Origin of the sequence: Variovorax sp. EL159 (assembly GCF_900100965.1) — a bacterium.
Classification (GTDB): Bacteria; Pseudomonadota; Gammaproteobacteria; order Burkholderiales; family Burkholderiaceae_C; genus Variovorax.
The window spans coordinates 333,280-390,692 of the sequence record NZ_FMUJ01000001.1 but is presented as its reverse complement, the minus strand read 5'-3'; the positions used below and the strand labels follow the sequence as shown (position 1 = coordinate 390,692).

The following is a 57,413-nucleotide window of genomic DNA, read 5'->3' as shown; positions in this document are numbered from 1 at the left end:
GCGGCAGGCCCAGCACCGGCCACGGGTAGCAGCTGCACAGCGTGCAGACCACCATGTGATGCAGTTCGTCGGTGTTTTCGACCGCCACCATGTGTTCGCCCTGCCGCCCCGTGTAGCCCAGCGAGGCGATGGCCGCCGTGGCGTCGGCCAGCAGCCATTCGCGAAAGGCTGGATCGACCCAGGCCCGTGCCACCACGCGCGCGCCGTTGCGCGGGCCGATGCGGGTCTGGTAGGTGTCGATCAGCGCATCGAGTGCGGCGGGGTCGATGTAGCCCTTTTGCGTCAGCACGCTTTCGAGCGCGCGGACGCGCAGGTCCATCTCGCCGAGTTCGCTGTGGTCATGGCCGTGGTCATCGCCATGGGCGTGTTCGTGGCCGTTCGTGGGGTGGTCTTGGCTCATGCCCGCCATGCTAAGCCCAGGCACTTAAAATTCGAAACACCCGGCCCCGGCCCGCCAGACACCCTTCTTTCTCTCATGACTTCCACGCCCCACCGCCCCGTCCGCTCCCAGTACGAAGACTTCATGCGCCACGTGGACACCCACGGCGTGCAGAAAAGCGACCGCACCGGCACGGGCACCAAGAGCGTGTTCGGCCACCAGATGCGCTTCGATTTGAATGAAGGCTTTCCGCTGGTGACCACGAAGAAGGTGCACCTGAAATCCATCATCCAGGAACTGCTGTGGTTCCTGACCGGCTCGAGCAACAACAACTGGCTCAAGGAGCGCGGCGTCACCATCTGGGACGAATGGGCACGCGAAGACGGCGACCTGGGCCCCGTGTATGGCGTGCAATGGCGCAGCTGGCCCACGCCCGACGGCGGCCACATCGACCAGATCTCCGACGTCATCAAGACGCTGAAGACCAACCCCGATTCGCGCCGCATCATCGTGAGCGCATGGAACGTGGCCGAGCTGTCGAAGATGGCGCTCATGCCCTGCCATGCGTTCTTCCAGTTCTACGTGGCACCGGCGCAGGCACCCGGCGAGCGCGGTAAGCTGAGCTGCCAGCTCTACCAGCGCAGCGCCGACATCTTCCTGGGCGTGCCCTTCAACATCGCCAGCTACGCGCTGCTCACGCACATGGTGGCGCAGCAGTGCGACCTCGACGTGGGCGACTTCATCTGGACCGGCGGCGATTGCCACATCTACAGCAACCACGCCGAGCAGGTCGCGCTGCAACTGAGCCGTACGCCTTACCCCTACCCCACGCTGAACATCAAGCGCAAGCCGGCTTCGATCTTCGACTACCAGTACGAAGACTTCGAAGTGCTCGACTACCGGCACGGCGACCCGATCAAGGCGCCCGTGGCGGTGTGAGCGCGATGAGCACGCCCCGCATCAACCTCATCTTTGCCCGCGCCGCCAATGGCGTGATCGGTGCCAACAACACCATCCCCTGGCACTTGTCGGAAGACATGGCGCACTTCAAGCAGCAGACCGCCGGCGCGCCGGTGATCATGGGCCGCAAGACCTGGGATTCGCTGCCGCCGCGCTTCCGGCCGCTGCCGGGCCGTCAGAACATCGTGGTGACGCGGCAGGCCGACTGGCAGGCCGAAGGCGCACATCGCGTGGGCAGCCTCCAGGAAGCATTCGCACTCTGCGCGCAGCAGCAGCCGCAGGACGTGTGGGTGATCGGCGGCGCGCAGATCTACGCCGAGGCCGAGCCCCTTGCGCAGCGCGCGGTCGTGACCGAGATCGCGCGCGACTACGAAGGCGATGCCCACGCACCGGTACTCGCCGCCGCCGCATGGCGCGAGACGCAACGCGAGTCGCACGTCTCGGCCAAGGATGGCCTGCCCTTCAGCTTCGTCACCTACGAGCGCGTCGCTTCCACGCACACATGAGCGACGGCGCCCGCCCATCGGCACCTCCGGGCCTTCGGCGCCGGTCCGTGCTGACGGGTGCGGCACTGCTCGCCGGCCTGGCGCCGCTGCAGGCACTGTGCGCCGCGGAACCGCTCGCGCCAGACGAAGAAGCGCTCTTCATGACGGGCACCGCACGCCCCACCGCCGATGGCCGGCTCGAAGTCGATGTTCATGCCTGGATCTTCGAGCGCGAGCACCGCTGGGGGCTGAACACGGCCCTGGCGCGCTACCTGGGCCTGAACCTGAAGAAGCTCTCGCCCGCCGCGCGCCTGCGCTTCAACCAGCGCACCGCGCTGTTCCATGCCGAGTCCGAAGAAGACAAGCGGATCGACATCGTTTTCGACGGCGTACCGGGCCGCACCGCGATGCCGCCCTCGGGCAAGGACGGCCGCAGCAACCTGCGCCTGGTGATCGACGCACCGCCCGCATCGGCATCGCAGGAGTGGCAGCTGTTCCATGGCGTGACAGGCCCCGGCGAACTGCTGCATCGCTTCAGGGGCCAGGCGCTGATCGTGCCCGCGCAAGGCGTGTCGATCATTTCGGACATCGACGACACCATCAAGCACACGCAGGTGCGCGACCGGCGCGAGATGCTGCTCAACACCTTCGCGCGCCGCTTCGAGGCCACGCCCGGCATGGCGGCCTATTACCGCGCATTGGCGAAGACACCCGGCACGCGCTTTCATTACCTGTCGGCCAGCCCGATCCAACTTTATCCGGCGCTCTCGGATTTCATTCGCAGCGCCGACTTTCCCGCCGGCAGCATGCACCTGCGCGAGAGCACGACGTGGCGCACGCTGGTCCCCGGCGCTGAAGATTCGCGCGCGCACAAGCTCGGCGTGATCGAGCGCCTGTTCACCGAATTCCCGCAGCGGCGCTTCGTGCTGGTGGGCGACTCGGGCGAGGCCGATCCGGAGATCTACGCGCAGGTGATGCGGGCGCATCCGGGCCGCATCGACGGCATCGTGATCCGCGACGTGACCGGCGAAGACCGCCGCTCGGACCGCTATCGCGCGACCTTCGAAGGCGTCGACCCCGCGCTCTGGCACATCCTGCCGCCCGATACGACCGCCTGGCCGATGCAGGCCGCCCGATAGCCTCCCACTAGCCGCGCAGTTCAGGCCGCGCGCGCGGCGTACCAGCGCCGGTAGCGACGCGTCAACCTGCCCGTGCGAAGCTGATCCATCAACAAGGTCGCGAACGGCGAATGCCGCGCGGCCTGGGTGCGGCCGGGACGCAAGCTGCGCAGGCGGCGCTTGACCAATGCCATGCGCGCGACTGCCGCCATGACCTGGTCTTTCCAATCGACCTGCGGCCCTTGCACCGCCCGGTCTTCGCCGGCTTGCCAGCGCGCGGGCAGGTCGGGCGCAACCGCCAGCGCGGTGGCCATGCCGACCACCGCGACGCCGCTGGCCAGCACCTGCTCGGCCACCGCCCGGCGGACGATGCCGCCCGTGGTCATCACAGGCATGCGCGCGACGGCGGCCAGTTCTTTCGCGAAGTCCAGGAAGTACGCCTCGCGTGCCAGGGTGCGGCCATCGGCGGCACGGCCCTGCATCGCCGGGCTTTCGTAGCTGCCACCGGACAGTTCGACCAGGTCCACGGGCAATTCGTTGAGCCACAGGATGACCTGCTTCGCGTCGTTCTCCGAAAAACCGCCACGCTGGAAATCGGCGGAGTTCAGTTTCACCGCCACCGAGAAGCCCGGTGCGACGCGGGCCCGCACGGCGCGAACCACATCGAGCAGAAGCCGCGCGCGGTTCCCCAGGCTTCCGCCCCATTGGTCGGCGCGCTGGTTGGTCAGCGGCGAGAGGAACTGCGAGAGCAGGTAGCCGTGCGCCGCATGGATCTGCACGCCGGTAAAGCCCGCACGCTCGGCCGCCTGCGCCGTGGCGGCGAAGCGTTCGACGGTCTCGGCAATCTCCGCGTCGCTCATGGCCTTGGGCTGCACGAAGAGCTTGCTGTGCTTGCCCAGATCCAGCGCCACCGACGACGGCGCCCACGCCATGCCACCCATGTTCGCGCGGACCTGGCGGCCCGGATGATTGATCTGCATCCATACCTGTGCGCCACCGCTGCGGGCCGCCTCGGCCCATTGCCTGAAAGGCGCAAGCGGAGTGCCCGCTTCCAGGACGACGCCACCCGGCCCTGTGAGTGCGCGGCCGTCGATCATCACGTTGCCGGTGATGAGCAACCCTGCCCCGCCCTGCGCCCAGACGCGGTAGAGGTCATGAAGTGCCGCGCCGGGCAACTGCCCGGCCTCGGCCATGTTCTCTTCCATGGCGGCCTTGGCCAGGCGGTTGGGAAGGAGGCTGCCGTTGGGCAGGGTCAGCGGAGAAAAGAGCAGCGATGAGGTCATGTCCGAGAGCACGTAGCAAGTCATGAAAAGCCGATGCTAAGATTCAAGCCAACTTGAAGGTCAAGCCCCATGAAAATCGGCGAATTGGCAAACAAAACCGGCATGGCCGCCTCGGCCATCCGCTTCTATGAACAAAGCGGGCTGCTGCCGCCGCCCGAGCGCGGCGCGAACGGATACCGCATTTACTCCGATGCTGCGCTGAAGCGACTGCAGCTCGTCCAGATCGCGCAGAACCTCGGGTTCTCGCTCGACAGTTTGCGCAGCGCATTCGCAGGCAGCGAAGATTTTTCACGCGATGACTTGCTCGAACGTCTCGACGCCCGCGTGCGCGAGATCGACAAGCTCATGGCCGGCCTGCGCGTGCAGCGCCAGGACCTCGCCACCATCCGCGCCACGCTGCGCGACACCTGGTCGCAGGGTGAATGCGCGGACCCAGCCACGCTGGCCGACAGCATGGCAAGCGCCAGAAACAAACTGGCACCTTCGTCTCGAGCGAAAAACGAAAAGAACACTTCGGTACACGCTGCGAAAGGCATGCGCACCGCAGGGATTAGGCACGGCTAATTGTTTGTGCGCAAAATGTCCGGACCGCCATCACGACAAGGAGACGGACCATGTCCATGGAATTTCTTCGGGTGCTCTCCGAGCAGAAATTGCCATACGTCGTCCACACGCCCGCAGACATCGACAGGCTGCGCGTGCTGCGTGCGGCCGAGCTGGTGACCGCATTCATTCCGCCTTCGGACCGCGCGCCCGACGCGCGCGCGATCCGTCAGCTGGCCCAGGTGGAGTCGATCACCGCCAAGGGAAAACTGGCCCTGAACAAGGCCACCTCGGCGTTCATCGAACTCTGACCGACCGGGCCACCCAGTCAAGGCCAAGCAAGCGCCTCAGACCACGCCCTGCGCCAGCATCGCATCGGCCACGCGCACGAAGCCTGCGATGTTCGCGCCATCGACATAGCTCACGCTGCCATCCTTGCGCGCACCGTAGTGCAGGCAAGACTCGTGGATGCCCTGCATGATCTGCAGCAGGCGCGCATCGACCTCGTCGCGCGTCCATGACAGGCGCGCGGCGTTCTGGCTCATCTCGAGCCCCGACGTCGCCACGCCACCCGCGTTGCTCGCCTTGCCGGGCGCATACAGCACGCCGTGGCCTTCGAGCACTTTCACGGCCTCCATGGTCGAAGGCATGTTCGCGCCTTCGGCCACGCAGATCACGCCGTTCTTCACCAGCGTGCGTGCGTCTTCTTCGTTGAGTTCGTTCTGCGTTGCGCTCGGCAACGCGACATCGACCGGCACGTGCCATGGCGTCGCGCCGGCCACGAAGCGCGTGCCGGTGCGCTCGGCGTAGTCGCTCACGCGGCCGTAGAGGTGGTTCTTCACGTCCATCAGCACGGCCAGCTTTTCGGTGGTGAAGCCGTCTTCGTCGACCACGGTGCCGCTGGAGTCCGACACGGTGACGACCTTCGCGCCCAGCGCCATGGCCTTCTCGATCGTGTACTGCGCCACGTTGCCCGCGCCCGAGACGCTCACGCGCATGCCCTCGAAGCTGCGGCCCTTGCGCTTGAGCATTTCCTGCGCGAAGTAGACATTGCCGTAGCCGGTGGCCTCGGGCCGGATCAGCGAGCCGCCGAAGCTCAGGCCCTTGCCGGTGAAGACGCAATCGGCACGGTTGGTGAGCTTCTTGACCATGCCGGCCATGAAGCCGACTTCGCGCCCGCCCACGCCCACGTCGCCCGCGGGCACGTCGGTGTCGGAGCCGATGTGGCGGAACAGTTCGCTCACGAAGGCCTGGCAGAAACGCATCACCTCGCCCTGGCTCTTGCCCTTCGGGTCGAAGTCGGCGCCGCCCTTGCCGCCGCCCATGGGCAGCGTGGTCAGCGCGTTCTTGAAGGTCTGCTCGAAAGCCAGGAACTTGAGGATCGACAGGTTGACCGACGGGTGGAAGCGCAAGCCGCCCTTGTACGGCCCGATGGCCAGGCTGTGCTGGATGCGAAAGCCCCGGTTGACCTGCACTTCGCCGTGGTCGTCGACCCAGGACACGCGGAACATGATCACGCGCTCGGGCTCCACGAGGCGCTCCAGCAGGCTGTGGCCGGTGTACTTGGGGTGCTGCTCGATGTACGGCCAGAGGCTTTCCATCACTTCGGTCACGGCCTGCAGGTACTCGGGCTGTCCGGGGTTGCGTTGTGCGACATGTGCCAGGAAACCCCCGACGGATGCGTGCTTCATTCCAATCCTTCTTCCAAATCAGTGCATAACCTTATGCGGATCGTGCATTTTGCCGGATTGGAGAACCAATTTGACGCATCAATCACCCGTTTTGGTGCGCATTTGGTGGGTGGCAAGCGCCAGGCGCCCCAAATTTGGGAGGCAACCAGGAAAGCCAGGAGAAAAGCGGCTGCAAGCCGTCTCCCGGCTACTGCTCCGCGGGGTCTTCCTCGAAGTGCCCTTCCTGCGGCCTGAAGCAACGCACGAAGGCATGAGAAGCGGCGTTCGCGCCCCAGGCCCCGAGCACGGCGGGCAAGACATACAGGGCAATCGAAAGCGCTGACGAGAACATCAGGTCATCGGCAAGGCAAGGCGTCTGTAGCGCGGCGATCGACAGCGCCCGCAGGTGAAACAGGTCCATGCCGGCGAATGCGGCCAGCAGGAGGCCGAAGACCAGCATCGTCGATCGGGCGAACTGCCGCCCGGCGAGTTGCACGAGAAAGAGGCTGACCGGAATCCCGATCGCGATCGACACCAGCACCCAGAAGAGAAACTGCGCAAAGGCAGTCGGACTCGGGCTGGCGTTCATTCAGCTCCACGCCCGAAGGAACCCGACAGGCGCCCTTCTTTCACAAGGCGCGGCGCAGCGTCGCGATGGTGCGCGTGCCGAAAGCGCGCTCGCTGGGTAATGGCGAAGGGGCACGCGAAGAACAGGCCGAGCGCCATGCCGAAGGCGATGTCCGCCGGGAAGTGCACGCCGACGTAGACGCGTGCCCAACCCGTGGCCACGGCAAGCAGCAAGAACAACCAGGCGGTGCGGCGCAGCGAGGCGCGCGCCATGAAGGCAAACGCGATGAAGAACATCACGCTGGCGTGCGTGGAAGGCATCGAGCCGCTGGCGCTGTGCAGGATGTACCCAGGCACGAGCCCCTGCGCGAAGGGGCGCTGTATGCCGATGCCCGCCGCGATGAAGTGCGCGATCACCGAGACCCCGACGGCAACCACGGCCACCGCCAACGTGTAGGCGCGGTCCGCGGGCTTCGCAAAGACGGCCCAGCAAAGCACCGCGGCGCACAAAGGGCCTCCCCACAAGGCCACCACGCAGCCCGTGAGCAGTGCCCATGAGCCCGGGTCTTCACCTGCAGCGATCCAATGAAGGAGTTGAAGGTTGATTTCATTCATACGTCCGGCCTGCCATGAAAATGCCGCGGCGCAGACGCGCCGCACCAGCACGGGACACTCGGGAAATGAGTGGATTCCTGTGAACGAAAAGTCTAGGTTTTGAAGCTGGAATACAGCTGACTTGCGACTCAGGGAAGCCGGGATTTTTGTGAATGACGCGTAAAGCCGCGCGGCCTCGAAATTGGCACGAAGCACCGCAGCTTTACGCCATCGAAAGCGAATGCAGCGGCAGGGCCACGAATGAATGCACAGTGGCGGCCGTGCACAATCTGGCCCACGCCAACCTACTGCTCTGTACGTCCGGTCGCCTGTGCAGCAGGATCACCGACGTGTTCATGAGTCCATTTGCCCCACGCAGCGCATGCGCATCCACGAACTGAAACAACGCCTGCGCGAAGCCGGAGCGGGCCCCAGCCACGAGCAGCGGATCTTGCGGCTGTGGTCCCATGCGCTGCCTCGAAACAGCGGCAGGCGTCTGCCGGCGAGCTTCTTTCCGTCGTCGCTGCTGGAAGCGCTGCCGGCCATCGAGGCCGAGCTTGCCGGACTGGCGCGCGTGCACACGGTGCATCCGGGTGCCGATGGTTCCGAGCGGCTGCTCGTTGCCCTCGCGGACGGCCAGATGGTCGAGAGCGTGCTGCTGCCTCGGGACGGCCTGTGTGTTTCGTCACAGGTCGGGTGCGCCGTCGGATGCCAGTTCTGCATGACGGGCCGCGACGGATTGCTGCGCCAGGTGGGAAGCGCCGAGATCATTGCTCAGGTCGCGCTCGCGCGCATGCGCCGGCCGGTGCGCAAGGTGGTGTTCATGGGCATGGGCGAACCGGCACACAACCTGGACAACGTGATGGAGGCCATCGAGCTGCTCGGCACAGTGGGCAACGTCGGGCACAAGAACCTCGTGTTCTCGACCGTGGGCGATCCGCGCGTGTTCGAGCGGCTGCAACAGGAGCGCGTGAAGCCCGCGCTGGCACTCTCGCTGCACACGACGCAGGCCGAGCTGCGCAAGAAGCTCCTTCCACGCGCGCCGAGCATGACGCCCGAAGAGCTGGTCGCCGCGGGCGAGCACTATGCGCGCGCCACGGGCTACCCGATCCAGTACCAGTGGACGCTGCTGGAAGGCGTCAACGACGGGCCGGAGGAGATCGAAGGCATCGTCAGGCTGCTCTCTGGCAAGTACGGCGTGCTGAACATGATCCCCTTCAACGCGGTGGATGGCGTCGCGTTCAGTCGCCCGTCGTGGGAGCGCTGCGAGCAGATCGCCCGCACGCTGCACGAGCGGGGCATTCTCACGAAGCTGCGCAATTCGGCCGGACAGGATGTCGATGGCGGATGCGGCCAGTTGCGGGCGCGCGCCACCGAAGCACGGGTGATGTTCCGAAGGGGGTGAAGGGCCCCTCAAGCCTTTGATCTTCGCTGCCCCGGGTAGCCGCAAGTGCCGGGCACCAGTTGCCCGCCCGCATCAGTTCGACGGAACTTGTGGCGCCCGTCGATCTGCGGTGAAAGGTTTGTAAGTAAATGCCGTTACAGTCATCCGCGTCATGGGTCCACGAAATGATGCGCTCGGGTGGCGCCTGCTGCTGCTGACAATGCTCGCGGTCTTGGGGCTGGGGTGGAGCGCTCCGGCGCGGGCCGTGATGGTCGTGGAGCAGGCACAGCTCACGCTGACCCTGCACGGCAAGACGCCGGCCGAGACCCAGAAGCCCCAGACCGTCACGCTGCCCTATCACTGGGATCAGCGACAAGGCGCAGTCGATGGCGAGGCGCGCTTCACGTTCGAAATTCCGGCGGCCGACCCCACCACGCCTTTGGCCCTGTTCGTGCCACGCGTGGGCAACAGTTTTCGCGTGTCAGTGGACGGCCAGGAGCTGACGCGGTTTGGCGCCTTCCCGCCGGGGCCCTACGACGATGCCTCTTTCGCGCCGCAATATTTCGTGGTGCCAGCCTCGGGCACGGCCTCACCGCTGCGCATGGAGATCGTCATCGCGGCGCAGGCTGCACGGCAAGGCGGGCTGTCGCCGGTGGTGGTGGGCCGGGAGGACGAGATACGCCCGCTGTACGAACGCGCCTTGTTCTGGCAACTCAGCGGTGGGCGCTTCATCACCATCGTGAGCGGCGTGCTGGGTGCGCTGTCGCTGCTGGTGTGGCTGCGCCAACGCGAGTCGATCTATCTCTACTACGGCCTGGGCGAGTTGTTCTGGTCGGTGCAGACGGCACGCGTGCTGTTCACACATGCGCCGTTGCCCTGGCCCTGGTGGGGCGTGCTGCCGCTGGCGGCCTTCCAGGCGGCGGTGCCGCTGGTGTGCCGCTTCGCCCTGGCAGTGGTGGGGCGCGACGACACCCGCCTGGCGCGCCTCCTGGGCCTGATGGCCTGGCTCGCACCGGTGGTGGCCGGGCTCGGCATCATGGTGCCGTGGCTGTGGTTGATGCCGCTGTGGCAGGCGCTGAACCTCGTGGTGGGACTGGCGATGATGGTCGTGGTGTTGCGCGTGGCATCGCGCAGCGCCGTGCTGGAGCACCGCGTGCTGGGCCTGGCCGTGGTGCTGATCGTGCTGTGCGGTGCGCGCGACATCTGGGTCATGCGCACCTCGCCGCAAGCCTACGAGATGGTGCCCTGGATCCGCTTCGCCTGGGTGGGCTTCGCCATCTCCCTGGCCTGGGTCATTGCCGAGCGCATGCGCAAGGACTCCCGTGCGGTGGCGGAAATGAACGTCACGCTCGAAGCGGAACTCGCCGAGCGCAATGCCGCCCTGGAGGCCGCCTTCGCGCGCGAACGAGAAGGCGAAAAAGCACGCGGCGCGCTCGAGGAACGCCAGCGCCTCGTACAGGACCTGCACGATGGCCTTGGAGGGCAACTCGTCGGGCTGCTGCGGATGGCCCAACAGCCCGGGGCCGCGCGCGAGGACGTCACGCTGCACCTGCGCGACGCCGTGGACCAGCTCAAGCTCACGGTCGACGCCATGCATGCCGACGAGGGCGATGTGGCCTCGACCCTGGGCAGCGTGCGCTACCGGCTCGGGCCGCGCCTGCAGGCCGCCGGCATCGACCTCCACTGGAACGTCAGCCGCCTGCCGATGATGACGGGCTGGAGCTCGCGCGAGTCGCATCAGATGCAGATGCTGCTGTTCGAGGCCTTCGCCAACATGATGGCGCACTCGGCGGCAACGCGAGCCAGCCTGAATGCGCGACTGGTGCCCGCTGAAGGTACCGATGGCGCGACGGCGGATGAAACCATCGAGATCCAGCTGTGCGACAACGGCCGCGGCTTCGATGCGGACGCCAGGTTCGCCGGCAAAGGGTTGACGAACATGCGCGCGCGAGCCGCCGCGCTGGGGGGCACGCTCACGCTGCGCTCGCAACCCGGGGAGACTTGCCTGTGCCTGCATCTGGCCGTGCCGGCGGCGATGGCCCCGAAGCTGGCGCCATAGCCGAAGACCTTGCACGTCAAAAGTCGCGGTTGAGTCGGCCGCTTGCGAGCGCTAACAGGTGAAGCTCGCAGGTGTGTTAGAAAATCCGGGGCGACTCAGGTAGCCTGCATGCAGCCACACGAAGCTCGGGTACATGACCACGTACCACGTACGAAATGAATATTTCCTTCAGCCCCTGATCGAAATCCATCACCTATCAAATTCATGAAAATCGCCACCTGGAACGTCAACTCCCTCACCGCCCGCCTGCAGCACGTGCTCGACTGGCTGGTCGCCAACCCGGTCGACGTGCTCTGCCTGCAAGAGCTGAAGATGACCGACGACAAGTTCCCGCTCGACGTGCTGAAGGCAGCGGGCTACGAAGCGGCCGTGTTCGGCCAGAAAACCTACAACGGCGTGGCGATTCTGAGCCGCGCGCCCGTGCGCGACGTGACGAAGAACATCGGTGGCTTTACCGACGACCAGTCGCGCGTGATCGCCGCCACGGTCGACACGCCATCGGGCCCGGTGCGCGTGGTCGATTGCTACTTCGTGAACGGCCAGGAGCCGGGCTCGGAGAAGTTCGCATACAAGATGAAGTGGCTCGACGCCCTGCGCGAATGGCTTCGCCAGGAGCTCGTGGCGCATCCGAACCTTGTGCTGCTGGGCGACTTCAACATCGTGCTCGAAGACCGCGACAGCTTCGACCCCGTGGGCCTGAAGGAAACGATCCACCACACGACGGAAGAGCGCAACCATTTCAAGGCGCTGCTCGAGCTGGGCCTGAAGGACAGCTTTCGCATGTTCGATCAACCCGAAAAGAGCTTTTCGTGGTGGGACTACCGCATGCTCGGCTACCAGAAGAACCGCGGGCTGCGCATCGACCACATCCTGGTGAGCGAGCCGCTGGTGCCGCGCGTGAAGGGTTGCGTCATCGACCGGGTGCCGCGCAAATGGGAGAAGCCGAGCGACCACGCGCCCGTGGTGCTTGACCTCGACGTCAACGCCTGAGGCAGCAGGCCGATGACTGCGCGCGCAGCCGCCCCCTGGCACATCGCCGCCCTTCCCCGGGCCCTTCGCACCCTCGCCGTTGCTGCGGCCGCCTTCGCGATCGCCGGCTGCTCGCTGCTGAAGCCGGCGGACAAGACGGAAGACGGCAAGCCAGCGACCGCGACATCCCCGACGGACGAAGCCTCGCCCGGCAGCCGCGACATACCCACCGTGCGGCTCATCACCGCGCAGACACCGGCCGTGCGCGCCTACCGCAAGATCGGTGCGCGCTACATCTACAGCAAGTACGCGAGCCGCATCTACAAGGGAAAGATCCCGCCGCTGGTCTATGCGGTGGTGGTGGTCGAGACCGACATCGACGCGAGCGGCAAGGTCGTCAACGTGACCTTCAGCCGGGTGCCGAGCCATGCGCCCGAAGTGCCGCCGATGATTGCCGAGCTGATCAAGGCCACGTCGCCATTGCCGAACCCGGGCAAGCTCGGCGGCCACACCTATGTCGACACGTGGCTGTGGGACAAGAGCGGGAAGTTCCAGATCGACTCCATCACCCTGGGCCAGCGCAGCAGGTAGATCAAAAAAGGGCCCTGTCGGGGCCCTTCACTCAATACCCAGTTCCTGGATTTTCCGGGTGATGGTGTTTCGGCCGATGCCGAGTTTTTGCGCGGCTTCGATGCGCCGTCCGCGCGTGTTGGCCAGCGCGGTGAGGATCAGCCGGGATTCGAAGCGGCGCGAGAGCACGTCCCACACGTCGGTGCGTCCTGCGGCAAGCAGGGCCTGGGCTTCGACCTCAAGGCCGGCCTCCCAATTGCTCACGCCACTTGAGGCACCTTCTGCGACAGCGGGTGCGACAGCCGTGAGTGGCGCCGCTGCTTCATGTTCGGAGCCATGCACCGCCGAGGCAGTCGGGTGCTGCGCATGCATGGCGACGGGTGCAGCCTCTGTCGCATGCCCATCCGCCGTGGCCGTAGCCGCGTTGGCGGCAGCCATCACCTCGGGCGGCAAGTCCTTGGCTTCGATCAGTTGCGCCGGCGCCATCACGGTCAGCCAGTGGCAGATGTTCTCGAGCTGGCGCACGTTGCCCGGGAAGCTGAAGGCCGCGAGCTTGGCCAGCGCCGCATCGGAAATGCGCTTGGGCTCGACGCCAAGCTGACGCGCGCTCACCTGGAGGAAGTGGCGCGTGAGCGCGGGCACGTCCTCTCCGCGTTCGCGCAATGCGGGCAGGCGCAGGCGGATCACGTTGAGCCGGTGGAACAGGTCTTCGCGGAAACCACCGAGCTTGACGCGCTGCTCCAGGTCCTGGTGGGTGGCCGCGATCACGCGCACATTGGCCTTGACCGAGTTGTGGCCGCCCACGCGGTAGAAGTGGCCATCGCTCAGCACGCGCAGCAGGCGTGTCTGCAGATCGAACGGCATGTCGCCGATTTCGTCGAGGAAGAGCGTGCCGCCTTCGGCCTGCTCGAAGCGGCCGCGCCGCATGGTCTGCGCGCCGGTGAAGGCGCCGCGCTCGTGGCCGAAGAGTTCGCTCTCGAGCAGGTCTTTCGGAATGGCGGCGGTGTTGATGGCCACGAAAGGCCCATTGGCGCGTGGCGAATGCTTGTGCAGCGCGCGTGCCACCAGCTCCTTGCCCGAGCCCGATTCGCCGGTGATGAGCACCGTCACATTGCTTTGCGACAGCCGGCCGATGGCACGGAAGACGTCTTGCATGGCAGGCGCCTGGCCGAGCATTTCGGGCGCGGCAACCATGCGCTCTTCGGCCACTTCCTCGCGCTGGCTTTCATCGACGGCGCGGCGGATCAGCTCGACCGCGCGCGGCAGGTCGAAGGGCTTGGGCAGGTATTCGAAAGCGCCGCCCTGGAAGGCCGACACGGCGCTGTCGAGGTCGGAGAACGCCGTCATGATGATGACCGGCAGGCCGGGGTGCTTGGCCTTGATCTTGTCGAGCAGATCGAGCCCCGAACCGCCCGGCATGCGGATGTCGCTCACCAGGACCTGCGGGCCTTGCTGTTCGTCGTCGTCGGCCTGTTCGAGTGCTGCGAGCACCTCGCGCGTGTTGGTGAAGCTGCGCGTGGGCAAGTCTTCGCGCAGCAGAGCCTTCTCGAGCACGAAGCGAATCGATTGGTCGTCATCAACTATCCAGATCGGCTTCATGCATCTCCTTGTTGCCGTGCTGCGCTAGGGCAGCGGTATCAGTATCTTGAAATCGGTCCGGCCCGGGACGCTGTCGCACTCGATCACGCCGTGATGCTGTTGCACAAAAGTTTGCGCAAGCGTCAGCCCCAGCCCTGTCCCGCCTTCCCTGCCCGATACGAGCGGGTAGAAGATGCGGTCCTTGATCGTGTCCGGCACACCCGGTCCATTGTCGATGACATGCAATTCCAGTGCCAGTCGATACCACTGCTTGTTGAAGATCACCTGGCGAGCCACGCGCGTCTTGAAGGTGATCTGCGCATCGCCGGCCGCGCGCCGCTCGGCCAGGGCCTGCGCGGCGTTGTGCACGATGTTGAGGGTGGCCTGGATCAGCTGCTCGCGGTCGCCGCGGAATTCGGGGATCGACACGTCGAAGTCGCGCTCGATGTGCAGGTCGCGCGGAAACTCCGCAAGGATCACCGAGCGCACGCGTTCGCAGACTTCGTGGATGTTGACGTCGCCGACCACGTGCGGACGGCGGTGCGGCGCCAGCAGGCGATCGACCAGCGTCTGCAGCCGGTCGGCCTCGTGGATGATGACCTGCGTGTATTCGATGAGGTCGCGCGACTCGACCTCCATCTGCAGCAACTGCGCCGCGCCGCGAATGCCGCCGAGCGGGTTCTTGATCTCGTGCGCGAGGTTGCGGATCAACTCCTTGTTGGCCTGGGCCTGATCGATGAGGCGCTCTTCGCGGTCTTGCCGCACCTGCTGTTCGAGCGGCGACATCTCGATGATGAGTTCACCCGCCTTGTCGCCCTGCGCGAGCGTGACCTGCACCGGCATCAGCTCGTGGTTCACGCGGCGAAGAAAAGCCTCGTAGCGCAGCGTGGCGAAGTCGTTGCTGCGTGCGCCGTCGATGGCGGTGCGCAACACCTGCGGCTCATGGAAACAAGCGCCGAACTGCGAGCCTTCGAGCGTGCGACGCGAGGTGCCCAGCGCGTCTTCGAGCCCTGCATTGGCGAACAACACAGACCCGTCGCTGTTGACCACGGCAATCAGCGTGGACAGCAGGTCGAAGGTCTGAAAGCGCACGTTGGCGCCAACCGCCTTCTTCCCGAATGCCATGTCTTCCTTGTGCTTATTGCGGCGTCTGCTTGCTGGCCGGCAGGCGGCCGATTTCACGGCGGATGCCCGCGATGTCGCTTTCATTGCGCGCCAGTTCGGCCTTCATCTCGGCCACGCGGTCGAGGTACTTCTGGTAATTGCGGCCTTCGCTGCCCTGCTTTTCGGGCTCGCCGTTGTTGTATTCCTTCTGCAACTCGGCTTGCCGCGCCTCGGCCTTCTTGAGCTCGGACTCGAGCACCGAGCGGGCCTCGCCATCGCGGGCGCGCTGGTCGACGCCTTCGACGCGCGGGCTGCCTGCGGGTGCGCGCGCAGCCGCCGAGCCGGAGCCCGACGAACTACCACCGCCCGAGGCCTTCGTGCCCTGCACGACGGTGACGTTGCCGCCTTCCATGACCTTGCAGCCCTTTTGCTGGGCAATGGTGGCGTTGTTGGTGTATTCGTTGCCGCAACGCCAGACGCGCTCTTGCGCGAGCGCCGGCAGCGCTATCAGGGAACCGGCCAGAAAAATGAGGGAAGCAGTCTTCATGTGTATCGGTGGATGGCGCGACAAAGGCGCATTTTCATGCAATTCGACGCCACTGGTGACCAGATGTTCCAGGCCAAGGAAAAAGGACGGCCGAAGCCGTCCTTTCATAACCCATCAGGCTTACACACAGCCTGGGGGCGAACCACTTACAGCGAGTAGTACATGTCGAACTCGACCGGATGGGTCGCCATGCGGAAGCGCGTGACTTCCTGCATCTTCAGTTCGATGTACGCGTCGATGTACGCGTCGGTGAACACGCCGCCCTTGGTCAGGAACGCACGGTCCTTGTCCAGGTATTCGAGCGCTTGGTCGAGGCTGTGGCACACGGTCGGGATCAGCGCGTCTTCTTCCGGCGGCAGGTGGTACAGGTCCTTGCTGGCGGCTTCGCCCGGATGGATCTTGTTTTCCACGCCGTCGAGGCCGGCCATCAGCAGCGCGGCGAAACCGAGGTACGGGTTCATCAGCGGATCGGGGAAGCGCGCTTCGACGCGACGGCCCTTCGGGTTGGCCACGAACGGGATGCGGATCGAGGCCGAGCGGTTCTTGGCAGAGTAGGCCAGCTTCACCGGGGCTTCGAAGCCGGGCACCAGGCGCTTGTAGCTGTTGGTGCCGGGGTTCGTGATGGCGTTCAGGGCACGGGCGTGCTTGATGATGCCGCCGATGTAGTGCAGCGCGAAGTCCGAGAGGCCTGCATAGCCGTCGCCTGCGAACAGGTTCTTGCCGTCCTTCCAGACCGACTGGTGCACGTGCATGCCGGAGCCGTTGTCGCCGACGATGGGCTTGGGCATGAAGGTGGCGGTCTTGCCGTAGGCGTGGGCCACGTTGTGGATCACGTACTTCTGCAGCTGGACCCAGTCGGCGCGCTGGACCAGCGTGCTGAACTTGGTGCCGAGTTCCATCTGGCCGGCGTTGGCCACTTCATGGTGATGCACTTCGACCGGGATGCCGAGCGATTCGAGCACCAGGCACATTTCCGAGCGCATGTCCTGGAAGCTGTCGACCGGGGGAACCGGGAAGTAGCCGCCCTTGACCGCGGGACGGTGGCCGGTGTTGCCGTGCTCGAACTCCTTGTCGGTGTTCCACGAGGCTTCTTCGGATTCGATCTTCACGAAGCAGCCCGACATGTCGTTCTTCCAGCGGACGCCGTCGAACACGAAGAACTCGGGTTCCGGACCGAAGAAAGCGGTATCGCCCAGGCCCGAAGCCTTCATGTAGGCCTCGGCGCGCTTGGCGAGCGAACGCGGGTCGCGCTCGTAGGCCTTGCCGTCTGCCGGGTCGATCACGTCGCAGGTCAGGATCAGCGTCGTTTCTTCGAAGAACGGGTCGATGTTGGCGGTGTTCGGGTCGGGCATGAGCTGCATGTCCGAGGCTTCGATTCCCTTCCAACCAGCGATGGACGAGCCGTCGAACGCGTGGCCCGAGGTGAATTTGTCTTCATCGAAGTGCGACACAGGCACGGTCACGTGCTGCTCTTTGCCGCGGGTGTCGGTGAAGCGGAAGTCGACGAACTTGACCTCGTTTTCCTTGACGAGCTTGAGTACATCGGCGACGGTCTTTGCCATCAGTTTCTCCTGAGTTGGATGGTGGTTAGGAATACAGGGACGAGGGATGCAGTTTCTGTGCCATTGTCACCTCACCCCGAGAGGCTTTGGTGACCACTGCATACGCCAAATGGAGGCGAAATTTCACCAAATTGGTGCAATCAACATTAACGCACCAACTCGGGGCCAAGCTTGGCATCAAAGGTGTGCAGCCCTTCGATGAGCTGGGCATAGGCGGCATCGAGCCGGCCCGGGTCGCCCTTGACGCCCAGCTCGATGTGGCGGCCGTATTCAGCGTGATCGACGCTGGGCAGGCTGAACACCTTGATGCCGGCGTGCGTGTCTTCGATGGACTGCATCAACGGGGTGAGCGTGGCCTCCATGGCACCGAAAACGATCACGGACTTCTCGGCGACGCCGTTGCGGGTGAACAGCTCGGCATAACGGCTGTCGAGCACCGATTCGATCATCGGCCAGGCCATGACCGGGAAGCCGGGCACGAAATGCACATGCCCGACGCTGAAACCCGGGATTTTGTTGTACGGGTTGTAGATGAGCGCGGCGCCCTGCGGAAACACGCCCATGTTGAGCCGGTGGATGTTGTCGGCCCGGTCGGGCTCGTAGGGCACACCCTGCTCGCGCGCCGTGTCCTGCATGCGCTCGCGGATCAGCAGTTCGGCCTCGGGATGCAACGCCAGCGGCAGGCGCAGCGCCTTGGCGGCGCATTGGCGGGTGTGGTCGTCGGGCGTGGCGCCGATGCCGCCGGTCGAGAAGACGATGTCGCCGGAAGCAAAGGCGCGCTCGAGTGCGGCGGTGATGCGCGCGGGCTCGTCGCCGACGTACTCGGCCCAGCTGAGTTGCAGGCCGCGCGCGGCGAGCAGCTCGATGACCTTGGTCATGTGCTTGTCGGCCCGCTTGCCGGAGAGGATCTCGTCGCCGACGACGATGAGACCGAATGCGCGTGTCATGGTGAACCCCATTGAGAAAGAGCGGCCTTGTTGGCTTCCGAGGTCTCGATGGCCTCGGTGCCGCTGCCGGCGGCCGAAGCCTCGGCCGCCGCGCGCTGGGCGCGCAATTGCCCGAGCGCGTCGAGGCAGTAGTGGGCAAACCAGAGCGCCGAAAAGGCAAAGACCAGTGTGTAGATCCAGATGGCGATCGGGATCAGCACGAAGAAAGCGGCGGCAAACAACAGGCCCGAGGCCCAGACGATGCTGGGCGCAGCGCCCAGGTAGCCGCACAGCACGCCGATGCACAGCAGCGGCAGCCGGTGCGCGCGCAGCAGCGCGACGCGCTCTTCGGGGCTGGCATGCTCGGCCAGCGCGTCGAAACTCATCACGCGGTAGGTGAGCCAGCCCCAGATCAGCGGCGGCAGGATCAGCACCAGCGGCGGAATGAGCCAGAGCGGCATCGAGACCACGAGGGCGATCAGCGCCAGGATGGTGACGCCAAGCGAACGGGCCACGCTGCCGAAGAAAGAAGCGCCCCTCTTCTGTTCGAGCGACGGAAAGCGCCGCTCGGCCACCAGCTTGGTGAGCGCCGGCGCCATGAAGCCGGCAACGATCAGCAGCGAGAGCAGCACCACCAGCGGCGTGGCGGCGAACACCACGACCAGCGGGGCCAGCATGGCTTTGATGTCACTCGAGAAAAGCCGGCCGATCCACGACCAGAAGCTGGCCAGCAGCGGCCAGGCATCGAGCGCGCCGCGCGTCCAGACCACGGCCGCGTCCCAATAGAAGTACCCGAGCACCGAGGCCAGCAGGATCATCAGGCCCAGCGGCAGCAGCGACAGCACGATCACGCGCGGCAGCATGCAGTAGGCGACCGCGCGCCAGAAGGAGTCGAGGAGCAGGCGCATGAGGGTGCGAGGATAACGCCTCGGACCGGGATTTCAGGGGCTTGTGGCCCTCAAGCGCGCCCGACCATTCGCTTCAGGCCCAGCCATTGCTGCGCCCAGAAGCCGCGGCCGTAGTCGCGCACGCGCCCGTTGGCGTCGGGCTCGACCTGGTCGCGGATGCCGGTCGGGTCGTAGCGCGCCTCGAAGTTGGCGGTGCCGAACATCATGTCCCACCACGGCAGCAGCACGCCGAAGTTGTGGCCGCCGAGCGTGCTCTTGCCGTTCGATTCGTGGCCCAGCCCGATGCTGTGGTGCAGCCGGTGGAAACGTGGGCTGATCCACAGCCGCTCGCCGATGGCACCGAAGCTCACGCGCAGGTTGGCGTGCTGCAGGCTTTCGCTGAGCTGCGTGAAGGCGACGAAAGCAATGAACTGCCCCGGTGCCACGCCGATCAGTTGCGCCACGATCACGATGAGCGTGTCGTGAATGATGTCGTCGAGCAGGTGGTTGCGGTCGTCGCTCCACATCGTCATTTGGCGCTGCGAATGATGCAGCGAATGCAGGCTCCACCACCAGTTGAACTGGTGCTGGCCGCGATGGATCCAGTAGCCGACGAAATCGAGCACCACGAGGTAGATGGCGAAAGCAATCCACGGCACGTCGGTCACGCCGGGCCAGACCTCGTCGAGGTGGAACGTGCCCCAGCCGGCCGTGCGCAGGCTGCCCATGGCGTCGTCGAAGAAAGGCTGCAGCGTGAAGAAGATCGCCAGCCGGAACAGGCCGAGCCGATGGATCAGCGTGTACAACACGTCGATGCGAATGGCGTGGCGGTCGACCACCGGTTCCACCGAGCGCCAGCGCTGCAGCGGGCCGATGATCGCGATCAGCACCAGGATCTGGATGAGGCCGACCAGCAGCCAGCCGGTGGCGTCGAAGGCGTCTTCGGTCCAGCCGCCCAGGCCGATGGCATAGACCAGCGGCTGCACGGCCGTCTCGAAGAACCAGCCTTGCAGCGCGGAAAAAACGTCAGTCAGCCAATCGATCACGGCGCGAACTCAGGGGTGGGATGCGATCCAGGCGCGGAAATCCGGGTGCTGGCGCAGCGTTTGAAAACAGAAGCCCTTGGCCTTCAGGCCGACGATCAGCGGCTCCAGGTTGGCCGGCGCCCACGGGTCCTTGCGCGACCAGATGCCCAGGTGCGCGAGCAGGATGTCGCCGGGGCGGATCGTGTCGAGCGCCTGCGTGAGCAGCTTCGCGTTGCTGAACTTCTCGCTCGGCAACTCGTCGCCGAGAAAGCCTGCGGGCGCCCAGCCCACGTATTCATAGCCGCAGGCCTTGGCAGCAGCGAGCAACTGGGGCGAGGTCTTGCCGCCCGGTGCACGGTACAGCGGCAGCGGCTTCTTGCCGGTGATGGCCTCCAGCCGGTCGGACGACTTGCGGATGTTGGCGCAGTACTCGGCCGCGGTCCAGGTCGACTCCTTGCCGTCCTGCGGGCCGGCCGACGGCCTGATCCGGAAGCTGGGCGGCGAGCCCTTGACGTCGCCGCGCCAGTACGCGTGGTCGTAGGTGTGCGAGCCGAATTCGTTGCCTTCGGCCGCCCTCGCCTTCCACCACGGCGCCCAGTGGTCGTCGAGGCTGTTGCCATCGGTCTGGGTGCGCTCGGCGGCGGCGAAGAAAGTGACGCGAACGTCCTGCCGCTTGAGCACGTCGGCCACCAGAGGGGCGATGCCCATGTGGCCGGTGTCGAAGGTCAGGTAGACGGGCTTTTCGCAAGAAGCGCCCTGCGCCGCCCAGGCGCCGGGCACCATGGTTCCGGCCAGCAGGAACGAAAGCGCCGCGCCGAAGCGTTTACGTGCGCTTGCCATGGTCCAGGGTCCAGACGCCGTGCGGCGAACGGCCGACGTTGACCTGGCGCACCACCTTCTGGCTGGTCAGGTCGACCACCGTGAGCTTCTTGGCCCAGCGCGAAGTGACGTACAGCGTCTTGCCGTCGGCCGACACGTCCATGCAGTCGGGGCCGCCCGGCACGGCGTAGGTGGCGACGACCTTCAGCGTCGCCAGGTCGATGCGGCTGATGGTGTTGGCCACCCGGTTGCTCACGAACACTGTCTTGCCGTCGCCGGCCGAACGGAAGGCATGGGCGCCCTTGCCGGTCGGGATCTTGCCGACCAGCTTGGGCTGTGCGCCAGCCACGTCGAACACCTGCACGCCGTCTCCGCCGGTCAGGCCCACGAGCAGGGTCTTGTCGTTGTGAACGCCGAAGATGTCGGCCGGCATCGGGCCGGTGGAGGTGCGCCACTTGATGGTCTGCGTGGGCAGGTCGACGGCGATCATCTCGTCGCTGTCCTGCATCGTCACGTAGGCGATGGTGCTGGTGTTGTCGATCCAGATGTGGCTGGGCGTCTTGCCGGAGGCGATGCGCTTGGCAAGCTTCAGGTCTTTGCCGTCCCAGCGGTAGACGTCGACGTGGTTCAGGCGGTTGCCTGCCGTCACGAACCACTTCATGTCGCGCGAGAACTGCAGCTGGTACGGATCGATGATGCCGTAGACCACGCGCTGCACTTCGGCCGTGCGGGGGTTCAGGAAGGTCAGCGAATCGCCCGCCGAATTGGCCACGATGACCGACTTTTCGTCGGGCGTCATGTAGATGTGGTGAGGCTCCTTGCCGGTGGCAATGCGCTGCTTTTCCGTCCAGTCGACGGGATTGATCACGCTCACGCTGGCATCCAGCGAATTGAGCACGAAGATCGGAGGCGGCTCGGCCGGCGCGGCGGTGGCGGTGTGTGCCGCCAGGGTTGCGAGCGCCGTCAGGCAGGAGAGCAGGAAGGCCGCGATGCGGCCATTCGGTCGGGCAGGAAGTCGCAAGGGAAGGTTCCGAGAGAGAGCTGTCGATCTTAACGGCCGCAGATGAAGACTCGCTGACTGCCGCGGCCGCCTTTCCGTGACCTTCTGTGGCTATTTGGAAGGCTTCGAAGGCTTGGCCGGCGCGCGCAGCGCGGCGACCTCTTCGCCGGTCAGCCAGCGCCATTGGCCTGGCGCCAGGTCCTCGGGCAGCGCCAGGTCGCCGATGCGCGAACGGTGCAGGCCCTCGACCCGGTTGCCGACCGCGGCCAGCATGCGCTTGACCTGGTGGTACTTGCCCTCGGTCAGCGTGAGCCGCAGATGCAGCGGGCTGTCGGATTCGCAGGCGGCCGCGCGCACCGGCTTCGGGTCGTCGTCGAGTACCACGCCGGCCAGCAGCTTGGCGATCTGTGCCTCGTCGACCTCGTGCTTGGCCGTCACTTCATAGACCTTGGGCACGTGGTGCTTGGGCGAACCCATCTTGTGGACGAACTGGCCGTCGTCGGTCAGCAGCAGCAGGCCGGTGGTGTCCTGGTCGAGCCGGCCGATGGCCTGCACACCCTGCACCGCCCCCTTGTTCGGGCGCAGGCGCAGCGGCGACGGCAGCAGCGTGTAGATGCTCGGGTAGGTCGAGGGCTTCTGCGAGCACTCGGTGCCGGCCGGCTTGTGCAGCATCAGGTAGGCCTTCTCGTGGTACGCCCACGCGGTGCCCTGGACGGTGTAGAGCAGGCCCTCGGGATCGAGGTCTTCGAAGGGGTCGTCCACCACGACGCCCGCGATGGTCACGTGGCCCTGCTGGACCAGGCCCGCGCACACGCGGCGCGTGCCGAAGCCCTGGGTATAGAGGATGTCTTGCAGATGCATGGGAAATGAAAAAAGCGGCCGTGCCGACAGGGGCACGACCGCCTTCGAGTTTGCCGCAGGTTCAGTAGCCTGCTGCCAGGCCGGTGTTGCGGCGGGGGTCGTTGGCGCCGTAGAAGCGGTTGTTGCCCACCGGCTTGCCGCCCAGCGACGGCGCGCCGACGATGATCGCCGCGAGGTGGTTGGCCGGCTGCGGCACGCCCAGGTTGTGGCCCATGTCGGTCAGGATCTTGCGCGTGTCGGGGCTCAGCGCGAAGGTCTCGACGTTGGTCACGTCGGGCAGCCATTGCTGGTGGAAGCGCGGCGCGTCCACGGCCTCTTGCACGTTCATGCCGTAGTCGATGGCATTGATCATGGTCAGCATGACGGCGGTGATGATGCGGCTGCCGCCCGGCGTGCCGACCACCATCACGGGCTTGCCGTCCTTGGTCACGATGGTCGGGCTCATCGAGCTCAGCGGACGCTTGCCCGGGGCGATGGCGTTGGCCTCGCCCTGCACCAAGCCATAGAGGTTGGGCACGCCGACCTTCGAGGTGAAGTCGTCCATCTCGTCGTTCAGCAGCACGCCGGTCTTGGCGGCGGTGATCTTGGCGCCGAACCAGTCGTTCAGCGTGTAGGTCACCGAGACCGCGTTGCCCCACTTGTCGGCAATCGAATAGTGGGTGGTGTTGCTGCCTTCATGTGGCGCAACGCCGGGCTTGATGTCCTTCGAGACGCCGGCCTTCTTGGGGTCGATCACGGCGCGGATCTTCTCGGCGTAGCCCTTGTCGAGCAGGCGGTCGAGCGGATTCTTCACGAAGTCGGGGTCGCCCAGGTAGCTGTTGCGGTCCACGTAGGCGTGGCGCATGGCTTCGATCTGGTAGTGCACCGCCTGTGCCGAGTGGTAGCCCAGGTCCTTGAGCGGATAGCCCTCCAGGATGTTGAGCATCTCGCAGATGATCACGCCGCCCGAGCTGGGCGGGGGTGCCGACACGACGTGGTAGCCGCGATAGTCGCACTCCACCGGCGCGAGTTCGCGCGTCTTGTACTGGTCGAGGTCGGCCTGCGTGATCAGACCCTTGCCGCCCTGGCTCGACGCCACGATGGCGTTGCCGACCCAGCCCTTGTAGAAGCCGTCGGTGCCCTTGGCGCTGATCTCGCGCAGGGTCTTGGCCAAGTCTTTCTGGACCAGCTTGTCGCCCACCTTGTAGGGCTCGCCCTTGTTCAGGAAGATGGCGGCCGAGGCCGCGTCTTCCTTGAAGTCGGCCGTGGCGGTGCCGAGCAGGTCGATGTCGCCCTGCTCCAGCGCAAAGCCCTTTTCGGCCAGCTGGATCGACGGGGCCAGCAGTTCGCCGCGCTTCATCGTGCCGTACTTCTCGCGGGCGTATTCCATGCCCGAGACGCTGCCCGGCACGCCGACGGCAAGGTGGCCCTTGGTGCTCAGGCCCTTGATGACGTTGCCGTCCTTGTCGAGGTACATGTTGGCCGTGGCGGCCAGCGGCGCCTTCTCGCGGAAGTCGAGGAAGGTCTTGCGGCCATCGGCCAGCTGCACGGTCATGAAGCCGCCGCCGCCGAGGTTGCCCGCTGCCGGGTACACCACCGCCAGGGCGTAGCCCACGGCCACCGCCGCGTCGATGGCATTGCCGCCGCGCTTGAGCACGTCGACGCCGACCCGGGAGGCCAGGTGCTGCGCGCTCACGACCATGCCGTTTTCGGCGGCAACGGGCGCCTGCGACGCGGCGTTCGACGCGCCGGCGGCGGCCAGCGCGAGCACCGCCGCGACGGCGACGTGCAGTTTCGGGGCCCAGTGGATTTTTTGCATGTTGAAGTCTCCTCTGTAGGTTCGATGACGAAAGATGATGATGGTCAGGCCGTGAGCATTGCCTTGCGCCGCAAGTTATCGAGCGCCAGCGCGACCTGCTGCTGAGCGAACGCCTGCACCGTCGACGGGTCGGTCAGCGGCTTGTCGTCCTTGATGAAGCGCAGGCGCTCGCTGCGCACTTCCGCCGCAAGATGTTCGGCCAGCGCCTGATGTGAACGGGTGCCGTCGAGCAGCGGTAGCAAGGCGCGTTCCAGCAGCGTGAGCCCCACGGGCTCGTGCCATTGGTTGCAGCTGCTGGCCGTCGCGCCCGCCGCCGGCGAAAGACCGGGCGCGACGCGCAGTGCGGGCAGCGCTTGGGGTAAGTCGGAAATCGCGGCCGCGACCGGCACCGGGGTGCGCCGGATGCGTAGGGCCCCGAGGATCAGCAGCTCTTCGAGCATCGCCATCACGAGCGCATCGACTTCGGCCACCGGCTGGTTCGTGAGCTGCGCGACGCCGGTAATCAGCGCGTTCGCCGACATCGACGCCGGGTAGCTGGCATCGAGCAACTGTGCCACCGCCTTTTGCGCCGGCACCCGCAGCGTGACCTTCAGGCCGCGGATCGCCTGGCAGGGCTGCTCGTGCGCATCGAGCGTGGGCGCACCGCCGCCCTCGACCGCGAAGGTGCCCGCGAACTCCAGCTTGCGGATGCGTGCGGGATCGAGGCGATAGCGGATGTTGCCGGCGCTCACCTGCTTGACCAGCAGGGTCTGGCGAAAGGTGCGGTTGACCAGGAAATCGAGGTACTGCTCCATCAGTATCTGGCTGCCGCCGCATTCGCGCAGCAGCGGGCCGCGCACCTTGTCGCCGTAGTTCTGCACGAACATGGTCGACGGCTCGGCATCGCACAGGTAGGCCAGCCCGCGATCCTCCGCGCGTGCGACGAACTCCTTGAAGTAGCACGGCGCATTGCAGGGCTCGAGGAACTCGTGCAGAAGGTAGGAGCTGTTGGCCCCGCGCACGATCGGCATGGTTTCTTCGAGCGTCTTCGCGAGCACGCTGTCGGCACGGGCCGACTGCTCCAGAAATTCGAGCATGCCGCGCGCATAGGAGAGCTTTTCGTCCGGCGTGTCGCGCGCGCCGCCGCGCAGGATCATCGCGTCGCGCACGATCTCGCGCGCCTTCCAGCCGGGGTACACGTTGTAGCTGACGTAGGCCACGCCATTCGGTGCCAGGTTCTCCGAGCACACGCGCAGGATCGCGTCCTGCACCGGGCCGGGCACCCAGCTGTACACGCCGTGGCAGACGATGTAGTCGAACTGACCGAACGAGGCGTCGATGCCCGAGATGTCGAAGGCTTTCAGTTCAATGTTCGACAGCCCCGCATGGCCGATGGCTGCGACGCCTTGCGCGACCTGCACTGTCGAGAGATCGACGCCGAGCGCCTGCGCTTCAGGGTGGCGCGCCGCAAAGGGAATCAGGTTGCCGCCGGCCGCGCAACCGAGCTCCAGCACGCGGGCCGTACCCGGCGCGGGGGCTTCGAGTCCGAAAAGAAATGCCAGCGCTTCCAGATGCTCCATGGCCGTCTGCGGGAACGGGTGCGAGTCGTAGGGCACCGCGTCGTAGTAGCTGGTCAGCGTGGAGGTCAGGGAATCCGGCACGAACATCCTTTATGGGATCGAAGCAGGCTGCGGCGCCTTGTGTTCCAGACAGGAATGACGGCAATGCGACAGCGCCCGCCGACTATAGCCTCGCGCCTCGGCAAAAAAAAGCGATGCAAAGGCTCTGGGACGCGATCGGACCGCGGCATAAAAAAAGCCCAGCCGCGAGGCTGGGCTTGAAATCCTTGCTGCTGACATGCATCAAGGACCCCGCACAGGTTGACCAGCGGGGGACGGTAGACCCGTCAAGGAGAAACCGGGAATGGGTGCCGACACCGATGGAAGATCGGGTCGGCGGGCATGGGCACGCGGCGCCGCAGCGACCGGAAGAAGCCACTGCGCCGCAGCCTCGTCGGGCCACATCGCCCGCAGCCGCGCATCGCGCCACAGTTCGCGTGCAACCTCCTCCAGTTCGAGGAGGTCGACGCTGTGCCACTGCTGCTGCAGGCGGTACGCACAGGCAGCAATCCAGAGGGTGGCGGGCATGTTTTCCATGCGCCGAGTTTACTGTATATTTGTACAGTCTTTTCACGCAGGATGTCACCATGTCCATGAACGAAGAAACAGTCCCTTCTGCCACGCCTCCCAACCGCGCACTGAGCGAAGCTCTGGCCTGGATCTCCAAATTCGCGCATGCCTGGAAGGCCATCGAGCCGGCACCCCAGAGCCTCAGCATCGACGGATTCATCATCTGGGGCCCGGTGCTCTACGAAAAGCACAAGGGCGAAGATCCGGTGAAGCTGGCGCAGCAGATGTTCGGTCAGGCCGGCAGCTACGCCAGATATCTCTACCCCGGCCGCGAACCCCGACCGGCCGGCACCGCGTCTTAGAATGGCCCGATGAATTGGCGCACACTGCTTCCGCTCGCTTTGGTCATCACTGGCTGCTCGACCCCTCCCAACGAGGTCACACAGGTTCGCGAAGGCGTTCTGCGCGCCGTGACCTACGTCCAGGCCTCGGACTACTGCGATGCGAAGAACCTGACGCCGCGATGGCTCGGCAAGGCGCCCGCCGAACAGGGCGTCCTGTTCCAGTGCCGCTGATCTTCAGAAGCGCCAACCCTCGGTTCGAAGCCGCCCCCGAGGCGGCTGTTTCTTGTCTGCGCAACGCCCGAGGGCGGGCAGCTACCTCGGCTGCCTCTCGGGAATGATCTCGGCCGCGGTCGGCGCGAACATGCCGCGCCGCAAGGTCCAGATACAGGCGCCCAGGCGCAGCAGCCTCTCCACATTGCGGTCATAGGATTCGCTCCCCGCATCCTCCTGCTCGATCAGGTCCGCGATGCAGGCCAGCGCATCTGTGGGCGTGAAGCCGAGGCCCGCACGTGCCATATCAATCGTTGTAGCCAGAACTTTTGTCTTCTCCATGGCGCAATGGTGTCTGTGAAGCTCGCCCGGGGCAAGGCCATGCCTCATCGCGACAGGCACGCCGGGCGCGTGCCGCCTTCAGCAGAAGCGATGCCGGATGCCTTGCGTCGGAGGCGGACGAAGGAACCGGCGTGTCGGGGTCAGTTCCGGGGTCCGGAAACCCATTCCCTGACGAAGTGAAAAGCGCGGACGCGCGCACGCTCGAAGGCGCCGTCCCACGTGAGCTGCTGCGTGATCACGAGCGCACATTTCTGCACGCCGCTCAGGCTCAGCTTGGCAACCCCGGCATAGGAGCCGTGGAGCGTTCGGACGATCTCGAAATCGGCAGTCCAGCCCTCAGGCAGTTCAAAAGCGTGTGAAGGTGCTTGCATGATGTATGCAAGATTACGGCGGATACCGCTTACTTTTCAGGAAATAGTACACAGGTATTAACAAAGGTTTACTAGAAACCGATCCTGAAAACCATTCGGCGACCGTGGCGCGTGGGGACGAGCCATGTCGGCGAACCTGCGCCAAAGGCGGTCAAGCGCGCGGCGAAAGCCAGTGCCCCGCCGCGACTCATCTATTTGTCGGCCGCTGCAACGACCTGCCCGCGCGGCCGCCTCGACCGATGGCCGTCCGCCCACGCGATCAGCGCGCCAATGCCCAGGAACGCCGCAGCCATGAAAAAGGGAGCGCCCGGCAAGTGCACCGGCGCATCCGCCCCGATGAAATAGCCGAAGCTGCCGGCAAACATCGCCGGCCCGACGATGCCCGCCACCGACACCAGGCTCGTCAACGCCCCCTGAACCCGCCCCTGCTCGGCGGCGCCGACCTGTCGGGTGATCAGCGCCTGCGCCGCCGGCCCGGCGAAGGCCAGCAAGGTGCCGAACGGCAGCGCGGCCAGCAGCACCCAGCCGGCATCGGCGAAGCCGTAGATGACGAAGCCGAGCACGCCGAAGCCCATCCCGAACAACAGGGCGCGGCGCTCGCCGAAGCGCTTCACGCCCGGCCCGATCAACAGCGCATTGACCCCCACGCTGAGCACGCCCACCACGCCGAGCACCCAGCCGACCGCGTCTTCCTTCCATTGATACCGGTAGTCGGCGAACAGCACGAACACGCTGGGATAAACGTACTGGGCCAGGTTGACGAGGAAAACCACCGCCGCCAGCCCGAACACCTGCGGATAGCGCTTGAGCAGCACCAGCGATCCGATCGGGTTGGCATGCGACCAGTCGAACTTGCGGCTGCGCCGCTCGGGTGGCAGCGACTCGGGCAACACGAACCATCCGTAGCAGAAGCTGAGCAGCGTCAGGCCGGCCGCGAACCAGAACGGCAGGCGCGGATCGATGTGGCTCAGTTGCCCGCCGAGCACCGGCCCGAACACCAGCCCCATGCCGAAGGCCGCGCCCACGATGCCGTAGCTTCGGGCCCGCTCCTCGGGCGGCGTCACGTCGGCGATGTAGGCATTGGCGATGGTGAAGCTGGCCGAGAACACGCCGGACACCACGCGGCCGACGAACAGCCACGGCAGGCTGTTCGCCAGGGCCATGAAAACGAAATCCACGCCCAGCCCCAGGCACGACAGCAGGATCACCGGCCGCCGGCCGAAGCGATCGGACAACGCGCCCTGGATCGGCGAGCTGACGAACTGGATGGCAGCGAACGCCGTGCCGAACACCGCGATCCAGTACGCCGCCGTCGCGGTGCTGCCGCCGGCCAGGCGCTCCACCAGATGCGGCAGGCCGGGAAGGATCAAGCCGAACGCCAGGAAGTCGATCAGCACGGTGACGAAGATGAAGGCGAGCGCGGCGCGGCGCGCGCGCGGCGCCTGAAGGGGCGAGGTGGCCGTCATGAATTCGCGGAAGTTGCCTCGCGCCCCGTTGCCCGATCGCTGCCGCTCAGGTACTTGCCCACCCGGGGATGCGCCTCGCGCAGGCCGCCCAACCGCCCGAGCAGCCCATCGAAGAAGCCGACCATCAGCGCGATGCTCTTTCTCAAGCGATCGCGCTCGAACATCAGCATGGGCAGGATCTGCTTGAACGTGTAGACGTTGATGAACAGGATTGCGGGAAAGGCACGCACGTGCGCCCGCGAGAGGTCCAATGCATTGCGCGCGATGTAGTAGCGCCGCGAGGCTGGATAGTTGATGAAGTGGATCTTCCAGCCGAACAGCGACCTCGCCTCGATCTGGCCGATCTGGTGCCGCAGGACGACGTGCGGGTTGAGGTACAGCGGCACATCGCGGCGCAGGGCACGCATGCAGTAGTCGGTGTCCACGTGGTCGATCACGTAGCGCTCGTCGAACCGGCCGACCTTGGCCCATGCAGCACGCGAAATCAACGAGCCCGACGAGATCAGGAAGGCGCAGCGAACCAGCGGTTCGGTGAAGGGCTGCTGCAGATCGAACTGGTAGACACGCTTGCCTTGAAGGCCGAATTGCGGGATCAGCGCGTCCAGGTTCGTGTCGTGGACGAGCGGGCCAATCAGGAAGGCCGCCTCTTCCTCACCACTGCCCTCGCCTCCCCGACGCCGGGCTGCCATCGCGGCCTCGCACATGGCATCGAAGTAGCCGGGCGGCAGCTTCGAATCCTGATCGAGCAGGAAGAAGAGTTCGGCACCCTGCGCTTCAAGTTCGGCGATGCCGCAATTGAAGGCCCCCGCGATGCCGCCGCGATTGCCGTTGTGCTGCACGTGGATGCCTGCATCGACAAGCGCCCGATGCCAGTCCCCCGCCTGCGGCGTGTTGTCGACCACGCACAGGCGCGGGCACGAACCGGCAAGCGCGTGAAGGTTCGCCACCTGTTCGTCGGTCGGGAAGTAGGTGACGACGACGGCACCGAACGAGAAAGGCACCTCGCGTTTCGACAGGAAGGCGTCGCACTCGTTGCCAGACGGATTGCTCATGGTCGCGTTCCTTGCAGAGGTTGCTTCAATCCATTGCCATGAATGCCGCGGATCGTGGCGCCAGAACGCGCACGCCTGCCACGTGCAATGCCCGGCTTCTCGACGAAGCGATAGCTCGCGACCGATGCCGCCACGAGCAGCAGCGCGCACAGCGTGCCCACCATCCAGTACTGCATCGCCCCGGCCATCGCGAAATCGCGCACCGATGGCATCGCGAAGATCACGGTCAGCACGAGTCCCTGCAGCAAGTAGATGCTGTAGCTCACCGTGCTCATGCGCCGGGCCACGCGCGTGGCCAGCAGGCCATACAGCGTGCTGTCGCTGCAGACCAGGTGAAAGAAGCCCCAGAGCAGCAAGACCTGAACAGGGCCCACCATGTGCGGGAACCCGATGAACACGGCGGCCAGGCAGAGCAGCGCGAGCAGCGAGGCCGCCCACTCCGGCAGGCGCGCTCTGGCCCGGCTCACGCCATCGTTCCGAAGCAGCCACGCCGACAGCATCCCCAACAGGAACGACGCCAGCACCCAGGCCAGCGCGCCGATCACCAGCGCCAGCGTGGGCTTCGTCGGCGAGCCGGCCGATGGCAGCGCCGCGACCGTCAGCGCCGGCAGGCACAGCAACAACAAGCCGGCGGCAACGAAGCGCGGCGTTCGCCCGCCACGCGCGAGCGGCGCCATCAGGCGCAGCGATCCGTAGAACAGCCATTCCACGAAGACCGTCCAGGTCACGCCCGCGAGGATCAAGGTCGTCCCGACGTAGCCGTTGATATCGGGCTGCCGCGGCACGATGCCAAGGGCCAGCCACTGCAGCGCCGCAGCCAGCACGGACCACGCCGGCTCCCTGAGCACGAAGCCGGTTTTCCAGGCGACGACGAGAAACATCAGGCCGACCGCCAGCAGGTACGTCGGGCCGATGCGCCACAACCGGCCGAGGTAGAGGCTGCGCCAGTCCGGCCGGCCCTCGGCATCGAGCAATTTGCCCCAGAACAGGAAGCCCGTGATCATGAAGAAGACACCCACGCCGCCCTGTCCAAGCAGGGTGTGGAAGCCCGACGGCGGAAACGTCCATTCGCCGCGCTCGATGTAGCCGTGGGTCACCATCAGGTGATGCACGAAGACGCTCAGCGCGAGAAAGCCGCGCAGGCCGTCGAGCGTTGCGGTGCGCTGGTTGCGCTGCAGCGGCTCGTCGGCCGCGCTGAAGACCGGCAGCATCAGCATGCCGAGCACGATCAGCACGAGCACGAAGTACGGCCAGACGGAGAAGACACTCATCGCCGGCGCGGCCTGCGTTGCTGCTGCAGCGTAGCTCGCGGCGGCTTTGCGGGATTGCCGCTTCTCCCCTCCGCAGGCCCGGCACGCTCCCTGTCGGGCGCGCAGGCGCCGGTCGCATCACCAACTGCCGGCGACTGGAACAGCGATGCATACGCCCATGCGGCACCGCGCCGATGCAGGGCGAACATCCTCATGCCTTGGCGGCATCGAGATCCTTGGCCACCAGCGAGCGCGGCCGCATGTCGCGCCAGTGGGCCTCGATGAAGTCGTCGCAGGCGGCCCGGTCGGTTGCCGCCAGGGCCACCGTCCAGCCGGCGGGAACGGCGATGAAAGCGGGCCACAGCGAGTGCTGCCCTTCTTCATTCACCAGCACCTGAAAGCTGGCGCTCTTGTCGTCAAACGGATTGCTCATCGTCGGTTTCCTTGTTGGGTGTTCAAGCCATTTCCGCGGATGCGGGGGTGGTGTGCTGAAGCGCGGCGAGGGCCTGCGCGATGCCGTCCAGCGCGTGATGGCGCGCGAAGTCCTCGCGCAGCACGGCGGCGCGCTGCCGGTAGGTGGAAGGCCCCAGCACCTTGCGCACGGCGTCGCCGATCTGCCGGGCACCGGGCTGGCCACTGCCGAGATTGATGCCTGCCCCCGACCAGGCCACGCGCGCGGCAATCTCGGGCTTTTCCTCGGTACCGCCCGCCACCACCAGCGGCACACCGAGGCTGAGCGCGTGGTTGACCGAGCCGTAGCCGCCATTGGTGACCATCGCATGCACCTTGGGCAGCAACCGGTCGTAAGGCAGGAACGGCAGCACGCGGGCGTTGGCCGGCACGTTCGCACTCAACGCGGCAGGCACCGGGCCGCCGGTGGTGGCGATGACCTGAATGCCCTTGTCGCCTGCCAGGGCCTGCAAGGTCGGGCCGATCAATTGCGCCGGATTCTGGTTGGCCAGCGTGCCCTGCGTGACCAGCACGACCGGGCGGCCGTCGTCCAGTTCGTGCCACCAGTCGGGCAGCGTGAAGTCGCGGCTGGCAGGCCCGAGCAGCGGACCGACGAAATGCACCGACGCCGGCAGGTCGCTGCGCGGGTACTCGAAGGACGCGGCCGTGGCCTGCAGGTACAGGTCGGGCAGCGTGACCATCGCGTCGATGAAGAAATCCGGCAGCGCGGGCAAGGCCATGCACGCCAGCAAGGCATCGAAATAGCGCTGCACCTCGCCGAACATCGCCTGTTTGAGGTTGGTGTTCATCGAACGGTTGCGCGCCCGCCCTTCCGGTGTGGACGACGGCGGCAGCGCGGTGCCGAAGAAGGCCGTGTCGCAACTGGACAGCGGCAACGCCGAAATGCCGATGGCAACCACCGCCGGACGGGCCGAGCGCGCGCCCAGCAGCAGCGGAAAGGTGCCGCAGAACATCGTGTCGACCACGATGGCATCGGCCCTGAAGTCCTGCAGGATGCCGCGAAGGCCCTTCAACTGCGGCGCCATCGCATCCGCGAAGAAATGCTTCAGGCCAAAGCACAACTGCGCATGCGCCGAAGACAGGCGCAGGCGTTCGGGAAAGCGCTGGTCGAGCTGCCGGTAGTCGTAGTCAATCGAAGACTCGAATGCCGTGAAGCTGGCGCCGGTCGCCTCGGCCTGCGCCTTGAACTGGCTCGCGGTGTGCACCCGCACCTCGTGCCCCAGGCCCACCAGATGCTGCGCGATGGCCAGCATCGGCAGCACATGCCCCGGCAACGCGGTTGCCGCAATGAGATAGCGTGCCATCGGTCCTCCTACGACTTGCTCGTTTCCAGCGTGCGGCGCGCCTTGGTGTCGATGCCCAGATCGACGAAGTAGCGCTGCAGCAGGTCGCGGTCCACCGGCCGGATGGGCGCGCCGATGGCTTCGAGCTGCGCGTGCGTCGCCGCACCGCTCACCTGCGGCGGCGTGGCCGAGGTGTCGTAGCGGTCAAGAATCGCCAGCACCGCCGCCAGGTCGCGGTCTTGCCCGACCGCGAGCCGCGCATGCGCGCGCTGCAGCCAGGGCTCCAGCCCCACCGGTTCGAGCCGCATACCCAGCCGCTCGAAGACCGGCGGAATGTCGCGCACCCGCAGCGGCGCCTGGCTCATCAGGTGGAACACCTGGCCCCACGAAGCCTGCTGCCCCGCCAGCCCGAGGATGGCGCGCGCCACGTCGTCCACCGGCGTCAGGTTGAGCGGCAGGTCCATGTCGGGAATCGCCTCCAGGTCCGCGTAGAGATGCGCCACGCGCCAGATCAGGTCTTCGGCATTGCAGATCGCATGCGTGTGGTCGCCGGTCACCGCGCCCAGCCGGTAGATCGCGACCGGCATGCCGCGCGCCTGCGCCTCGCGGGCCAGCGCATCGCCGACCCACTTGCTCTGGCTGTAGCCGTCCACCAGGCCGCGCCACGAGGCCAGCGCGGATTGCTCGGTGACGGTGCCGTCCTTGTTGTTCTGGTCGATCACTGCGAGCGTGGAGACGTAATGCATGCTCTTCGGACGACCCTGCGAAGTCCATTCGAGCAGCGTGACCACGCTGCCGACATTGGCAGGCTTCAGGCTCGCGTAGGGATGCAGAAAGTCGACCTGCGCGGCGCAGTGGTAGATGGCGTCGCAGCCATCGCGCACCAGTTGCACGGCGCTGTCGTCGAGGCCGAGTCGCGGCTTGCCGAGGTCGCCGGTCACGACCTTGATGCGCGCGTCGTCCCAGATCGCACCGAGCTGGCGCTGCGCCAGCGTGCGCTTCAGGCGCAGCGTGCCTGCGCTCTCGTCGGCGGCGCGCACATGGCAGACCACGCAGGCCGAGGTGTCGCGCAGCAGCGCGGCCAGCAGGTGGCTGCCGACGAAGCCACTGGCGCCGGTGAGGAACACGCGCTTCGGCACGAGCGTCGGCGATGCGTCTTGGCTTCGGATGTGCTCTGGCAGGTGCAGTTCGCGCGACAGGTCCAGCGCCTCGGCCGCGCCGCCCACGTTGTCGAGCCATGCCGCCAGCTCGGCGATCGACGGTCGGTTGTAGACCTCGGCATGCGGAAAGTCCGGCCGCATGCGTTCGCGGATGCGCATGCCGAGCTGGATCGCCATCAGCGAATGGCCACCGAGTTCGAAGAAGTTGTCGTGGATGCCGACGCGCTCCAGGTGCAGGGTGTCGGCCCAGAGTTCGGCGAGCTGCTTCTCGGTCGGCGTGCGCGGTTCGGCATAGGGCGCGGCGGCCTGCTGCTCGGGCACCGGCAGCGCCTTGCGGTCGAGCTTTCCGCTCTGGTTCAGCGGCAGGGTCGGCAGATGGACGAAGGCCGAAGGCACCATGTAGTCGGGCAGCGCCTGCGCCATGTGGGCGCGCAGCTCTGTCGGCTGCAGGTCGTCGGCGGCGACCACATAGGCCACGAGGCGCTTGTCGCCCGGTACGTCTTCGCGCACGACCACCGCGGCCTGCGTCACCTGCGGATGCCGCAGCAGCACGGATTCGATCTCGCCGGTCTCGATGCGGAAGCCGCGAACCTTCACCTGCTGGTCCGCACGGCCGAGGAAGTCGAGGCTGCCGTCGCTGCGCCAGCGTGCAAGGTCGCCGCTGCGGTACATGCGGCTGCCGGGCGCGCCGTGCGGGTCGGCGATGAAGCGTTCGGCGCTGAGCAACGGACGGTTCAGGTAGCCGCGCGCCAGGCCGGCGCCCGCGATGTACAGCTCGCCCGCGACGCCGGGGGGCACTGGCTGCAGGTTGTCGTCGAGCACATACATCCGCGTGTTCCAGATCGGCTGGCCGATGGAAGGTTGCGCTTCGCCCGTCATCGGCGCGCTCATGCTCGCGCAGATGGTGATCTCGGTCGGGCCGTAGGCATTGACCATGCGGCGACCCTGCGACCACCGCGCGGCCAGCGCGGCGGGACAGGCATCGCCACCCACCACCAGCGTTTGCAGATGAGGAAATTCACCGGGTGGCAATGTCGACAGTGCAGCGGGAGGGATCAGCGCATGGCTGACGGCCTGCCTTTCGAGCAGGTCGGCCAGGTCCGGGCCCAGCAGTTGCTGCGCCGCCGGGACCACCAGCGCGGCGCCGGCATGGAAGGCCATCAACTCGTCCATGACGGAAGCGTCGAAACCGCAGGAAGAGAACTGCAGCACGCGCGAATCGTGGCCAATGGCGAGGCGCTCCGCCATCGCAGTCCCCAGGCTGCTCAGGCCCGCATGAGGCACCACCACGCCCTTGGGCACGCCAGTGGAGCCCGAGGTGTAGATGACGTAGGCGGCACTCTGCGGGTCGACCGGTTGCGCCGGCGCCAGAGGCGCATCGGACTGGATCGCCAGTGCGGCGACCGTCTCATCGCTGTCGAGCGCCACGCAATGCGGAACACCAGCCAGCTGCGGCAGCAGCACCGCATGGGTCAGCACGGCGGCCGGTGCGGCCTCTTCGAGCACGAAGGCACTGCGGCCGGCCATGTGATTCGGATCGATCGGCAGGTAGGCTGCGCCTGCCTTGACGATGGCCAGATGCGCCACCACCAGGTCGAGCGAACGCGGCAGCACTGTCGCGACGATGGCACCAGCCCCAATGCCTTGCCGGCGCAGCAGATGCGCGAGCCGGTTGGCGCGCACATCGAGCTGGGCATAGCTGAGCGTGGCGTCGTCGAGCACCACCGCTGCAGCATGCGGGCGCTCGGCGGCATGCGCCTCGACCATCGCGGCCAACGTGCGCGGCGGCAGGTCGCGCGTGGGGCCGCTCCAGTCGGCCAGCAGACGCCGATGCTCTTCGGCACCGAGGATGGCCAGGCTGCCCACGGGCTCGTCGGGCGCTTCGCAAGCCTCTTCCAGCAAACGCACCAGACGCGCCGCGATGGCCTCGACCGTGGCGCGATCGAACAGGTCGGTGCTGTACTGGATGCCGCCGGCAATGCCACTCGGCAAGCCATCGGCGCCGCGCTGCTCGTCGAGGATGAACGACAGGTCGAACTTCGCGGTGTCGATGGCCACCGGCTGCGGCGTGATCGACAGGCCCGGCAGGCTGAACGACAGGCGGTTGCTGCCCTGCTGGAACCCGAGCATCACGCGGAACAGCGGCAGGTTGGCGCGCGAGCGCTCCGGCCGCAGCAGCTCCACGATGCGGTCGTATGGAAACTCCTGGTTCGCATAGGCCGCGAGGTTGGTGGTGCGCACCCGCGCGATCAGTTCGCGCAGGCTCGGCTGCCCCGAGGCATCGGTGCGCAGCACCAGCGCATTGACGAAGCAGCCGATCAGCTCGTCGAGCGCATGATCGCTGCGGCCTGCGACGGGCGTGCCAATGACGATGTCGTCGCCGCCGCCCAGCCGGTTCAGCAAGCCCGCCAGCGCGGCCTGCAGCACCATGAAGACGCTGGCCTGGCCATCGCGCGCCAGTTGCAGCATGCGCTCGTGAACGTGCGCGCCGATCTGCACCGGCACCACGTCGCCGCGATAGCTGGGCACGGCCGGATGCGGCCGGTCGGTGGGCAGGCTCATCTGCTCGGGAAGATCGCGCAGGGTCTCGCGCCAGAACTCGCGCTGGCGGCCCGCCATGCTCTCGGGGTCGTCTTCGCTGCCGAGCAATTCCTGCTGCCACAGCGCGTAGTCGGCGTACTGCAGCGGCAGCGGTGCCCAGCCCGGCGCCTTGCCTTCGCAGCGCGCGGCATAGGCCACGCTCAGGTCGCGCGCCAGCGGCAACAGCGAAGCGCCATCGCCAACGATGTGGTGCGTGAGCAGCAGCAGCACATGCTCGTCGGAGGCCAGCTTGAACAGGTGCGGACGCAGCGGCGCCGTGTTGCCGAGGTCGAAGCTGGTACGGGCCGCGGCATGCAACTGCGCGGCGATCTCGTCTTCGCCGCTGTCGGCCTCGATCAGCCATGCGCGCGCCTGTTCGCCGTCGAGGATCTGCTGATACGGCAGCCCGTCTTCGCTCGGGTAGACGGTGCGCAGGCTTTCATGGCGTTGCATCAGGTCGTCGAGCGCCAACTGCAGCGCAGCGCGGTCGAGCACGCCCGACAGGCGCAGCGCCAGCGGCATGTTGTAGGCGGGGTTCGCGTTTTCGAACTGGTTCATCAGCCACAGGCGGCGCTGCGCGAACGACAGCGGAATGCGCGCGGGACGCGGCATCGGCGTGATGCTGGGCCGCGACTGCGAGGCCTGGTCCAGCAGCTCGGCAAGGCCGGCGATGGTCGACACCTGGAACAGCGTGTCCACCGGCAGGTCGATCATGAACTGCTGCCGGATCATCGAGATCAGCTGCACGATCATCAGCGAGTGGCCGCCGAGTTCGAAGAAGTTGTCGTGCACGCCAACGCGCTGCAGGTGCAGGGTCTCTGCCCAGAGGCCGGCCAGTATCTTTTCGGTGGGCGTGCGCGGTGCGGCGTAGGGCGTGGCGGCTTGTTGCTCGGGTGCCGGCAGCGCCTTGCGGTCGAGCTTGCCGCTCGGGCCGAGCGGCAAGGCCGGCAGGCTGACGAAAGCCGAGGGCACCATGTAGTCGGGCAAGGCCTGCGCGAGGTGCGCGCGCAATTCGGTCGCCTGCGGATCGCCTGCATCCGCTGCGACGACGTAGGCCACGAGACGCTTGTCGCCCGCCACGTCTTCACGCGCGATCACCGCCGCCTGCGCGACTTGCGGGTGCTTCAGCAGCACCGATTCGATCTCGCCCGGCTCGATGCGCAGGCCGCGGATCTTCACCTGCTGGTCGGCACGGCCGAGAAAGTCGAGGCTGCCGTCGTGGCGCCAGCATGCAAGGTCGCCGGTGCGGTACATGCGGCTGCCGGGCGCGCCGTGGGGGTTGGCGATGAAGCGCTCGGCGCTGAGCAGCGGACGGTTCAGGTAACCACGCGCCAGGCCGACGCCCGCGATGTACAGCTCGCCGGTCACGCCCGGCGGCACCGGCTGCAGGCCACTGTCGAGCACATGCATCTGCGTGTTCCAGATCGGGCGACCGATGGGAACGCGCTCCGATGCCGATTCGATCTCGGGCGTGCGCAGGCATTCCCACGCGGTGACATCGACCGCCGCTTCGGTCGGCCCGTAGAGGTTGTGCAGTTCGCAGGACAGGTGTTGCTGGAACTGCGATTGCAGCGCGGGCGACAGGGCCTCGCCGCTGCAGATCACACGACGCAGCGACGTGCACGCACCGGCCGTGGGTTCGCGCAAAAAGACTTCGAGCATCGAGGGCACGAAGTGCAGCGTGGTGATGCCTTCCCTGCCGATGAGGTCGGCCAGGTAGGCCGCGTCCTTCTGGCCACCCGGCTTGGCGAACACCAGCGTCGCGCCGTCGATCAGCGGCCAGAAGAACTCCCAGACCGACACGTCGAAGCTCGAAGGCGTTTTCTGCAGCACGCGGTCGTCGGCATGCAGGCCGTAGCGGTCCTGCATCCAGCGCAGACGATTGACGATGGCGCGGTGCGATACCACCGCGCCCTTCGGCTTGCCCGTGGAGCCCGAGGTGTAGATCACATAGGCCGGATGCGAAGGATCGATCGCAACGCCGGGATTGGTGTCTGCGCAACTCACCAGTTCGGCAATCGTTTGCGGAAGGTCGAGCAGCAGTTGCGACGCCTGCCCCGGCAGTGCCTCCGACAAGGCAACAGTGGTGATCAGGCACACGGGCTGTGCGTCGCCGAGCATGAAGGCGATGCGGTCCTGCGGGAAATCCGGATCGACCGGCAGGTAGGCGGCGCCGGTCTTCAGAACGGCCAGCAACGCAACCATCAGCTCGAACGAGCGGGGGATGGCCAGCGCCACGGTGCGTTCGGGGCCCGCGCCGCGTGCGCGCAGCAGATGGGCCAATCGATTGGCGCGGCGGTTCAGCTCGTCGTTGCGCATCGCCTGTCCGTCGAATCGCAATGCAACGCCGCCCGGGTTGCTCGCAAGCTGTGCTTCGATCAACGCCGTGAGGTGGGTGTCGGGCACGGCGTGATCGGTGTCGTTCCAGTCCACCAGCAGTTGCCTGCGCTCGTTGGCGTTCAGCAGATCGACATGGCCGACGGCCTGGTCCGGCTCGTCGATCACGGCGGCCATGAAGGCCAGCAACCGGCGCTGGTGATCGGCCAGCGCCTGCGCGGTGTAGATCGCAGGGTTGGCGTCGAAGTCGATCTGCAGGTCTTGCCCGTTGCCGCGCTCGTACAGGAAGATACCCAGGTCCTCGGCCGTGCCGTTGGACAGGTTGCGCAGCTTCGCGGCATGGCCCGCGAAACGCAGGTCGTAGTCGAAGGGCTCGACGTTGACCACGGTCGTGAACAGCTGCCGGTTGTTGACCAGCATGTTCAGGTCGTTGCGCAGGTACTCGTAGCGGTAGGACTGGTGCCGCAGGATCTGCCGCATCTGCCGTCCGACCTCGCGGATCAGTTCGGGAATGCGCAACTGCGCGCTCATCGACAGGCGCAACGGCAAGGCATTCGCCACCATGGCCGGCACGCGCCGCATCTGGTCGTTGTGGCGCGCCGTCACCGGAATGCCGATCACCATGTCGGCGATGCCCGTCGCGCGGTACAGGTAGGCGGCAGTGGTGGCGATCAGGATCTGCGGCAGCGTCGTGCCGAGTTCCTGTGCAATGCCCTGCAAGGCCTGCACGCTGGCGGCCGGCAGGTGCACGGTCTGGCGCAGCAGGCCACCGACGTTGACCGAGCGCCGCTGCGCCAGGCTCAGCGGATCGGGCGCATCGGCGAAACGCTCCATCCAATACTGGCGATCGCGCGGAAAGCGGCCGGACTCGCGGTAGGCGTTTTCTTCATGGGCAAGCTGCGCGATCGCTGCGAAGCGCGAGGCTTCAGGCACGTCGGTGCGCTGCACGCGCGCGGTGTAGATGTCCGCGAAGCGGCGTGCGATAAGCCCGCCGCCGAAACCGTCGAGTGCGATGTGATGGCAGCGGTGGTACCAGATGTGGCGATCGCCCGCGAGGCGGATCAGCGCAGACAACCACAACTGCCCGTTCGCCAGATCGATGTTGCGGCTGAAGTCGGCCTGCATCCACGCTTCGGCGACAGTGCGCGGATCGCTCTCGGCGCTGTAGTCGAGGTACAGGATTTCGCGGCTGAGCGGCGGTGCCACGACCTGGCGCGGCCCCTGCCCCGTATCGACGAAACGCAGCCGCGTGGCCTCGGCCTCTTCGACCACTTGCCGCATAGACGCCAGGAAGATGGCCACGTCGATCGGGCCATCGATCTCTATGGCTTCGGCCAAGTTGAAATTGGTGTCGGGCGAGGCGAACTTGGCACCGAGCCACATCGCCATCTGACCCGAGGTAAGGGGCGTTGCGCTGTCCAGCGGATCGATGGTTTGCATGCACTACTCCAGGTCTTGAATGAAATCGGCAACGATGCGTGCGCAATCGAAACGGACAGCTGGAACCCTCCCTGCACGGGGAGTGCACGGGGAGAAATGCCCTGGCTTCGTTTAACAATCGGCTCACATTTCCAAACCAATGTACAAGTGGTTGCAACGATTTCAGTGACGCTTTTTGGGGTATCAATATTTCGCGCTGGACACTGAACGCGAAAGATTTCATCCTGAAGTTGCGATCCAAATCGCAGCTTCAAGAATCGAAGGCTTTCATCGTATTTCGAGGGGGAAATGCGCCCGAAGGATGTTGCAGCGCAGCAACTTCTAGTTCGATGCTTAGGGGTATTTCAGAGCCCCTTCCGACCATGCGTGTTGTCGGTACCGAAGGCTGGGGCGGTACGGCCCTTTGGTTGGGTGCGAAGTCGGTCGCTGCGGCAGATCAGCTGGTCAGGTGCGGCGCTCATTGCCGTGCAAGTGACCATGGATGGGCTCCCTGGCTCCTGTCACGGTTGCGGGCACCCTTCCTACATGCGTAAGTGAATTTTGGAAGGGGAATCCATTCGACTGCAATCAACAATCTGCTGACAATTCAACCTGTGAGCAGCAAGATGACTCTGAAAGAATTTTGCAGACTGCATGGGCTCCATCTCGAGAGAGGGAGCCGTGTGCGGTGTGGCAGCAGACTCGGCACAGTCACCGGCACGGCCGGCCTGCTCATTCGAGTGCGATTCGATGGAAATCAGATCAGCAGCCCCTGCGATCCACTCGAGATCCAGCCACTCAATCAAGGCACGTCGGGTGCCTCGCAAGCGATCCATCAAGGCGCTGTCGGATCGGCGTAGTGCGCATCACGAGTTGCTGATTTCCATCGCCGACTGCTCCAGATTGAGTAGCGGCACCGGATTGCGGCACGAACAGCGATCACAAGCCAGAACCACTCCCCAGGGCAGTTAGACAAACTCCCCGAAGCTTCCCACCTGATCTTGGCTCGGGTCGAGTGCACGCCCCAGCCATAGTTCGTACCAATCCAGAAATGTCAGCGGCCTGAGGGTCTCGGGATGAAGGATCGGCGTTGCAGAGGCATGCTCATAGCTGTGCCACCAGACTTGCCCGGAGGCGGGACCTCGGAGGATCAGGAGGTTGTACATGCCACACCCCTCGTCCGCAAGGAAGGTCATGCCGCGGTAGATCCGTTCGATGTTCTGCGACCACCGCGCATCTGCTCCCTCGGGTACAGGCGCACAGGGGTTCTCGGCGGTGAAGGAAAAATCGGCGGCGTAGTCGACTGCGGCGTTTTCGGCCTCCTCGGCCAGTGGAAACACACCGTGCATGGGACCGGCGCCGCCGTCGCTCACCTGGGTCAGCCATTCACGATATTCAAGTGGCAGGCGGACGCCCACCCGGCGTTCGAATTCAGCGAGCTCATCCAGGTTCACGGGGGCTGCGAGTTCGTAACGATGCACGGATGCGCCGTGTATCCCGCACCGGTAGCCGACCACTTCGCGGTCACCGAGATCGATGATGGTGGTCTCCAGGTCCGACGTCTTCAGCCGGTCGAGTTCGGAGCGGATCTTGACGATCCGATTTGCCAACACGTGTTCCATGCTTGCCTCCTAACGATGGCAGTGCAGTCAAAGACGGAATCAAGAGCAGGAACACTGCTTGCCTAGACGTGCGAACAGGCAATGGCATCAGGGAGTCTTCAAGGCCCTGCGAGGGGCCTCTCTTCTGATCGTCTCGGCAGCAGACTTCAAGCGGAGCGAAGGCGGACGGACCGCCAGCTCCGCTCTTACTTCCCGGAGATCTTCTGCACCCAGTGGTCCAGCAGCTTGCCGGCCGCTTCGCGTCCACCCAGGCCGAAGGCCAGTGCTGCCGCCACAGCAACAGCGCCCAGCGTCAGCCCAAAGGCCAGGAAGACGATTTCATTGGCGACGCCCATCGCACGCAAGCCCATCGCAATCACCAGCCCGAGGATGGCAAAGCGCGCGATATTGGCCAGAAGGCCAGAAGAACTCTCCGCCCGGCTCAACGCCTGGAAGGCGACGTTGGAAAGCCAGAAGCCGATCAGCATGATCACGCTGCCCAGCACGATGTCGGCCCCGAAACGCGTGAAGGTGCCGAGCATGCTGCGCATTTCGCCGAACCCGAGTTGATTGGCGGCCTCGACCACAGCGAACAGCATGGCGAAGAACATCAACAAGCCCGACGCCAGCCGCGAAGGCGCAAAGCTGCCGCTGAGCGCCTGTCCCAGCCCGATCTTGGCGGGGAGGCTGTCGGCATCGAGTTGCTCGAGCAGCTTCTTGAGCAGCTCGCTCGCGAACCGCGCAACGAACCACGTCAGCGTAAGGATGATCGCCGCCGCCACGATGTGCGGCACCGCCTCCAGCAATTGGGAAAGCATGCGCGTCGCCGGGCCGCTGATGGCTTCGATCTTGAGCGCATCGAGTGCACTGATCAGCGAGGGCACGAAGATCAGGATGTAGACGACGGTGCCCGCCAGCTTGGACAGGCGAAAGCCGCCGTCGAGGCCGATCTTGCTGTTGATGTTGTCGATGCCGCCCGCGGCGAGCAGGTTGGTCACGAGGCCCCGCAGCACCTTGGCCAACACCCAACCGATCACGCCGATCAGGATGGCCGCGAGGATGTTCGGCGCCATGGCGAGCAGCTTGTCGAGCATGCTCTTCACCGGCTCCAGCAGCCCCGTCATTTGCAAGGCGCCGAGGATGGCCGGCAGGAACAACAGGATGACGAGCCAGAAGATCACGTTGCCGACGCTCTGGGCCATGGGGGCCATGCCGGCTTCGGCACTCAGCTTTTCGTCGAGGCTGGTGGCGTCCAATGCCTTGTTCACGCCCAGCTTGATCAGGCTGGCCAAGACCCAGGCCACCAAACTCAGCACGGCGGCCGCGAAGACGCGCGGCAGGAAGCGCAGCACGTCCGTCAGCATGGTCGCCAGCGGAGAAGACAGTGTTGAAAGGTCCAGCGTGCCCAAAGCGGCCACCAAGCCTGCCAGCAACACGAGCCAGAACACGACGACGGCGACCGGCGATTCCGCATCGACGCGAGACCCCGTGCTGCTGCTGATGCGCTCGTTCAGGCGTGTGGCATTCAGCAACCGGCGAATCGCTGCGCGCGCCGCCACCGCAATCAACCATCCCAACGCGAAGATTGCAAGTGCTCCCAGAAGCCGGGGCAACTGATGACCCACCGCGTCTTGCATCGCTACCGTAAATACCGAGATATCCATGGTTTCTTCTCCTTGGTGATTGCCCGGAATGGGCGTCCCTTGGCCGCTCGCGGTTGTTTATAGCAGTTCGATCTGCCAGGGAGAAGCGTGGGTTGGGCGCCTCTGCGAACTCTGTCGGCTCAGGCGTGCCAAATTAACTGCCGCGTTCAGCCGGCAACAGCAGGCCTTCGCTGCTGCGATCGAATCTGGCCGGCATCAGAGCTTGCAGATGCAGATCAAGCACCGCTCTCGGATCGGCGCTGCCGCTCTAGAGGCTCGCCAACACCCCGGTTGAAGAGGCCTCGGCGGCCAGCTTGCCGTCGGGGTTGTAGAGCGCGGCTTCGAGAAACGCAATGCGCTTTCCACGCCTGATCACGCGCCCTTCGACCCGTCCCTCGCCCGGGCCGACTTTTTCATAGAAGCTCACCTTGATCTCGAGGCTGAAGACGGTCTGCGTCTGGTCCGTGTCATGCATGACGGCATGAGCCATGGCGGCGTCGAGCCAGGCGGTGATGAACCCGCCCTGCGCAATCGTGCCGTTCGTGTGGCAATACTCGCGTCGCACGGTGAAGGCTGCCTGGAGCAGCTTGCGCTCGGGCTCCCACCCGGTCACGTGGAAGTTGCCCATCGATTCGGACAGTGCCTGGCCCGAGCGGATTCGGGCTTCCAGATCGTCGTTCATTGGTTCGTGTCGCTGATGAAGGGGTTATGCCTCGGCACGCCGGGGACGAAAGATTGCGTAGTTCCCATTTGCGTGCGCCACGAGGACTTCGTCCACGTACAGCCGCGACTCCAGGTTCGCAACGGTCTTGCCCCGGTTGACGAGTTCGGTCTTGCAGACGAGCCGGCCTTGAAAAACGGGCTTGAAATAGTTGATCTTGATCTCGATCGTGGCGCAGATCTCGCCCGCCTCCAGCGTTGGGTAGAGCGCCGATCCCATGCCCGTATCGGCCATTGCGAACAGGACGGCACCGTGCACCACCTCATGGGGATTCAAGTGCTGTGGTGCAACAACCAGCGTCAGCGTGCTTGAGCCGCCCTTCACTTCTTCGAAGTTCAGGTCTATCAGTTCTGCGAAAGGGTGATTCATGGTGCCCGCTCGTGGGTGGTTCATTGCGCTCGACACAACTGTCGTCATCGCCTGCACGCCCATTGTGCCGCCCTGCCCGTCTGGCCCAGGCTTCAAGCGGGTTGCATCAGATCGATCGCCCAATCCGTCGGCGTCTTGACTCCTTCATGGCGCGGGCTGCGTCGCCGTACAGCCCATGCCGCCTCGTCTCCCGAAACGACGCGCCAGAACGAGTGATGAAGAGATTGCCCCTCGACTCGGCGATGAGGCACTGGGTCGAAGACCTGAAGGCGGATCAGTGCGGGCGGCGTGCCGCATCGGCGGCATCGATCTCGCGCAGCGACTTGCCCTTGGTTTCCTTCGCAAAGCTGACGGCGACGATGGAGATCAGCGCCGCACCGACCAGGTACAGCGCGATGGGCGTGGACGACTTGTAGTGCTTGAGCAGCGTGAGCGAGATCCACGGAGTCAGCGAGCCGGCGAGCAGCGGCGCGACCTGGTAGCACAACGACAGCGCGGTGTAGCGGATCCGTGTGGGGAACAACTCGGTCATCAGCGCCGAGTACGGCGAATAAGTCATCGACTCGATGCCCAGCCCCAACACGATCGCAGCCATGATGAGCCACTCGTTGCCGGTGTCCATCATGGGAAAGCCGACGAAGCCCCAGAACGCAGTGAGCACCGCGCCGATCATGTACACCGGCTTGCGGCCGATCACATCGGACAGATGGCCCATCACCGGAATCAGCAGGAAGTGGATGGCGTGCGCACCGAACATCAGCAGAAGGATGCGCGAGGTGTTCATGCCCACGATCATCTTCAGGTAGGTGAGCGAGAAGGTGACCACCATGTAGTACAGGATGTTCTCCGCGAAGCGGGCGCCGATGCCGATCAGCACTTCGCGCCAGTGGTACTTGAGCACCTGCACGAGGCGCATCTCCTGCTGCTTGACCTCCTGCTGGCGTGCTTGCGACTCCTTGAAGATCGGCGCGTCGTCCACCCGCTTGCGGATCCAGTAGCCGATCAGCACGACCACGGCCGAGAACCAGAAGGCCACGCGCCAGCCCCAGCCGAGAAAGTCCGATTCGCTCAGCGTCGAGGACAACAGCAGCAGGACCACGGTGGCGATCAGGTTGCCCGCGGGTACGCCCGCCTGCGGCCAACTGGCCCAGAAGCCGCGACGGTTGTCAGGGCTGTGCTCGCTCACGAGGATCACCGCACCGCCCCACTCGCCGCCGAACGCAAAGCCCTGGATCAGCCGCAGGCTCACCAGCAGCACCGGCGCCCAATAGCCGATGGCATCGAAGGTCGGCAGGCAGCCCATCAGAAAGGTGGTGATGCCGACGACGATCAAGCTGATCTGCAGCAGCGTCTTGCGGCCGATCTTGTCCCCGTAGTGGCCGAACACGATCCCGCCCAGCGGCCGGGCTGCGAACCCCACCGCGTACAGCGCGAAGGCCGCGAGCACACCATCGATCGGATTGCCGGTCTGCTTGAAGAAGTGCGTGCCGAACACCAGCGCGGAGGCCGTGCCGTAAAGAAAGAACTCGTACCACTCCGCGATGGACCCGACCATCGACGCGGCGACGACGCGCTTGAGACCGCTGGTGTCTTCTTTCTTGGGAGTGCTCGCTGGCATCGTCTCGATTGCTGCGGTGTTTGACATGGGAACGGATCCTCGAAAGGAAAGTGAGAAAAATGCGCGCAGAAATCCCCGTCCACGAGATGGCGGCAGCCGACTCGCGCCAAGTCCGTGAGCAAGGGTTCTTTCGCGCGGGAAGGCCTCGCAGAACGCGAATCCTGCGAGGCGAGCCTGAGGAGTGCTCAGGTGTCGATGACTCGGCGCGCAACGTGCGCCAGATGGTTCATCAGCAGATTCGCGCCGTCGGAAGCGGCCGTGGCCTCGGCACTGACGATGGTCTCGGTCATGCGCAGAGCGGGGGCGTTGGCCTGGAGGATTACCCGACGACGGATTGATACTGCGCCGGCCGCGTCGCCAGTGCGCGCTTGACGACGCCTTCGATGAATGCACGCTCCTCGCCGATCAGCGGCAAGCGCGGACGGCGCATGTGCTCGCTGCCCACGCCCACCAGCACGTCGATGAGCTTCAGGTTCTGCACGAGCTTGGTCGACACGTCCAGGTGCAGCATCGGCGTCATCCACTGGTAGAGCTTGAGCGCTTCGGCAAACTTGCCCGCCTTCATCAGGTCGTACAGCGCCACTGTCTCGCGCGGGAAGGCACAACCGACGCCGGCCAGCAGGCCATCGCAGCCGAGGGCCAGGCCTTCGTAGGCCAGGTCTTCCACGCCCAGGAACAGCTGGTAGCGGTCGCCCACCGTGTTGCGCAGGTCGGTGATGCGGCGGATGTCGTCGGTGCTTTCCTTGATGGCTGCGATCCATTCGCAGTCGGCCAGCTCGACCATGTGCTGCGGCTTCAGGTCGACGCGATAGGCCACCGGGTTGTTGTAGACCATGATGGGTTTCTGCGCGGCGTTGGCGATGGTGCGCACGTTGAGCATCGCTTCGCGCGCATCGGCCACGTAGATCACCGAGGGCATCACCATGAAGCCGGCCACGCCGAGCTTGTTGGCGCCATCGACATAGCGCAGTGCCTCGCGCGTGCTGGTTTCCGACACGTTGGCCAGCACCGGGATGCGGCCATCGGCGGCGTCCAGTGCGATCTTGGCGACCTGCAGTTTTTCTTCGAGCGTCAGCGTGCTGGCTTCGCCGAGCGAGCCGCAGGTGACGAGGCCGTGGATGCCGTTGCGGATCTGGAAGTCGATGTGGCGGGCGGTGCCCTCGGCGTCGATGCTTTCGTCGGCGTGGAACTTGGTGGTGATGGCGGGGAAGATGCCTTGCCAGCGCGGGTTGCTCATGAGTTGCTCCTTGGGTAGCGGTAGAGGTTTTGGCCTTGATATCCTTTAAATATATTTGCAATATTTCTATGAGATATCAGTAAAAATGCTATTGACTGCCGCTATGCACACCAGGCGCAGGAACCTCCCTCACTACCCTGCGGCGATCACAGAGCAACTGTTATGCGCTTCGTGGGAGGCGATCTATCCGTGCTGGACTTCGCCAATCTCTGATCCGAAGAGGTAGTTTTCGACGGCGATCAACACAACTTCCGCCCGACTGCCTCCGGTTCAGCCTCGGCTCCTAGCAAATCACGTCGAACGCCCTCGCACGATGGAGAGCCGATTTCCCAATGAAAAAGGGCGTTCACTGAACTTCAGTGAACGCCCTTGGACGTTGTGTTGGTGGAGCTGGGGGGATTTGAACCCCCGTCCGCAAGCCTTCATCGCGCAGTTCTACATGTTTAGTGATCTGATTTAAGTCTCGCTTCCGGAGTCGCGCAGTCACACGCTAAACCGGACGCCAGCACCCTATTTTCTCGCCCCGACCCAAGGTACCCGGATCGGAGCCAGCCCATGTAATTATCTTTGCAGCCGGGAGGTTTCAGATTGCTCTGTCACCCCCTTGCCCAGCCCATCGGCCTGCTGTTGCAAAGCTCACTGGCAATTAAGCAGCGAGTGCGAAACGTTCGTCGTTTGCAGTTAGTTTGTTTGAATCTGTTTTACGAGCGCATTCAGCTCGACATGCCCCGCTGCGACTCCGAACCCACGTCGAAACCAGTGCAGCCCCAAGCCTTCTATTTTAGGCGCTATTGAGAAACTTCAAGAGCTCAAGGGGCGAAGAGATTGAGGCATCGGCCTTCCAGAGCGCCGCATCGGCCTGGGAGCCCATGTAGCCGTAGGTGGCCGCAACGGTCCGCATGCCGGCAGCGCGCCCGGCGATGATGTCGCGCTCGTCGTCGCCAACGTAAATGCAGGCATCGGCCGCAACACCCAACCGACGCGCCGCCTCATGCAGCGGCTCCGGGTGCGGCTTGGCGAATGGGGTGGTGTCTCCGCTCACGATTGCGCGCGCTGTGGCAAAGAGAGGAATCGCGCCGGTCAGAGGATCGGTGAAACGAGCGGACTTGTTGGTGACGACACCCCAAAGCAATCCGCGCTCTTGGATTGCCTCGATCAAGGCCTGGACGCCATCAAACACGTGCGTGTTGAGCAACATGCGCCGCTCGTAGGCGACGAAGAACTCTTCCCGCAACTCGGCAAACTCCGGTGCCTCAGGCGTGATGTCGAACGCCACCCCCAGCATGCCTCGCGCCCCGGCCCCGGCCATGGGTCTGTAACGCTCCAATGGATACGAAGCGAGGCCGCGATCGGTACGCATCTTGTCGGCGGCAGCCCCCAGATCGGGGGCGCTGTCTATCAACGTGCCGTCCAAGTCGAACAGCACTGCCTGTGTCGAAGCAGCTTTCATCCCTGCGAATCCGGCGACGGCGGCTTTTGCGTCGCGAACATGTAGTTGACACTGGTGTCTGCGCTGAGCCAGTAGCGCCGGGTCAACGGGTTGTGCTCCAGGCCACGGGTAGCACGCAGATCCAGGCCGGCCGCACGGCAATAGGCGGCGAGTTCGCTGGGACGAATCAGCTTTGCATACTCATGGGTTCCGCGAGGCAGCATGCCAAGAACATACTCGGCGCCCACGATCGCAAGCATGAAGGCCTTCAGATTGCGGTTGATCGTCGAGAAAAACACCCAGCCGCCTGGCTTGACCAACGTGGCGCAAGCCTGGATCACCGAAGCTGGCTGCGGCACATGCTCGAGCATTTCCATGCAAGTGACAACGTCGAAGCTGCCAGGCTGCTCGGCAGCCAGCGCCTCGGCGCTGATCTCGCGGTACTTGACGCCGCGCGTGCCGGCTTCGAGGGCATGCAGCTGAGCCACCTTGAGCGCCTTGCCGGCGAGGTCGATGCCGAGCACCTCTGCGCCTTTTCGCGCCATCGAGTCGGCCAAGATCCCACCGCCGCAACCGATATCCAGTGCACGGCGCTGTGAAATAGGTGCAATACCGTCTATCCATTCAAGGCGCAATGGATTGATTTCATGCAATGGGCGGAATTCACTCTCCAAATCCCACCAGCGATGCGCAAGTTCTGAAAACTTGGCCAGCTCGGCCGGATCGGCATTCACGTTTTCTGTCATAGGGCGATTATGAAACGAGCAATGGCCCGCAAACACTGCTGGGGCATGACAAGCGATGGAGTGTCAATTCGACAGGCATAAAAAAACCCCGCCTTGGCGGGGTTTTCATCATCGATGGAATCGAATGATTAGTTGGCGCGAGTGCCGACCACTTCGATTTCAACGCGACGGTTCTTGGCGCGACCTTCCTTGGTCTTGTTGTCAGCCACAGGTTGCGACTTGCCCTTGCCTTCGGTGTAAACGCGGTTGCGTTCGATGCCCTTCGAGACCAGGAAGGCCTTGACGGCTTCAGCGCGACGCACCGACAGACGCTGGTTGTAAGGCACCGTGCCGATCGAGTCGGTATGGCCCACAGCGATGATCACTTCGAGGTTGACGCCACGGATCTTCTCGACCAGGTCGGTCAGCTTGGCGCGACCTTCAGGCTTCAGAACCGACTTGTCGAAGTCGAAGAATGCGTCAGCAGCGAAGGTCACCTTCGAAGCGGCGACTTGCGCGGGCGTCGCGGGAGGCGTCACGCCAGGGGTCGGAGCCACAGCGGCCGGAGCGGCAGGAACCAGAGCGCCGTCGCAACCGGCGGCGGCGGTAGCCGGCGTCCAGTTGGCATCGCGCCAGCACAGTTCGTTGGTGCCGTTCTTCCAGACCAGTTCGCCGGTGCCGTTTTGCCAGTTGTCGATCGTAGGACCGCCGTCCGCAGCGGTGACACGGGTCTGCGCGCCGGCGGCAGTGGCGAGCGCAGCGACTGCAAACATCATCGCCACTTTATTCAGTTTCTTCATGGTTCTCCTCTTGGGGAAAAAGCCGCAGCCGCGCTGCGAATCAAGGACGCTTTAAGTGACCACCACCCAAAACGTTGAGGCGATTGTGCCATAGGGTCTTTGGCAAACAGGCCGCTGGACGCCCCCGAAGCGTAGGACGGAGGCGGAATAGCCGCCTAGTGTTGCGGCGGTGCGACACCCCTCACAGCGTAAAATTTCGCCTTCCTGCCGCCAGCCTCTCGCTCATGACCTCCTTCGCCAAAGAAACCCTGCCCATCAGTCTCGAAGAGGAAATGCGCAGCAGCTATCTCGATTACGCCATGAGCGTCATCGTGGGCCGGGCGCTTCCCGATGCGCGCGATGGCCTCAAGCCCGTGCACCGACGCGTGCTGTTCGCCATGCACGAACTCAACAACGACTGGAACCGGCCGTACAAGAAGTCGGCCCGTATCGTCGGCGACGTGATCGGTAAATATCACCCGCACGGCGACCAGTCGGTCTACGACACCATCGTTCGGTTGGCGCAGGACTTCTCCATGCGCCATATGCTGGTCGACGGCCAGGGCAACTTCGGTTCCGTGGATGGCGACAACGCCGCCGCGATGCGTTATACGGAAATCCGGCTGGCCAAAATTGCGCACGAAATGCTGGCCGATATCGACAAGGAAACTGTCGACTTTCAGGACAATTACGACGGTTCCGAAAAAGAGCCGAAGGTACTGCCCAGCCAGCTGCCGAATTTGCTGGTGAATGGCTCTGGCGGTATTGCAGTCGGCATGGCCACCAATATTCCGCCGCACAACCTGAACGAGGTGGTGGACGCCTGTCTGCACCTGCTGCGCAACCCGCAGGCCAGCATCGACGAATTGATGGAAATCGTGCCCGCGCCCGACTTCCCCACCGCCGGCATCATTTACGGCATCAACGGCGTGAAGGACGGCTACCGCACCGGCCGCGGCAAGGTCGTGATGCGCGCCAAGTGCCACTTCGAGGACATCGACCGCGGCCAGCGCCAAGCGATCATCGTTGACGAGCTCCCCTACCAGGTCAACAAGAAGACCCTGCAGGAGCGCATGGCCGAGCTGGTGCACGAGAAGAAGATCGAAGGCATCAGCCACATCCAGGACGAGTCCGACAAGTCGGGCATGCGCCTGGTGATCGAACTCAAGCGCGGCGAAGTGCCCGAGGTCGTGCTCAACAACCTCTACAAGCAGACGCAGCTGCAGGACACCTTCGGCATCAACATGGTGGCGCTGGTCAACGGCCAGCCGAAGCTGTGCAACCTGAAGGACCTGATCGAGGTCTTCCTGCAGCACCGCCGCGAAGTGGTCACCCGCCGTACCGTCTTCACGCTGCGCAAGGCCCGCGAACGCGGCCACGTGCTCGAAGGCTTGGCGGTCGCGCTGGCCAATATCGACGAGTTCATCCGCATCATCCGCGAATCACCCACGCCGCCGGTCGCCAAGGCCGAGCTGATGACCCGCAGCTGGGACAGCAAGCTGGTGCGCGAGATGCTCACGCGTTCGCGCGCCGATGGCGGCGTGATCAATGCCGACGACTACCGCCCCGAGGGCCTCGAGCGCGAGTACGGCATGGGTGGCGACGGCCTCTATCGCCTGTCGGAAACGCAAGCCCAGGAAATCCTGCAGATGCGCCTGCAGCGCCTGACCGGCCTCGAGCAAGACAAGATCGTTGCCGAGTACAAGGAAGTCATGGCCGAGATCGACGACCTGCTCGACATCCTGGCCAAGCCCGAGCGCGTTTCGATCATCATTGGCGAGGAGCTCGGCGAGATCAAACAGGAGTTCGGCCAGTCGAAGCTCGGCGCTCGCCGCAGCCTCGTCGAGCACAGCGCCTACGACCTCTCGACCGAAGACCTGATCACCCCGACCGACATGGTGGTCACGCTCTCGCACAGCGGCTACATCAAGAGCCAGCCCCTGGGCGAATACCGCGCGCAAAAGCGCGGTGGCCGCGGCAAGCAGGCCACGGCCACGAAGGACGACGACTGGATCGACCAGCTCTTCATCGCCAACACGCACGACTACATCCTGTGCTTCTCCAACCGCGGCCGGCTCTACTGGCTCAAGGTCTGGGAAGTGCCGGCGGGTTCGCGCGGCTCGCGCGGCCGGCCGATCGTCAACATGTTCCCTCTGCAGGAAGGCGAGAAGATCAACGTCGCCCTCGCCCTTACCGGCGACAAGCGCAACTTCCCGGCCGACCAGTACGTGTTCATGGCGACCTCGATGGGCACGGTCAAGAAGACGGCGCTCGACGAGTTCAACAACCCGCGCAAGGGCGGCATCATCGCTGTGAACCTCGACGATGGCGACTACCTGATCGGCGCGGCACTGACCGACGGCAAGCACGACGTGATGCTCTTCAGCGACGGCGGCAAGGCCGTGCGCTTCGCTGAAGACGACGTCCGCCCGCTGGGCCGCAACGCCCGCGGCGTGCGCGGCATGTCGCTGGACCCGGGACAGGGCGTGATCGCGATGCTGGTGGCCGAGGACGAGCAGCAAAGCGTGCTCACCGCCACGGAAAACGGTTACGGAAAACGAACAAGCATTACGGAATACACGCGCCACGGCCGCGGAACCAAAGGCATGATCGCGATTCAACAGAGTGAGCGCAACGGCAAGGTCGTCGCCGCCACTCTCGTGCATGCGGATGATGAGATCATGCTCATCACCGATAAGGGTGTGCTTGTGCGCACCCGGGTGGCAGAAATTCGCGAATTGGGTCGCGCGACGCAAGGCGTCACGCTGATCGGAGTCGACGAAGGCGCCAAACTCAGCGGGCTACAACGTATCGTCGAAAACGACGCGAATGGCGAAAGTGAGCCTGACGCAGACGATACTTCCACATCTTCAACGGAGAATCCTCAGTGAAAAAAATCAAACTCGCACTTCTGACGGTAGCCCTGGCCAGCGGCTCGATGGCTGCAATGGCCCAAGACAAGGCCACGCTCATCAAGCAGTTCATCGACATCCAGCGCCCCGGCATCGAATCGCTGGCACGCGGGCTGGTCGAGCAGTCGAGCGCTCCGATCGCACAGGCAGGTTCGCAGTACCTGCAGACGCAAGTGCCTGAAGCCAAGCGCGAAGCTGCCGCCAAGGCCGCCGATGCCGAGCTGAAGAAGTACTTCGACGACGCCTACCCGATCGTGCGCGACAAGGCCGTTCAACTGGCCCCGGCAGCCCTCACCCCGCTGCTCGAGCAGAACTTCAGCGAAGACGAGCTCAAGCAACTGCTGGCCTGGATCAACTCGCCCCTGAGCAAGAAGTACCAGGACCTGAACCCGAAGATGCAGACCGCACTGACGGAAAAGCTGGTGACCGAAACCCGCGCCAGCATCGAACCCAAGATGCGCGCACTCGACGAAAACGTCGCCAAGGCACTCGGCGCCCCGACCGAAGCACCCGCACCCGCCAAGGCGCCAGCCAAGGCACCAGCCAAGAAGTAAAAGCAACGTGACCCAGCAGCAGACGCCGGCCGGCAAGCGCCCCTACAACTTCTCGGCCGGTCCGGCTGCCATGCCGGAGGCGGTGCTGCAACGCGCCGCCTCCGAAATGCTCGACTGGCAGGGCAGCGGCATGAGCGTGATGGAAATGAGCCATCGCGGCAAGGAATTCGGCGCGATCTGCACGCAAGCCGAAGCCGACATCCGCACGCTGCTGGCCGTGCCCTCTCATTTCCACATCCTGTTCATGCAGGGTGGCGGGCTTGGCGAAAACGCCATCGTGCCGCTAAACCTGTCGCGCGGCAAAACCGCCGACTTCGTGATCACCGGCAGCTGGAGCGTCAAGTCGCACAAGGAAGCGCAGCGCTACTGCACTGCGCGCGTTGCAGCAAGCAACGCCGACAACCAGCACACCCAACTGCCCGATCCCTCGACCTGGCAGCTCAGCCAGGGTGCCTCGTACGTGCACGTGTGCAGCAACGAGACCATCAACGGCATCGAATTCCAGCAGTTGCCCGACCTTGCTGCGCTCGGCAGCAACGCGCCGCTCGTCATCGATTTTTCGTCGCACGTCGCCTCGCGCAGCGTCGACTGGAGCCGCGTGGGCCTGGCCTTCGGCGGCGCCCAGAAAAACCTCGGCCCCGCCGGCCTGACGATCGTCGTCGTGCGCGACGACCTGCTCGGCCATGCGCTCGAGATCTGCCCGAGCGCGTTCAACTACAAGACCGTGGCCGACAACAACTCCATGTACAACACCCCGCCGACCTGGGGCATCTACATGGCGGGGCTCACGTTCCAGTGGCTGCTGCAGCAGACCGAGGGCAACCTCACCGGCGTGGCCGCCATGGAGCAACGCAACATCGCGAAGGCGAAGCTGCTGTACGACTTCATCGACGGTTCCGACTTCTACGCCAACCGGATCGATCCGAGCTGCCGCTCGCGCATGAACGTGCCGTTCTTCCTGGCTGATGAAGGCCGCAACGAGGCCTTCCTGGCCGGTGCGCGCGAAGCCGGGCTGCTGCAGCTCAAGGGCCACAAGTCGGTCGGCGGCATGCGCGCCAGCATTTACAACGCCATGCCGCTGGCAGGGGTGCAGGCACTGGTGGGCTACATGCGAGAATTCGAGCGATCGCATGCCTAGGCGCATGCCCTAGCTGCTCGCACCGATGACCGCCTCCGTACCCACACCGCCCTCCTCCCCCGACAACTCCGAAAGCCTTGCCGGTCTGCGCGTGCAGATCGACTCGCTCGACCAGCAACTGCTCAGCCTGCTCAACGAGCGCGCGCATGTGGCCGAGCTGGTCGGCGAGGTCAAGAAGCGCGAGGGCACGCCGTTCTTTCGCCCCGACCGCGTCGCGGCGGTCATCGACAAGATGCAAAAGAGCAATGCGGGTCCGCTCAAGGACCTGCATGTGGCCGCCATCTGGCGCGAAATCATGTCGGCCTGCTTGGCCCTCGAATCGCCGCAACGCGTGGCTGTTCTGGGCCCCGAAGGCACCTTCTGCGAACAGGCCGCCATCGAGTACTTCGGCGGCGCGGCCGACCTGATCTATTGCGCCAGCTTCGACGAGGTGTTCCATGCCACCGCCGCGGGCAGCGCCCAGTACGGCGTGGTCGGCGTCGAGAACTCGACCGAAGGCGTGGTCACGCGCTCGCTCGACCTGTTCCTCCATTCGCCCACCCATGTCGTCGGTGAAGTCAGCCTGCTGGTGCGCCATCACCTCCTGCGCAGCAGCAATTCGCTCGAAGGCATCGAGGCCGTGCTGGCCCATCCGCAGGCGCTGGCCCAATGCCAGACCTGGCTGTCCAAGCACCTGCCGAACGCCGAGCGCCGCGCCGTCTCGAGCAATGCCGAAGGCGCCCGGCTCGCCGCCACCAACCCGGCCTGGGCCGGGCTTGCGGGCGAGCGTGCCGCCACGCGCTTCGGCCTGCACATCGTGGCGCATGCCATCCAGGACGATTCGTACAACCGCACCCGCTTCTCGGTGATCTGCCTGCCGCAGACGCTGGCCATGCCGCCCGCCTCGGGCCGCGACTGCACGAGCCTGATCGTCTCGGTGCCGAACCGACCCGGCGCCGTGCACGACCTGCTGGTGCCGCTGAAGGCCAACAACGTGTCGATGACGCGCTTCGAATCGCGCCCCGCCCGCACCGGCCAGTGGGAGTACTACTTCTACATTGACCTCGACGGCCACCCCTCGCAACCCAACGTGGCTGCGGCGCTGGCCGAACTGCGCGGCCTCTGCGCGTTCTACAAGGTCCTTGGCGCCTACCCCGTCAAAGCCTGAGCCGGACAGACACGATGTTCGAGCAACTGGGATTGATCGGCTGCGGCCTCATGGGCGGCTCCTTTGCGCTCGCGCTCAAGCGCGCGAAGCTGGTGAAACGCGTGGTCGGCTACAGCAAGTCGCCGTCCACCACGGAGCGGGCGCGCCAGCTCGGCGTGATCGACGTGGTGGCGCCTTCCGCGCTGCTGGCGGTGTCGGGCGCCGACATCGTGCTGCTCGCCGTGCCGGTGGCGGCGTCGGAAGCCACCTTCAAGGCCATCCGCCACGGCATTTCGAACGAGACGCTCGTGATGGACGTCGGCTCGACAAAAGGCGACGTGATCGAAGCCGCGCGCAACGGCCTTCAGCGGCAGTTTTCGAGCTTCGTGCCGGCGCATCCGATCGCGGGCAAAGAAGTTTCGGGCATCGAGCACGCCGAAGCCTCGCTGTTCACCGGCCGCCAGGTCGTGCTGACGCCGG

Annotated in this window: 50 protein-coding genes and 1 other RNA gene (2 of these 51 only partly in view); 16 read left to right on the top strand and 35 right to left on the bottom strand. The window is 65.3% G+C overall.

All coding sequences use genetic code 11. The annotated features are described in order from the left end of the window. A protein-coding gene (gene nthA / locus BLQ28_RS01815) for a nitrile hydratase subunit alpha (RefSeq protein WP_093236852.1) crosses the window boundary here: on the bottom strand, positions 1–400 show its 5' portion. It extends 266 nt beyond the left edge of the window; only the first 400 of its 666 coding nucleotides appear in the window; its start codon is at positions 398–400; its stop codon lies off the left edge, out of view. 75 nt (positions 401–475) lie between these two features. Here nthA and BLQ28_RS01810 point away from each other — a divergent pair, with 75 nt between their 5' ends. Genes BLQ28_RS01810 through BLQ28_RS01800 form a run of 3 tightly spaced genes read left to right on the top strand, consistent with a single transcriptional unit; the run spans position 476 to position 2,963 of the window. Next, positions 476–1,318, top strand: coding sequence for a thymidylate synthase (locus tag BLQ28_RS01810; protein WP_093236851.1), 843 nt, complete (start codon positions 476–478; stop codon positions 1,316–1,318). Positions 1,319–1,323: 5 nt separating this feature from the next. Next, positions 1,324–1,845, top strand: a complete 522-nt coding sequence (locus BLQ28_RS01805) for a dihydrofolate reductase (protein WP_176800988.1) — start codon at positions 1,324–1,326, stop codon at positions 1,843–1,845. Next, a complete protein-coding gene (locus BLQ28_RS01800; protein ID WP_093236849.1) occupies positions 1,842–2,963 on the top strand; it encodes a phosphatidate phosphatase App1 family protein in 1,122 nt (373 codons plus the stop codon). The genes BLQ28_RS01805 and BLQ28_RS01800 overlap by 4 nt, the downstream gene beginning before the upstream one ends. Before the next feature lie 20 nt (positions 2,964–2,983). Here BLQ28_RS01800 and BLQ28_RS01795 read toward each other — a convergent pair whose 3' ends face one another. Further along, complete coding sequence (locus tag BLQ28_RS01795; RefSeq protein ID WP_256327136.1) at positions 2,984–4,249, bottom strand: NADH:flavin oxidoreductase/NADH oxidase family protein; 1,266 nt, start codon at positions 4,247–4,249, stop codon at positions 2,984–2,986. A gap of 45 nt (positions 4,250–4,294) precedes the next feature. Between BLQ28_RS01795 and BLQ28_RS01790 the strand changes: the two genes are divergently transcribed. Together BLQ28_RS01790 and BLQ28_RS01785 are read left to right on the top strand one after the other, a co-directional pair. Further along, entirely contained in the window at positions 4,295–4,789 is a 495-nt protein-coding gene (locus tag BLQ28_RS01790; protein ID WP_093236848.1) for a MerR family transcriptional regulator, read from the top strand. Positions 4,790–4,839: 50 nt separating this feature from the next. Then, positions 4,840–5,079, top strand: coding sequence for a hypothetical protein (locus BLQ28_RS01785; protein WP_093236847.1), 240 nt, complete (start codon positions 4,840–4,842; stop codon positions 5,077–5,079). A 36-nt stretch (positions 5,080–5,115) separates the two neighbouring features. On the opposite strand, the gene gdhA is transcribed toward BLQ28_RS01785, so the two are convergent. The 3 genes from gdhA to BLQ28_RS01770 form a co-directional block, all read right to left on the bottom strand. After that, positions 5,116–6,459, bottom strand: coding sequence for an NADP-specific glutamate dehydrogenase (gene gdhA / locus BLQ28_RS01780; protein WP_093236846.1), 1,344 nt, complete (start codon positions 6,457–6,459; stop codon positions 5,116–5,118). A gap of 187 nt (positions 6,460–6,646) precedes the next feature. Beyond that, positions 6,647–7,027 carry a hypothetical protein gene (locus tag BLQ28_RS01775; protein WP_093236845.1) on the bottom strand — a complete coding sequence of 127 codons (381 nt, stop codon included), beginning with the start codon at positions 7,025–7,027 and terminating at the stop codon, positions 6,647–6,649. Continuing rightward, positions 7,024–7,815, bottom strand: a complete 792-nt coding sequence (locus BLQ28_RS01770; protein ID WP_143012398.1) for a phosphatase PAP2 family protein — start codon at positions 7,813–7,815, stop codon at positions 7,024–7,026. Before BLQ28_RS01770 ends, BLQ28_RS01775 begins: the two co-directional genes overlap by 4 nt. 166 nt (positions 7,816–7,981) lie before the next feature. On the opposite strand from BLQ28_RS01770, the gene BLQ28_RS01765 reads away from it, so the two are divergent. From BLQ28_RS01765 to BLQ28_RS01750, 4 genes are all read left to right on the top strand, one after another. Further along, the gene (locus BLQ28_RS01765; RefSeq protein ID WP_093236843.1) at positions 7,982–9,004 is read left to right on the top strand and encodes an RNA methyltransferase; all 1,023 of its coding nucleotides are present in this window, start codon (positions 7,982–7,984) and stop codon (positions 9,002–9,004) included. Positions 9,005–9,155: 151 nt separating this feature from the next. Further along, entirely contained in the window at positions 9,156–11,042 is a 1,887-nt protein-coding gene (locus BLQ28_RS01760; RefSeq protein WP_093236842.1) for a sensor histidine kinase, read from the top strand. 204 nt (positions 11,043–11,246) lie between these two features. Further along, positions 11,247–12,032 carry an exodeoxyribonuclease III gene (xth, locus tag BLQ28_RS01755; protein WP_093236841.1) on the top strand — a complete coding sequence of 262 codons (786 nt, stop codon included), beginning with the start codon at positions 11,247–11,249 and terminating at the stop codon, positions 12,030–12,032. 12 nt (positions 12,033–12,044) lie between these two features. Next, positions 12,045–12,602: a hypothetical protein gene (locus BLQ28_RS01750; RefSeq protein WP_093236840.1), complete on the top strand. Its 558-nt coding sequence runs from the start codon at positions 12,045–12,047 to the stop codon at positions 12,600–12,602. A 27-nt stretch (positions 12,603–12,629) separates the two neighbouring features. Here the strand turns inward: BLQ28_RS01750 and ntrC are convergent, their stop codons facing one another. From ntrC to BLQ28_RS01690, 12 genes are all read right to left on the bottom strand, one after another. After that, complete coding sequence (gene ntrC, locus BLQ28_RS01745; protein WP_093236839.1) at positions 12,630–14,180, bottom strand: nitrogen regulation protein NR(I); 1,551 nt, start codon at positions 14,178–14,180, stop codon at positions 12,630–12,632. 24 nt (positions 14,181–14,204) lie between these two features. After that, positions 14,205–15,284, bottom strand: coding sequence for a nitrogen regulation protein NR(II) (gene glnL / locus BLQ28_RS01740; protein WP_093236838.1), 1,080 nt, complete (start codon positions 15,282–15,284; stop codon positions 14,205–14,207). Positions 15,285–15,297: 13 nt separating this feature from the next. After that, positions 15,298–15,810, bottom strand: a complete 513-nt coding sequence (locus BLQ28_RS01735; RefSeq protein WP_093236837.1) for a hypothetical protein — start codon at positions 15,808–15,810, stop codon at positions 15,298–15,300. 146 nt (positions 15,811–15,956) lie between these two features. Then, positions 15,957–17,372 carry a type I glutamate--ammonia ligase gene (gene glnA, locus BLQ28_RS01730; protein WP_093236836.1) on the bottom strand — a complete coding sequence of 472 codons (1,416 nt, stop codon included), beginning with the start codon at positions 17,370–17,372 and terminating at the stop codon, positions 15,957–15,959. Between the two features lie 146 nt (positions 17,373–17,518). Beyond that, positions 17,519–18,319, bottom strand: coding sequence for a competence/damage-inducible protein A (locus BLQ28_RS01725; protein ID WP_176800987.1), 801 nt, complete (start codon positions 18,317–18,319; stop codon positions 17,519–17,521). Further along, positions 18,316–19,206, bottom strand: coding sequence for an EI24 domain-containing protein (locus BLQ28_RS01720; protein WP_093236834.1), 891 nt, complete (start codon positions 19,204–19,206; stop codon positions 18,316–18,318). Before BLQ28_RS01720 ends, BLQ28_RS01725 begins: the two co-directional genes overlap by 4 nt. Positions 19,207–19,256: 50 nt before the next feature. Continuing rightward, entirely contained in the window at positions 19,257–20,231 is a 975-nt protein-coding gene (locus tag BLQ28_RS01715) for a sterol desaturase family protein (protein WP_093236833.1), read from the bottom strand. 9 nt (positions 20,232–20,240) lie between these two features. Next, positions 20,241–21,050 (bottom strand): polysaccharide deacetylase family protein, encoded by an 810-nt coding sequence (locus BLQ28_RS01710; RefSeq protein ID WP_093236832.1) that lies wholly within the window; start codon positions 21,048–21,050, stop codon positions 20,241–20,243. After that, positions 21,034–22,050: a YncE family protein gene (locus BLQ28_RS01705; protein ID WP_093236831.1), complete on the bottom strand. Its 1,017-nt coding sequence runs from the start codon at positions 22,048–22,050 to the stop codon at positions 21,034–21,036. The genes BLQ28_RS01710 and BLQ28_RS01705 overlap by 17 nt, the downstream gene beginning before the upstream one ends. 90 nt (positions 22,051–22,140) lie before the next feature. After that, complete coding sequence (locus BLQ28_RS01700) at positions 22,141–22,890, bottom strand: pseudouridine synthase (protein WP_093237650.1); 750 nt, start codon at positions 22,888–22,890, stop codon at positions 22,141–22,143. Between the two features lie 61 nt (positions 22,891–22,951). Continuing rightward, complete coding sequence (gene ggt / locus BLQ28_RS01695) at positions 22,952–24,688, bottom strand: gamma-glutamyltransferase (protein WP_093236830.1); 1,737 nt, start codon at positions 24,686–24,688, stop codon at positions 22,952–22,954. A gap of 44 nt (positions 24,689–24,732) precedes the next feature. Further along, positions 24,733–26,334 carry a class I SAM-dependent methyltransferase gene (locus BLQ28_RS01690; RefSeq protein WP_093236829.1) on the bottom strand — a complete coding sequence of 534 codons (1,602 nt, stop codon included), beginning with the start codon at positions 26,332–26,334 and terminating at the stop codon, positions 24,733–24,735. Positions 26,335–26,873: 539 nt separating this feature from the next. Between BLQ28_RS01690 and BLQ28_RS01680 the strand changes: the two genes are divergently transcribed. Continuing rightward, positions 26,874–27,158, top strand: coding sequence for a hypothetical protein (locus tag BLQ28_RS01680; RefSeq protein ID WP_093236827.1), 285 nt, complete (start codon positions 26,874–26,876; stop codon positions 27,156–27,158). 9 nt (positions 27,159–27,167) lie between these two features. Further along, on the top strand, positions 27,168–27,371 hold the full coding sequence (locus tag BLQ28_RS01675) for a hypothetical protein (protein ID WP_093236826.1): 204 nt from the start codon (positions 27,168–27,170) through the stop codon (positions 27,369–27,371). A gap of 81 nt (positions 27,372–27,452) precedes the next feature. Here the strand turns inward: BLQ28_RS01675 and BLQ28_RS01670 are convergent, their stop codons facing one another. The 18 genes from BLQ28_RS01670 to ompA form a co-directional block, all read right to left on the bottom strand. Further along, a complete protein-coding gene (locus BLQ28_RS01670; RefSeq protein ID WP_093236825.1) occupies positions 27,453–27,692 on the bottom strand; it encodes a hypothetical protein in 240 nt (79 codons plus the stop codon). A gap of 140 nt (positions 27,693–27,832) precedes the next feature. Continuing rightward, entirely contained in the window at positions 27,833–28,063 is a 231-nt protein-coding gene (locus BLQ28_RS01665; RefSeq protein WP_093236824.1) for a hypothetical protein, read from the bottom strand. A 191-nt stretch (positions 28,064–28,254) separates the two neighbouring features. Beyond that, positions 28,255–29,529 carry a TCR/Tet family MFS transporter gene (locus BLQ28_RS01660; protein ID WP_093236823.1) on the bottom strand — a complete coding sequence of 425 codons (1,275 nt, stop codon included), beginning with the start codon at positions 29,527–29,529 and terminating at the stop codon, positions 28,255–28,257. Next, on the bottom strand, positions 29,526–30,581 hold the full coding sequence (locus BLQ28_RS01655) for a glycosyltransferase family 2 protein (protein ID WP_256327135.1): 1,056 nt from the start codon (positions 30,579–30,581) through the stop codon (positions 29,526–29,528). The genes BLQ28_RS01660 and BLQ28_RS01655 overlap by 4 nt, the downstream gene beginning before the upstream one ends. Continuing rightward, on the bottom strand, positions 30,578–31,852 hold the full coding sequence (locus tag BLQ28_RS01650) for an acyltransferase family protein (RefSeq protein WP_093236822.1): 1,275 nt from the start codon (positions 31,850–31,852) through the stop codon (positions 30,578–30,580). The genes BLQ28_RS01655 and BLQ28_RS01650 overlap by 4 nt, the downstream gene beginning before the upstream one ends. Before the next feature lie 190 nt (positions 31,853–32,042). Next, a complete protein-coding gene (locus BLQ28_RS01645; RefSeq protein WP_093236821.1) occupies positions 32,043–32,264 on the bottom strand; it encodes an MbtH family protein in 222 nt (73 codons plus the stop codon). Between the two features lie 22 nt (positions 32,265–32,286). After that, on the bottom strand, positions 32,287–33,606 hold the full coding sequence (locus BLQ28_RS01640; RefSeq protein ID WP_093236820.1) for a glycosyltransferase: 1,320 nt from the start codon (positions 33,604–33,606) through the stop codon (positions 32,287–32,289). A gap of 8 nt (positions 33,607–33,614) precedes the next feature. After that, entirely contained in the window at positions 33,615–41,102 is a 7,488-nt protein-coding gene (locus tag BLQ28_RS01635; protein WP_093236819.1) for a non-ribosomal peptide synthetase, read from the bottom strand. Between the two features lie 947 nt (positions 41,103–42,049). After that, complete coding sequence (locus BLQ28_RS01630; protein ID WP_093236818.1) at positions 42,050–42,703, bottom strand: SMI1/KNR4 family protein; 654 nt, start codon at positions 42,701–42,703, stop codon at positions 42,050–42,052. A gap of 185 nt (positions 42,704–42,888) precedes the next feature. Then, positions 42,889–44,346, bottom strand: coding sequence for a mechanosensitive ion channel (locus BLQ28_RS01625; RefSeq protein WP_093236817.1), 1,458 nt, complete (start codon positions 44,344–44,346; stop codon positions 42,889–42,891). A gap of 247 nt (positions 44,347–44,593) precedes the next feature. Continuing rightward, the gene (locus tag BLQ28_RS01620) at positions 44,594–45,007 is read right to left on the bottom strand and encodes a PaaI family thioesterase (RefSeq protein ID WP_093236816.1); all 414 of its coding nucleotides are present in this window, start codon (positions 45,005–45,007) and stop codon (positions 44,594–44,596) included. A gap of 24 nt (positions 45,008–45,031) precedes the next feature. Then, entirely contained in the window at positions 45,032–45,415 is a 384-nt protein-coding gene (locus BLQ28_RS01615; RefSeq protein WP_176800985.1) for a PaaI family thioesterase, read from the bottom strand. A gap of 274 nt (positions 45,416–45,689) precedes the next feature. Beyond that, complete coding sequence (gene abaF / locus BLQ28_RS01610) at positions 45,690–47,033, bottom strand: fosfomycin efflux MFS transporter AbaF (protein WP_218121895.1); 1,344 nt, start codon at positions 47,031–47,033, stop codon at positions 45,690–45,692. A 319-nt stretch (positions 47,034–47,352) separates the two neighbouring features. Continuing rightward, positions 47,353–48,270, bottom strand: coding sequence for a dihydrodipicolinate synthase family protein (locus BLQ28_RS01605; protein ID WP_093236813.1), 918 nt, complete (start codon positions 48,268–48,270; stop codon positions 47,353–47,355). Between the two features lie 382 nt (positions 48,271–48,652). Continuing rightward, positions 48,653–49,039, bottom strand: a transfer-messenger RNA (tmRNA) gene (ssrA, locus tag BLQ28_RS01600). Positions 49,040–49,051: 12 nt separating this feature from the next. Continuing rightward, positions 49,052–49,720: an HAD-IA family hydrolase gene (locus BLQ28_RS01595; RefSeq protein ID WP_093236812.1), complete on the bottom strand. Its 669-nt coding sequence runs from the start codon at positions 49,718–49,720 to the stop codon at positions 49,052–49,054. Further along, the gene (ubiG, locus tag BLQ28_RS01590; protein ID WP_093236811.1) at positions 49,717–50,445 is read right to left on the bottom strand and encodes a bifunctional 2-polyprenyl-6-hydroxyphenol methylase/3-demethylubiquinol 3-O-methyltransferase UbiG; all 729 of its coding nucleotides are present in this window, start codon (positions 50,443–50,445) and stop codon (positions 49,717–49,719) included. Before ubiG ends, BLQ28_RS01595 begins: the two co-directional genes overlap by 4 nt. Positions 50,446–50,573: 128 nt before the next feature. Continuing rightward, positions 50,574–51,224, bottom strand: coding sequence for an outer membrane protein OmpA (ompA, locus tag BLQ28_RS01585; RefSeq protein WP_093236810.1), 651 nt, complete (start codon positions 51,222–51,224; stop codon positions 50,574–50,576). 224 nt (positions 51,225–51,448) lie between these two features. Here ompA and gyrA point away from each other — a divergent pair, with 224 nt between their 5' ends. The 5 genes from gyrA to BLQ28_RS01560 all read left to right on the top strand — a co-directional run. Next, the gene (gyrA, locus tag BLQ28_RS01580) at positions 51,449–54,094 is read left to right on the top strand and encodes a DNA gyrase subunit A (RefSeq protein WP_093236809.1); all 2,646 of its coding nucleotides are present in this window, start codon (positions 51,449–51,451) and stop codon (positions 54,092–54,094) included. Then, complete coding sequence (locus BLQ28_RS01575) at positions 54,091–54,669, top strand: DUF2059 domain-containing protein (protein ID WP_093236808.1); 579 nt, start codon at positions 54,091–54,093, stop codon at positions 54,667–54,669. The genes gyrA and BLQ28_RS01575 overlap by 4 nt, the downstream gene beginning before the upstream one ends. A gap of 70 nt (positions 54,670–54,739) precedes the next feature. Next, the gene (serC, locus tag BLQ28_RS01570; protein WP_256327182.1) at positions 54,740–55,807 is read left to right on the top strand and encodes a 3-phosphoserine/phosphohydroxythreonine transaminase; all 1,068 of its coding nucleotides are present in this window, start codon (positions 54,740–54,742) and stop codon (positions 55,805–55,807) included. A 25-nt stretch (positions 55,808–55,832) separates the two neighbouring features. Then, positions 55,833–56,954 carry a prephenate dehydratase gene (gene pheA / locus BLQ28_RS01565; protein WP_093236806.1) on the top strand — a complete coding sequence of 374 codons (1,122 nt, stop codon included), beginning with the start codon at positions 55,833–55,835 and terminating at the stop codon, positions 56,952–56,954. Between the two features lie 14 nt (positions 56,955–56,968). Then, a protein-coding gene (locus BLQ28_RS01560) for a prephenate dehydrogenase (RefSeq protein ID WP_093236805.1) crosses the window boundary here: on the top strand, positions 56,969–57,413 show its 5' end (the start). It continues 446 nt past the right edge of the window; 445 of the gene's 891 nt are visible here — the first part of the coding sequence; the start codon lies at positions 56,969–56,971; the stop codon falls past the right edge of the window.

Excerpts from the sequence above, each read along its gene's own strand:
- BLQ28_RS01735 (WP_093236837.1), bottom strand. The coding sequence starts at position 15,810 with ATGAAGACTGCTTCCCTCATTTTTCTGGCCGGTTCCCTGATAGCGCTG.
- abaF (WP_218121895.1), bottom strand. The coding sequence starts at position 47,033 with ATGCCAGCGAGCACTCCCAAGAAAGAAGACACCAGCGGTCTCAAGCGC.
- BLQ28_RS01750 (WP_093236840.1), top strand. The coding sequence starts at position 12,045 with ATGACTGCGCGCGCAGCCGCCCCCTGGCACATCGCCGCCCTTCCCCGG.
- BLQ28_RS01690 (WP_093236829.1), bottom strand. The coding sequence starts at position 26,334 with ATGTTCGTGCCGGATTCCCTGACCTCCACGCTGACCAGCTACTACGAC.
- BLQ28_RS01595 (WP_093236812.1), bottom strand. The coding sequence starts at position 49,720 with ATGAAAGCTGCTTCGACACAGGCAGTGCTGTTCGACTTGGACGGCACG.
- BLQ28_RS01720 (WP_093236834.1), bottom strand. The coding sequence starts at position 19,206 with ATGCGCCTGCTCCTCGACTCCTTCTGGCGCGCGGTCGCCTACTGCATG.
- BLQ28_RS01620 (WP_093236816.1), bottom strand. The coding sequence starts at position 45,007 with ATGAACGACGATCTGGAAGCCCGAATCCGCTCGGGCCAGGCACTGTCC.
- BLQ28_RS01710 (WP_093236832.1), bottom strand. The coding sequence starts at position 21,050 with ATGGCAAGCGCACGTAAACGCTTCGGCGCGGCGCTTTCGTTCCTGCTG.
- BLQ28_RS01650 (WP_093236822.1), bottom strand. The coding sequence starts at position 31,852 with ATGAGTGTCTTCTCCGTCTGGCCGTACTTCGTGCTCGTGCTGATCGTG.
- BLQ28_RS01795 (WP_256327136.1), bottom strand. The coding sequence starts at position 4,249 with ATGACTTGCTACGTGCTCTCGGACATGACCTCATCGCTGCTCTTTTCT.
- BLQ28_RS01810 (WP_093236851.1), top strand. The coding sequence starts at position 476 with ATGACTTCCACGCCCCACCGCCCCGTCCGCTCCCAGTACGAAGACTTC.
- BLQ28_RS01675 (WP_093236826.1), top strand. The coding sequence starts at position 27,168 with ATGAATTGGCGCACACTGCTTCCGCTCGCTTTGGTCATCACTGGCTGC.
- BLQ28_RS01665 (WP_093236824.1), bottom strand. The coding sequence starts at position 28,063 with ATGCAAGCACCTTCACACGCTTTTGAACTGCCTGAGGGCTGGACTGCC.
- BLQ28_RS01670 (WP_093236825.1), bottom strand. The coding sequence starts at position 27,692 with ATGGAGAAGACAAAAGTTCTGGCTACAACGATTGATATGGCACGTGCG.
- ggt (WP_093236830.1), bottom strand. The coding sequence starts at position 24,688 with ATGCAAAAAATCCACTGGGCCCCGAAACTGCACGTCGCCGTCGCGGCG.
- BLQ28_RS01760 (WP_093236842.1), top strand. The coding sequence starts at position 9,156 with ATGGGTCCACGAAATGATGCGCTCGGGTGGCGCCTGCTGCTGCTGACA.
- BLQ28_RS01635 (WP_093236819.1), bottom strand. The coding sequence starts at position 41,102 with ATGCAAACCATCGATCCGCTGGACAGCGCAACGCCCCTTACCTCGGGT.
- BLQ28_RS01805 (WP_176800988.1), top strand. The coding sequence starts at position 1,324 with ATGAGCACGCCCCGCATCAACCTCATCTTTGCCCGCGCCGCCAATGGC.
- BLQ28_RS01775 (WP_093236845.1), bottom strand. The coding sequence starts at position 7,027 with ATGAACGCCAGCCCGAGTCCGACTGCCTTTGCGCAGTTTCTCTTCTGG.
- gdhA (WP_093236846.1), bottom strand. The coding sequence starts at position 6,459 with ATGAAGCACGCATCCGTCGGGGGTTTCCTGGCACATGTCGCACAACGC.
- BLQ28_RS01605 (WP_093236813.1), bottom strand. The coding sequence starts at position 48,270 with ATGAGCAACCCGCGCTGGCAAGGCATCTTCCCCGCCATCACCACCAAG.
- BLQ28_RS01645 (WP_093236821.1), bottom strand. The coding sequence starts at position 32,264 with ATGAGCAATCCGTTTGACGACAAGAGCGCCAGCTTTCAGGTGCTGGTG.
- gyrA (WP_093236809.1), top strand. The coding sequence starts at position 51,449 with ATGACCTCCTTCGCCAAAGAAACCCTGCCCATCAGTCTCGAAGAGGAA.
- ubiG (WP_093236811.1), bottom strand. The coding sequence starts at position 50,445 with ATGACAGAAAACGTGAATGCCGATCCGGCCGAGCTGGCCAAGTTTTCA.
- BLQ28_RS01725 (WP_176800987.1), bottom strand. The coding sequence starts at position 18,319 with ATGACACGCGCATTCGGTCTCATCGTCGTCGGCGACGAGATCCTCTCC.
- BLQ28_RS01640 (WP_093236820.1), bottom strand. The coding sequence starts at position 33,606 with ATGGCACGCTATCTCATTGCGGCAACCGCGTTGCCGGGGCATGTGCTG.
- BLQ28_RS01680 (WP_093236827.1), top strand. The coding sequence starts at position 26,874 with ATGTCCATGAACGAAGAAACAGTCCCTTCTGCCACGCCTCCCAACCGC.
- pheA (WP_093236806.1), top strand. The coding sequence starts at position 55,833 with ATGACCGCCTCCGTACCCACACCGCCCTCCTCCCCCGACAACTCCGAA.
- BLQ28_RS01625 (WP_093236817.1), bottom strand. The coding sequence starts at position 44,346 with ATGGATATCTCGGTATTTACGGTAGCGATGCAAGACGCGGTGGGTCAT.
- BLQ28_RS01630 (WP_093236818.1), bottom strand. The coding sequence starts at position 42,703 with ATGGAACACGTGTTGGCAAATCGGATCGTCAAGATCCGCTCCGAACTC.
- xth (WP_093236841.1), top strand. The coding sequence starts at position 11,247 with ATGAAAATCGCCACCTGGAACGTCAACTCCCTCACCGCCCGCCTGCAG.
- BLQ28_RS01660 (WP_093236823.1), bottom strand. The coding sequence starts at position 29,529 with ATGACGGCCACCTCGCCCCTTCAGGCGCCGCGCGCGCGCCGCGCCGCG.
- BLQ28_RS01700 (WP_093237650.1), bottom strand. The coding sequence starts at position 22,890 with ATGCATCTGCAAGACATCCTCTATACCCAGGGCTTCGGCACGCGCCGC.
- ompA (WP_093236810.1), bottom strand. The coding sequence starts at position 51,224 with ATGAAGAAACTGAATAAAGTGGCGATGATGTTTGCAGTCGCTGCGCTC.
- BLQ28_RS01615 (WP_176800985.1), bottom strand. The coding sequence starts at position 45,415 with ATGAATCACCCTTTCGCAGAACTGATAGACCTGAACTTCGAAGAAGTG.
- BLQ28_RS01655 (WP_256327135.1), bottom strand. The coding sequence starts at position 30,581 with ATGAGCAATCCGTCTGGCAACGAGTGCGACGCCTTCCTGTCGAAACGC.
- glnA (WP_093236836.1), bottom strand. The coding sequence starts at position 17,372 with ATGGCAAAGACCGTCGCCGATGTACTCAAGCTCGTCAAGGAAAACGAG.
- serC (WP_256327182.1), top strand. The coding sequence starts at position 54,740 with ATGCCGGAGGCGGTGCTGCAACGCGCCGCCTCCGAAATGCTCGACTGG.
- ntrC (WP_093236839.1), bottom strand. The coding sequence starts at position 14,180 with ATGAAGCCGATCTGGATAGTTGATGACGACCAATCGATTCGCTTCGTG.
- BLQ28_RS01790 (WP_093236848.1), top strand. The coding sequence starts at position 4,295 with ATGAAAATCGGCGAATTGGCAAACAAAACCGGCATGGCCGCCTCGGCC.
- glnL (WP_093236838.1), bottom strand. The coding sequence starts at position 15,284 with ATGGCATTCGGGAAGAAGGCGGTTGGCGCCAACGTGCGCTTTCAGACC.
- BLQ28_RS01785 (WP_093236847.1), top strand. The coding sequence starts at position 4,840 with ATGTCCATGGAATTTCTTCGGGTGCTCTCCGAGCAGAAATTGCCATAC.
- BLQ28_RS01800 (WP_093236849.1), top strand. The coding sequence starts at position 1,842 with ATGAGCGACGGCGCCCGCCCATCGGCACCTCCGGGCCTTCGGCGCCGG.
- BLQ28_RS01765 (WP_093236843.1), top strand. The coding sequence starts at position 7,982 with ATGCGCATCCACGAACTGAAACAACGCCTGCGCGAAGCCGGAGCGGGC.